This is a genomic window from Mumia quercus, assembly GCF_025506335.1.
GTDB lineage: Bacteria > Actinomycetota > Actinomycetes > Propionibacteriales > Nocardioidaceae > Mumia > Mumia quercus.
In genome coordinates this window covers 1-56399 of the sequence record NZ_JANZYO010000002.1, presented here as the reverse complement: position 1 = coordinate 56399, position 56399 = coordinate 1, and the positions used below count along the sequence as shown (strand labels likewise).

The window sequence follows — 56399 nt, the reverse complement described above, 5'->3', positions numbered from 1 at the left end:
CGGTGTCGGCGAGGTGCAGCGAGACCCAGCCGTCGTTGCCCGGCAGCGCGCCGACCCCCGACCAGACGACCTCGCCGGCGGTGGTGAGCTCGTCGAGCATCGCGGGGGAGTAGTCGAGGACGCGCGAGCGCAGCACCAGGGGCTCGAGCGCCGAGGCCGGCACCGATGAGCCGGCGAGCTGCTCGATCGCCGTCAGCAGGCCGTCGACGCCGCGCAGCCGCCCGCCCACGTGCTGCCACGCGGGCAGGAAGCGGCCCAGGGTCTCGGGTGAGACGGGCTCGACCTCCTTGCGCAGCGCGGCCAGCGAGCGGCGGCGCAGGCGCCGCACGACCTCGGCATCGCACCACTCCGACCCGCCGGCGCCGGGCGTGAACTCGCCGTCGGTGACGCGACCGTGGGCGGCGAGCCGGCGCAGCGTCTCGGACACCACCGCGACCCCGAGGCCGAAGCGCGCGGCGACGTCGCCGGCGACAAACGGCCCGTGGGTCCGGGCGTAGCGCGCCACGAGGTCGCCCAGCGGGTCGTCGACCGGCTCGACGAACGCGTCCGGCACGCCGATCGGGACAGGGGTGCCGAGCGCGTCGCGCAGGCGGCCGGCGTCCTCCACGGCGACCCACCACTGGGCCGCCTCGCCCGCGCTCGACGGCGCGGGGACACGGATCACGCGCCGGGCCTCCGCCAGCTCGACGAGCCACGCCGACGCCTCCGCGGGCTCGGTGCAGCGTTCGGCGACCTCCTCCGACGTCATCGGGCCGAGCATCCGGAGAAGGTCGGCGACCCCCTCGGCGCCTCGGGCACGGCGCTCGGGGACGAGCCGTTGGAGCTCGGCCTCGGTCTGCGCGATCACCTCGGCGTCGAGGAGGTCGCGCAGCTCCGCCCGGCCGAGCAGCTCCGACAGCAGCGACGAGTCGAGCGCGAGCGCCGCGGCACGGCGCTCGGCGAGCGGGCTGTCACCCTCGTACAGGAACGCGGCGACGTAACCGAAGAGCAGCGACTTCGCGAACGGCGACGGCTCCTGGGTCGCTACGTCGACGATCCGTAGGCGCCGGCTCTCCAGGTCACGCATCATCTGCACCAGCGACGGCAGGTCGTAGACGTCCTGGAGCACCTCGCGCACGGTCTCGAGCACGATCGGGAACGTCGGGTAGCGCCGGGCGACCTCCAGCAGCTGCGCGGCCCGCTGGCGCTGCTGCCACAGCGGGCTGCGGCGACCGGGGTCACGGCGAGGCAGCAGCAGGGCCCGGGCGGCGCACTCGCGGAAGCGCGCCGCGAACAGCGCCGAGCCGCCGACCTCCTCGGTGACGAGGTCCTCGATCTCCTCCGCGGTGAAGGCGAACAGCTCACCGCCCGGCGGCTCGGCGTCGGTCTCGGGGAGGCGGACGACGATGCCGTCGTCGCTGGCCATGCTCGCGGAGTCGAGGCCGTAGCGCTCACGCACCCGTGCACCCACCGCCAGCGCCCACGGCGCGTGGACGGCGAGGCCGAGCGGGGAGTGCAGCACGAGACGCCAGTCGCCGAGCTCGTCGCGGAAGCGCTCGACGACCAGCAGGGTGTCGTCGGGCACCCGCCCGGTCGCGGCCTTCTGCTCGTCGACGAGGGCGAAGAGGTTGTCGATCGCGTACGGGTCGAGCCCTGCGGTCTCGCATCGGGCCCGCGCCTCGTCGCGGTCGCCGGTCGCCATCGCCCGCGTGAAGGCACCGAGAGCCCGGCCGAGCTCGATCGGCCGGCCAGGGTTGTCGCCGCGCCAGAACGGCAGGCGCCCGGGCTGCCCGTACGCGGGGGAGACGAGCACGCGGTCGTGGGTGATGTCCTCGATGCGCCAGCTCGTCGCCCCGAGGGCGAACACGTCACCGACGCGCGACTCGTAGACCATCTCCTCGTCCAGCTCGCCCACGCGCGCGCTGCCGCGCGCGGTGGACTCCGCGCCGACGAGGTAGACACCGAAGAGCCCCCGGTCGGGGATCGTGCCGCCTGACGTGACGGCGAGGCGCTGCGCTCCGGGTCGGCCGGTGAGCGTGCCGGCGACGCGGTCCCAGACCAGGCGCGGCCGCAGCTCGGCGAACTCGTCGGACGGGTAGCGGCCCGCAAGGAGGTCGAGCGTCGCCTCGTACGCGGAGCGGGGGAGCGTCGCGTACGGCGCGGCCCGCCGGACCGTCTCGTACAGCTCGTCGACGTCGAGGGTGTCGAGCGCGCACGCGGCGACGACCTGCTGCGCGAGGACGTCGAGCGGGTTGGTCGGGACGGTCAGCTCCTCGATGGCGCCGGAGACCATGCGCTCGATCGTGACGGTGGCCTGGAGGAGGTCGGTGCGGTGCTTCGGGAAGACGACTCCCCGCGACACCTCGCCCACCTGGTGCCCCGCGCGGCCGACCCGCTGGAGCCCGCTGGCCACCGACGGCGGTGACTCGACCTGGACGACGAGGTCGACCGCGCCCATGTCGATGCCGAGCTCCAGGCTCGAGGTCGCGACGACGCAGGGCAGTCGGCCGGACTTGAGGTCGTCCTCGATGAGGGCGCGCTGCTCCTTGCTGACCGACCCGTGATGGGCACGTGCCAGGATCGGCGAGGCGCCCGCGGCGGTGCCGGACTGGCCGGGCGTGGCCGCGGCGGGGGAGCCGGTGTCGGGAAGCGTGGCGCCGAGTCGCTCGGCATGGATCTCGTTGAGGCGCGCGGTCAGCCGCTCGGCGAGGCGGCGCGAGTTGGCGAACACGATGGACGACCGTGCCTGCTCGACGAGGTCGACGACGCGCTCCTCGACGTGAGGCCAGATCGAGGCCTGGTCTCGTGGATCGGGGTCGTCGTCGCCCTCGCTCGTCCGCGTGGGCAGGGAGGTCATGTCCTCGACCGGCACGACCACCGAGAGGTCCCAGCGCTTCTCGGACTCCGGCGCCACCACGCGTACGGGGGCAGCGCCGCCCAGGAACCGCGCGACCTCCGTGTGCGGGCGGACGGTCGCGGACAGGCCGATGCGCTGCGCCGGGGTCTCGAGGAGGGCGTCGAGCCGCTCGAGGGTCAGCGCGAGGTGGGCGCCGCGCTTGGTGCCGGCGACGGCGTGGACCTCGTCGACGATGACGGCCTCGACGCCGCGCAGCGTCTCTCGCGCCGCCGACGTCAGCACGAGGAACAGCGACTCGGGCGTGGTGATGAGGATGTCGGGCGGCCGGGTCGCGAGCGTACGACGCTCGGCGGGCGTCGTGTCGCCGGAGCGCACGCCGACGGTGACGTCGCGGGGGAGCGCGGACTCGCCGTCGGCCGCCAGGCGCTTCGCGGTCTGGGTGATGCCGACCAGCGGAGAGCGGAGGTTGCGCTCGACGTCCACGGCCAGCGCCTTGAGCGGCGACACGTAGAGCACGCGGGTGCGCCGCTTGGCGTCGTCGGGCTCCGGCCCGGTGACGAGCCGGTCGAGCGCCCACAGGAACGCCGAGAGCGTCTTGCCCGAGCCGGTGGGGGCGACGACGAGCGCGTTGCTGCCCTGGGCGATGGCGTCCCATGCTCCGGCCTGCGCGGCGGTCGGTGCCGGGAACGCGCCGCGGAACCACGCCGCGGTCGCGGGCGAGAAGCGGTCGAGCACGTCGGGCACGTCGGGCACCCGTCCATCCTGCCTCGCGTCGCTGACACGTTCATGTCGACCGCGCACGCTCACCCCTGCCCGCGGGGTTTTCCACGCCAGCGTGGCAAACCCCGGTTGGCGCGGCAAGCATGCCGCGCCAACCACGGGATCCCGCGCCAGCGTGGCAAACCAGCAAGCGGTGCTCGACGACGTGCGGGGAGGCACGGTCGGCTAACTGATATCGACAAGACAATCCCCGCCCGACGTCCTTAGGGTCGGAGGCGTGAGCGAGGCGATGATCGAGGCGCACGGGCTGCGCAAGGCGTACGGGGAGTTCGAGGCGGTCAAGGGGATCGACGTCGTCGTCGAGAAGGGCGAGGCGTTCGGCTTCCTCGGACCCAACGGCGCCGGCAAGTCGTCGACCATGCGGATGATCGCCGCGGTGTCGCCGACGAGCGGCGGCTCGCTGCGGATCCTGGGGCGCGACCCGGCGACCGACGGCTCGGAGATCCGTGCGCGGATCGGCGTGTGCCCGCAGGAGGATTCGCTCGACACCGACCTGACCGTCTACGAGAACCTCGTCGTCTACACGCGCTACTTCGGCTTCTCGCGCGCGCACGCCCGTGCCAAGGCCGACGAGCTGCTGGCGTTCGTCAAGCTCACCGAGAAGCGCAACCAGATGGTGGACGACCTGTCCGGCGGCATGAAGCGGCGCCTGACGATCGCGCGCTCGCTGGTGAACAACCCCGAGATGCTGCTGCTCGACGAGCCGACCACCGGGCTCGACCCGCAGGCGCGCCACGTCGTCTGGGACCAGCTCTACCGGCTCAAGCAGACCGGCGTGACGCTCGTGCTGACCACGCACTACATGGACGAGGCCGAGCAGCTGTGCGACCGGCTCGTGGTCATGGACGACGGTCGGATCGTCGCCGAGGGGGCGCCGCACGAGCTGATCCGCCGCTACTCCACCCGCGAGGTGGTCGAGCTGCGGATGGGAGTGGGCGAGAACGAGGCCGCAGCGGAGCTGGTCGCCGACCTGGGGGAGCGGATCGAGGTGCTGCCCGACCGGGTCCTCGTCTACACCGCCGACGGCGAGAAGGCTGTGGAGGCGGCGGGCGACCGAGGGTTGCGACCCCAGTCGACGCTCGTCCGGAGGTCCACGCTGGAGGACGTGTTCCTCCGCCTCACCGGCCGGGCGCTCGACGCATGAGCGCGCCGACGATCTCGGGGACGCTGCACGAGCGTCCGCCCGGCGACCCGGGACGGTGGGCCGCCGTACGCCGCCAGGTGCCGTACTACGTCACGGTGCTGCGCCGCACCTGGCGCGGCTCGATCTTCTCGTACGCGATCCTGCCGGTGATCATGCTGGCCTCTTTCGGCCTCGGGCTCGGCAGCTTCGTGAACGACGACTCGGCGCTCGGCGGCGTCGACTACCTCGTCTTCATCGCTCCGGGGATCCTCGCGACGTCCGCGCTGACGGCGGCCGCGGGCGAGGGGCTCTATCCGGTGTACGCGATGTTCCAGTGGACCAAGATGGCGTACGCGATGTCCTCGACACCGCTCGCCGCGGTCGACGTCGTCAACGGCGTCGTGTCGTACGTGACGTTCCGCTTGGCGAGCGCGACGGTCGCGCTGACGATCGTGCTCGCCTTCTTCGGCACGCTGTCCTCGATCGGCGGTGCCCTCCTGCTGGTGCTGGCCGGGACGCTCGTCGGGGCGGCGCACGGCGCGGTCTTCGTCGGGTACGCCGCCTGGACCGGCTCCGACAGCTCCCTCACGCTGATGTTCCGGCTCGGCGTGATCCCGATGACGATGTTCTCGGGCGCGTTCTTCCCGATCAGCCAGCTCCCCGAGTGGGTCCAGGTGATCGCCTACGCGCTGCCGGCGTGGCACGGGGTGGAGCTCGCGCGGATGTGCAGCACGGACACCCTCGACGCGTGGGCGCTGCTGCACGTGGCGTACCTGCTGGTGGTCGGCGTGGTCGGCTGGTGGTGGGCCAGGCGGGCGTTCGGTCGACGGTTGGGGGTGCAGTGATGAGCACGACGACGGCGCCCACAGAAGGGCAGCGGCGCGACGCCCAGCGGCGTACGGGCGCGGGTCGGCTGGTCGACCGCAACGTGCTGGTCTACCGGCGCCACCCGCTGGTGTTCGCCTCGGGATTCCTCGAGCCGCTGATCTACCTGCTGTCGATCGGCGTGGGCGTCGCGGCGCTCGTCGGGGACGTCACCCTCGACAACGGCCAGGAGGTCCCGTACACGGTCTTCGTCGCCCCCGCGATGCTCGCGACGCAGGCGATGAACGGCGCGCTGTTCGACGCCACCTTCGGGGTGTTCTTCCGGCTGAAGTACGAGCACCTGTACGACGCGGTGCTCGCGACGCCGATGCGTCCGGTCGACGTCGCGGTGGGGGAGGTGACCTGGGCGACGCTGCGCGGGGCCGGCTACTCCGCGGCCTTCGTCCTGATCATGGTCGTGATGGGCCTGACCGAGTCGTGGTGGGCGGTGCTGGCGCTCCCCGCCGCGCTGCTGGTCGCGTTCGCGTTCGCCGCGTGCGGCATGGCGCTGTCGACGTACATGCGCTCGTGGCAGGACTTCGAACTGATCCAAGTGGCGGTGATGCCGATGTTCCTGCTGTCGGCGACGTTCTACCCGCTCTCGGCGTACCCGGGCTGGCTCCAGCAGGTGGTGCAGGTGACCCCGCTCTACCAGGCGGTCGACCTGATCCGGTCGCTCACGACGGGCCACGTGACACCCGACCTGTGGCTGCCGGTGGTCTACTTCCTGGTCCTCGGCGCGCTCGGGCTGCGCGTCGCCTCCCAGCGGGTCGGGTCGCTCATCCTGCGCTGAGGCGTCCCTGGGCCGTTCCGACCGCACCGTTGGTGCCTGGGTGGTCACGTGCACGCCGGAGGTGACCACCCAGGCACCAACGGGCGGGCGATCACGGCGTCGTCTCGGCCTCGAGCACCTCGGTGACGACCTTCTGAAGGTCGGCGCGGCGGTCGCTCAGCCCGAGGATCTCTCCGCAGTCGCTCATCGTGTCGCGGAACAGTGCGCCGCTGTCGACGATCTCGGCGTCGATGTGCCCGAACACCTCCAGCGCGGTCGTCCCGTACAGCCGGGACCAGGCGCGGACGAACGCCCACGACGCCTCCGTGGGGACGTCGGCGCCGATCTTGGACGACAGCGAGGTCGACAGCTCGTCGTCGGCCGGGGCCGGCACGGGGCCGGGCTCGGGATAGCCGCGCTGCGTCCAGATGGCGACGACGAGGCGACCGAAGAAGTTGCCGAACCGGTGCGCGGCGGCCGTGCACTCCGCACCGATCGGCAGGGAGCCCGGGGGAGGGGCGACGTCCCCGCCGACGAGATCGGCGCCCAGGTCGACGGCCTTGGCGGCGCTGGTGATCGGGTTGGCGAAGGTCAGGCCGAACTCCCGCGGGTGCTGCAGCGACCAGGTCCGGAACGCGGTCGAGCCGGCGACGACCTGTGCGGCGGGGTCGCCGGCGTACGGGGCGGCAGCCTCCTCCAGGATCGCGAGCAGGTCGTCGTACACCTGCGCGGCCACGCGCAGCGTGAGGTCCTCGAGGCTGCTGACGTACCGGTAGAGCGCCGGAGCGGTCATCCCCATCGTCTGCGCCACCGCCCGCAGCGAGATCTCGTGGGTCTCCACGAGCAGCATGCGTGCCGTACGGACGATCTCCGCGAGGGTGGCCCGCCTCTGCTGGTCCCGCCGTGAGGGTCTCGCGTCGGCCTTGTCGCCCTGCATCGTCATCTCCCCACCTTGGCAGTCCGGACACGTGTTGTCGCGGACCCCTTGACATTGGTTATCCCTGCTCATCATAGTGAACGGTGTTAGCGATAAACGGCGTTAACCAAAGTGAATCCTATTCACCACGCGAAGAGCACGGGGAGATCCGATGGAACGGTGGGGACGCTTCGTCGCACGGCGGGCGAAGGGGGTGCTCGTGCTCGGCCTGCTCGTGGTCGTGGCCGCGGGCGTGTACGGGACGGGGGCGTTCAGCGCCCTCAGCGACGGCGGGTTCGAGGACCCGGGCAGCGAGTCGTACCGCGCGACCCGGCTGATCGAGGACTCCGTCGGACGGCACGGGGCGGACGTCGTCGCGGTGTACGAGAGCATGGACATGACCGTCGACGCGGCTCCGTTCCGCGCCGCGGTCGCCGACGTCGTGGCCGGGCTTCCGGCCGACGCCGTCTCGCACGTGACGGCGTACGGGCCACCGGGCACCGACGGGCTCGTCTCCGAGGACCGCCACGCCACGACCGTGCTCGTCACGCTGGCGGGCGAGACCCAGGACGCGCGGATGAAGGCGTACGACGAGGTGCGCCCCGCGCTCGACCCACCAGCGGTCGATGACGCGACCCTGGACGTCTCGGTGGCCGGTCAGGGCGCGGTGTTCGAGGACGTGAACACGATCGTGTCCGAGGACATCGCCCGCGCCGAGATGCTGTCCATGCCGCTCGTCCTCCTGCTCAGCCTGGTCGTGTTCGGGTCGGTGGTGGCCGCGCTGATGCCGGTGGGGATCGGGGTGGTCGCGATCTTCGGCGCGCTCGCCGTGGTGCGGCTGCTGACGACGGTCACGGACGTGTCGGTCTTCGCCGTCAACATCATCACGCTGCTCGGCCTGGGGCTCGCGATCGACTACGCGCTGTTCGTGGTGAGCCGGTTCCGCGACGAGCTGGCGGTGCGCGACGCGGGAGACCGAGAGCAGGTCGCCGCAGCGGTCGGTGCCACGATGCGTACCGCCGGCCGTACGGTGCTGTTCTCCGGCCTCACCGTCGCGGTGGCACTGTCGGCGATGCTCGTGTTCCCGCAGGGCTTCCTGCGGTCCATGGCGTACGGAGGGGTGGCGGCGGTACTCGTCGCGATGGTCGCCGCACTCACGCTCCTCCCGGCGACGCTCGCGCTGCTGGGCCGGCGGGTCGAGGCGGGCGCGATGCCGTGGCGACGCCGTGCGCGCGGGTCGGCATCGCGAGGCTGGGCGCGGTTCGCCCACGCGGTGATGGCCCGCCCCGTCGTGAGCCTCGCGCTGGTCACGGGCTTCCTGCTGCTGCTCGCGAGCCCGTTCCTGTCGGCCTCGTGGGGGAGTGTCGACCACCGGGCGCTCCCGGCGGACGCGCCGTCGCGGGTGGCCACCGAGAAGCTGGAGGAAGGGTTCGGAGGGCCGACCGCGGGCGCGGAGGTCTTCGTCGCCACGACGGACGAGACCGAGGTCGCCGCGTACGCCGCGCAGCTGCGCGCGGTCGACGGCGTCGCCACCGTACGCCCGGTGGCCGCGGGTGCGGACGGCACCCTGATCGACGTCACCTGGCGCGGCGAGGAGCAGAGCGGTGCTTCGCAGGACCTCGTCCGCGACCTTCGCGGCGTCGACGCGCCGGCCGAGAGCGTCGTCGGCGGTCCGAGCGCCCAGACCGTGGACATGCTCGACGGGATCGGCGACCGGCTGCCGCTGATGGTCGGGCTGATCGTGGTGGCGATGCTGGCGCTGCTCTTCGTCGCGTTCGGCTCGGTGGTGCTGCCGGTGAAGGCGGTGCTGGTCAACATCGTGTCGATCACGGCTGCGTTCGGGGTGGTCACGTGGATCTTCGCCGACGGGCACCTCGAGGGTCTGCTGGGTTACACCTCGTCGGGCTACCTGGACGGCACCCAACCGATCCTGATGTTCGCGATCCTCTTCGGGCTCTCGATGGACTACGAGGTGTTCCTGCTGTCGCGGATCCGCGAGCAGTGGGACGCGACCGGCGACAACGAGACCGCCGTCGCGACCGGCGTGCAGAAGACCGGGCGGATCATCACCAGCGCGGCGCTGCTGCTCGCGGTCGTCATCGGCGCGTTCGCCACCTCGGGGATCGTCTTCATGAAGATGATCGGTGTCGGCATGCTCGTCGCCCTGCTCCTGGACGCGACGCTCGTACGGCTCGTCATGGTGCCGGCGACGATGAGGCTTCTCGGGCGCTGGAACTGGTGGGCTCCGGGGCCGCTGCAACGCTGGTGGGAGCGGCACGGCCTGCGGGAGGGCGGTGCCGAGCCGGCGACGGCTCCCTCCGCGGGAGCCGGTCAGGACACGCCCCGCATACTGACCAGGTGAGGCACAGCGAGCTCTGGGAGCGCATGGAGAAGCACCTCGGCGGCGGGTACGCCCGCGTCTGGGCCGACCAGCAGGTGCTGGCCGAGCTCGGAGGGCGGACCGTCACCGAGGCGCTCGACGCCGGGGTGGCGCCCAAGACCGTGTGGCGTGCGGTCTGGGCCGCCCTGGAGCTGCCGCCGTCGGAGCGCTGACGGCAACCGATCGGGGCTCGGCTGTCTGTAAGCGGCCTTAACGGGTACCGCTCCCTCGTACGCCCGGCAAATTCGAGCAACGAGGAGTACCAGTGGATCTCAAGCAGCTGGCAAAGGAGACGTTCGAGCGGGTCGCGCACGGGCTCGCGGGAGACACCGATCCTGCCGTCCCGGGAGCGCCGAGTCCAGAGCCTCCGAGCTTGGCGGAGCCGACCGAGCCGCGGAAGCCGTTGCCGCCGAAGGACGACCAGAGCGCACCGGCCACCCGTACGGCCACGGGCGTGCCGACCGGCGCGCCGGTCACCGCCCGGGCGCAGCAGGAGACCTATCTGACCACCTCGGTCGGGGCCCGCCTGCGCGACACCGACCACTCCCTCAAGGCAGGGGAGCGAGGACCGACGCTCCTGCAGGACCACCACCTGCGCGAGAAGATCACCCACTTCGACCACGAGCGGATCCCCGAGAGGGTCGTGCACGCCCGCGGAGCGGGAGCACACGGTGTCTTCGTCGGCTACGGCACCGCCGACGCGATCTGCAAGGCGGGCTTCCTCCGCGAAGGCGTGGAGACCCCGACGTTCGTCCGGTTCTCGACAGTCCTCGGGTCGCGGGGCTCGGCGGACACGGTCCGTGACACGCGCGGTTTCGCGACGAAGTTCTACACCGAAGACGGCAACTTCGACCTCGTCGGCAACAACATCCCGGTGTTCTTCATCCAGGACGGCATCAAGTTCCCCGACGTGATCCACGCCGGCAAGCCGCACCCGGACCGCGAGATCCCGCAGGCGCAGAGCGCGCACGACACGTTCTGGGACTTCGTCTCGCTCCACACCGAGGCACAGCACCACACGATGTGGAACATGTCCGACCGCGGCATCCCGCGGTCGTACCGGATGATGGAGGGCTTCGGCGTCCACACGTTCCGCGTCGAGAACGCGGCGGGAGAGACCTCGCTGGTCAAGTTCCACTGGAAGCCGCGCCTCGGCACGCACTCGCTCACGTGGGAGGAGGCGCAGATCGCCGGCGGCGTGGACCCGGACTTCCACCGGCGTGACCTGTACGACGCGATCGAGGCGGGCGCCTACCCGGCCTGGGAGCTGGGGCTGCAGGTCTTCCCCGACAACCCGGAGCAGGTCTTCGAGGGCATCGACCTCCTCGACCCGACGAAGATCGTTCCCGAGGAGCTGGCGCCGGTGCAGCCCGTCGGCCTGATGGTGCTCACCGCGAACCCGACCAACTTCTTCGCCGAGACTGAGCAGGTGGCGTTCCACGTGGGGCACCTGGTGCCCGGCATCGACGCCACCGACGACCCGCTGGTGCAGGCGCGGCTGTTCTCGTACGTCGACACGCAGCTGACCCGCCTCGGTGGGCCGAACTTCAACCAGCTGCCGGTCAACCGGCCTCACACCGAGGTCAACGACATGTTCCGCGACGGCTTCCACCAGCACGCGGTCCACGCCGGTGTGGCGCCGTACAAGCCGAACTCGCTCGACGGCGGCTGCCCCTTCCACGCCGGCGCGGACGTCGACGGCTCCTTCGAGCACCTCGCGGTGCGCGTCGCCGAGGGCACGAAGGTGCGCGCGCAACCCGCCTCGTACGACGACCACTTCAGCCAGGTGCGGCTGTTCTGGAAGAGCATGACGCCGGTGGAGCAGGAGCACATCATCCGCGCGTACACCTTCGAGCTCGGCAAGTGCTATGAGCAGGCGATCAAGGAGCGCCAGCTCCAGTGCCTGGCCAACATCGACCCCGTGCTCTGCCAGGAGGTCGCCACCGGGCTCGGTCTGCCTGCCCCCGCGCCGACGATCGAGCTGACCGAGCCGGTGCCCAGCCCGGCGCTGTCGCAGGTCGGTCTGCCGTGGCCTGCCGACGGACGGATGGTCGGCATCGTCGTCGACCCTGACGGCGACCTCTCCGGCGTCGAGGCGGTCCGGACGACGATCTTCGAAGCCGGCATGGTGCCTCTGGTGATCGCCCCGCACGGCGGCATGGTCCAGGACATCCCGGTGCAGCGGACGTTCGCGACCGCGCGGTCGGTGGAGTTCGACGCGATCCTGCTCGCCGGGGCGCCTGTCCCGGCGCCCGACGCGCTGCCGCTGCGGGACGCGAAGGCGGGCGCGGCGGCGCCGCCCACCGTCGACCCGCGCGTGGCGCTGCTGGTCGACGAGGCCTTCCGCCACGCTAAGGTGATCGGCGCGTGGGGTGCCGGTGCCGCGGTCCTCGAGGCCCTCGGCGCGGCCGACGCCCTCGGCGTCGTCGTGGGGGAGAGCGGGCCCGAGGTGCTCGCTCAGGTCCAGGAGGACATGGCGTTCCACCGGGTGTGGGACCGCTTCGGAGCCTTCGTCTCCGTGTAGCACCTCGTCAGCAGACGGACAACGCGACTACCGGCACGCGACACGCGCGTGCCGGTAGTCGCGTCGAACAGATGTTCGGACTAGAGTCTCCCACAGGTCGACGAGGAGACTCGGCATCCACAGGCGCCCGTACGAGCCGTACGAGTGTCAGTGCCGCTCTCTAACGTCGTAGATGACCGGCGGACACGACATGTTGAAGGGACCACGCTGATGGCTGCTGACCCCGGCAAGGGCGCACCGAAGGACCGCGACAAGGCACTCGACGCGGCGATGGCGCAGATCGAGCGCTCGCACGGCAAGGGATCGGTGATGCGGCTCGGTGAGCGCGGCAAGATCCCGATCGAGGTCATCCCCACCGGGGCGACCTCTCTGGACATCGCGCTCGGCATCGGCGGGCTTCCGCGCGGTCGCATCGTCGAGATCTACGGGCCGGAGTCCTCCGGCAAGACGACCGTCGCGCTCCACGCCGTGGCCAACGCGCAGCGCGCCGGCGGCATCGCGGCGTTCATCGACGCCGAGCACGCGCTCGACCCCGACTACGCCAAGGCGCTGGGCGTCGACACCGACGCGCTGCTGATCTCCCAGCCTGACTCCGGCGAGCAGGCGCTCGAGATCGCCGACATGCTGATCCGCTCCGGTGCCCTCGACATCATCGTCATCGACTCCGTCGCTGCTCTCGTGCCGCGCGCCGAGATCGAGGGCGAGATGGGTGACAGCCACGTCGGTCTGCAGGCCCGCCTCATGAGCCAGGCCCTGCGCAAACTGACGGGTGCCCTCCACGGCGCCGGGACCACGGCGATCTTCATCAACCAGCTCCGCGAGAAGATCGGCGTCATGTTCGGCTCGCCCGAGACCACGACGGGCGGCAAGGCGCTCAAGTTCTACGCCTCGGTCCGCCTCGACGTGCGGCGCATCGAGACGCTCAAGGACGGCACCGACATGGTCGGCAACCGTACGCGCTGCAAGGTCGTCAAGAACAAGATGGCCCCGCCGTTCAAGCAGGCAGAGTTCGACATCATGTACGGCCAGGGCATCAGCCGTGAGGGCAGCCTGCTCGACGTCGGTGTCGAGGCGGGCTTCGTCCGCAAGGCCGGCGCTTGGTACACGTACGAGGGCGACCAGCTCGGCCAGGGCAAGGAGAACGCGCGCAACTTCCTGCGCGACAACCCCGACCTCGCCAACGAGCTCGAGAAGAAGATCATGGAGCACCTCGGCATCGGTGCCGCGGTGGACGAGCCTGCCGACGTCGTCCCTGACGCCAAGCCCGGCAAGAAGTCGGGCAAGGTCGAGGTCGACTTCTGAGCACCGCTCGAAGGCAGGGCGAGCCCGAGGTCGAGCGCGACCTCGGGCCTGAGCCCGACCACGAGTCGGTCGCACGCAAGATCTTGCTCGACCGGCTGGCGGAGCGGCCGCGGTCTCGCGCCGAGCTCGCCGCCCAGCTCAAGCGTCGCCACGTGCCCGACGCGATCGCCGAGCGGATGCTCGACCGGTTCGAGGAGGTCGGGCTCGTCGACGACGAGGAGTTCGCCCAGCTCTGGGTGCGCTCGCGTCAGCAGACGCGCGGACTCGCGGGGAGGGCGCTCGCGCTCGAGCTGCGGCGCAAGGGCGTCGACGACGAGATCGTGCGTGACACGATCGACGCGATCGACCCGGAGTCCGAGGAAGAGGCCGCTCGTGCGCTCGTCCGCAAAAAGCTCCGCTCGCTGCGCAACGTCGACGAGCAGGTGAAGGTTCGGCGTCTGGTCGGAGCGCTGGGTCGCAAAGGTTACGGCCCGGGGCTGGCGTTCCGGATCGTCCGCGAGGAGGTCGGCGCTGATGCCGATGCCGATGCCTTCACCGCCGGTGACTGGGACGACTGAGCAGTGGCGCGGTGGGAGCATGGGCGAGTGCGCGCACTCCTCGCCACCGCGGTCCCGCTTCTCCTGCTGCTGAGCGGGTGCGGCGGGGATGCCGACGCACCGAAGGCCGACCGGATGCCCACGTCGCCGACCCCCGGCCAGCCGAGTGCCGGCGACCCGGACGGCGTCGCGCCGCGAGACACCCCGAGGCCGGGGGAGCCGGGGACGACCGGGCCGTCACCGGGCCAGCCGCCCAAGCCAGAGCTGCCTGCTGCCGACGTCGACGCGATGCGCGCCGCGGTCCGCCACCTCGCCGTACGCGTCGGCCCGCGCCACGCGACCTCACCGGCGTTCCGGGAGGCCGCCTCGTGGTTCGGCGCCGAGATGCGCCGACTCGGCTACACCGTCACCGAGGAGACCTTCCGCGTCCCGGCTGGTGACTCCTGGGGCGTGCCCGTGACCGCGGGGCGCTCCCTCAACGTCATCGCCGACCCGCCCGGGTTCGACCCGTCGCAGCCTCACCTGGTGGTCGGGGCCCACCTCGACACGGTGGCGGTCTCGCCCGGCGCCGAGGACAACGCGTCGGGGGTCGCGGTCGTCCGCGAGCTCGCACGTCTCGCCGCGGACCACGGCACCCGGCTCCCCGTACGCTTCGTGGCCTTCGGCGCCGAGGAGCCCCGTGGGCCCGGTGACGACCTCCACCACTTCGGCTCCCAGCACCGGGTGGGACGGATGGCGCCAGCAGAGCGGGCGGCCGTGCGTGGCATGATCTCGCTGGACCGCGTCGGCGTGCGGGCCCCGTACGTCCCGGTGTGCGACGGCGGCACAGGCGACGGCCGGGTCGTACGCGCGCTGGTCGACGCCGCGGGCGGCATCCCCACCAATACGTGCGAGGACCGCGCCAGCGACCACTGGTCGTACGAGAAGGCCGACGTCCCGGCCGCCCGGCTCGGCAGCATCCCGTACGCCGGCTACCACGCCGAGGGCGACCGTCCGGAGGTCGTCGACGACCTCCAGCTCCGCCGCGTCGCCACGGTCGCCTGGCGCTGGATCCGCTGAGCCGTCAGGGGAGGGCGTACGGGCCGCGGCTCGTCTCCCACGCGGTGGCGAGCACGGCCTGAGTGCGTGCCCCTCGGACCGGGCGCGGCGTGAAATCTTCCCCGATCACGTACGGGACGAGCTCGACGCCTTTCACCTCACCGTCCCACAGGACGACCTCGAGGACCGCGCCCTCCCGTGTCCGCCGCTGGAAGTCCATGTCGAAGACGAAGTTGCCGAGCGAGTGGACCACGAGCGTGTCGCCGATCTGCTCGAGCCCTTGGAGCCAGTGGGGATGCCCGCCGACGACGATGTCGGCGCCCGCGCGAGCGAGGACGCGGGCGACGCGTCGCTGCGACGGCTCGGGCACGTTCGTGTACTGCGTGCCCCAGTGCGCCAGGACCACCACCGTGTCGACCTGGCGTGCGAGCGCGCGCACCTGCTGGCCGAGGCGCGCGAGGCGACGCTCGTCCATCGGGCCGGTACGAGGTGGCATGTCGAGCCGGTTGGTCCCCGGGCTTGACGCCGTCGCCGCAGGAGTCTCGCCGATCGAGTCCACCGCGACGAAACCCACCGATGTTCCGTCCCGCTCGACGACGAGCGGGCGCTCGGCCTCCGCACGGTGGTGGCCGGCGCCGACGTACGCAAGTCCGCCCTCGCGCAGCAGCCGGAAGGTGTCTCGCATCGCGGCGGGGCCGAAGTCGCCGAGATGGTTGTTGGCGAGCCCGATTACATCGAACCCGGCGGCACGCAGCGCCTCGCGCACGCCCGGGTCCGCGCCGAACGAGTCGCCGCCCTGCGTCGGCGCGCCGCGCTGCGACAGCGTCGACTCCAGGTTGCCTACGGTGATGTCGGCGGCGGCCAGCCGCCCGAGGAACGGGCGGAACACTGAGGTCGGCCCGCCTATCTGGCGCAGGCGGGCGCCGACTCGGCGACCGAGCATGACGTCGCCGGTGATCGCGAGCGTGACCACATCCTGATCGGACGGCCGCCCCTCGCCTGGCAGCGGAGAGGCAGTGGGATCGCGCAACGGGTCGACGCTGCCCACCCGCACCGCCCGTACGGTCTCGTCGACCGCGGAGGCCGGGACGTAGCCGATGAGGGTGGGGTCTCGTCGGACCCGGGCGATGACGGCTGCGGGCTCCTGATCACGGAGCAGGCGAAGCCCGGCCACGGCGCCGCTGTCGAGGAGGCGGGCCGCGCCGTCCGTCGAGAGCACCCGTAAGGGGGAGTGGTGGTGGGTGACGAGGATGCGGAAGGGCTCGGCCGCCGGGGTGCGGGACGGCGGTGGCGGGGCGGCCGAAGGGCTCTCCTCCGCTTGCGGAGGCTCAGCGGTGCACCCGGCGAGCACCAGGCTGGCGACGAGCAGCGCGCTGCGTCCCATTCCCCGAGCCTAGACGCGCCGCTACTCTCCAGCCATGCCCTCGATCGAGTTCCGTTCGATGGACGAAGAGGACCTCCACGCGCTCGTCGCGTGGTACCACGAGCCCCACGTACGGGCGTGGTTCCGCGACCCACCTGCGGATGTTACGGCGGCGCAGGTGCGGTACGGCGGGCGCCTGCGCGGTGAGGAGCCGGCCCGCATGTGGGTGGCTTCGCTGGAGGGTGCCCCGTTCGCCACCGTGCAGGACTATCCGGTGGACTCCGACGACGACCTCGCCGTACGCGTGCAGTTGCCGAGCGCCGTCGCCTTCGACTACCTGATCGGCGATCCGGCGCAGGTCGGCAGAGGACTCGGCGCACGGATGCTCACCGTCTTCCTGCGCGACGTGGCGCTGCCCGGCCACCCGGACGCCACGTGGTTCGTGGCCTGCCCCGATGCGCGCAACGTGGCCTCCCTGCGGGTGCTCGACAAGCTCGGCTTCGTTCAGCGGCAGTGGATCCAGATGCCGGGGGAGGAGTACGCCCAGATCGTCTGCCGTGCCTCGCGGGACGACCTCGCAAGGACAGTTACCGACGGGTAACTTTCCTGCTAGTCTCCACCCATGAACCAGACGCTCGCCCTGTACGACCGCATCTCGTCCCTGCCGATGGGCGACCGCCTGTTCGGTCTCGCGTTCTCGCTCAAGGCGCCGTACTTCCGCACGGTGCGTCCGCGGGTGCGTGAGATGCGCCCGCACCGCGCCGAGCTCGTCGTCCCCAAGCGCTGGTCCGTCAAGAACCACATCGGCACCGTCCACGCGATCGCCGTCTGCAACGGCCTCGAGGCGGCGATGGGCCTGCTCGCGGAGGCGACCGTGCCCGACGGCTACCGCTGGCTCCCCAAGGGGATGGACGTCTCGTACCTTGCCAAGTCGACCAGCGACCTCGTGTGCGTCGCCGAGACCACCGAGGCCGACTGGGCGAACGCGCCCGAGGTCGACGTCACCGTCCACGCGACGCGCGCCGACGGCACCCGCGTGGTCGAGGGCACCATCCGCCTGTGGGTCACGCCGACACCGTCACGCTAGGTGCGACACTGTGCACGTGACGCACGACACCAACGCCTTCAGCACTCTGTCCGTCCGACGCGTGGACGGGAGCCGTGAGCTCCACCCGTACGCGAGGATCCTCGGTCTGCGCGACGGCTACCTGTTCCTCGAGGACGGCGACCTCACCGACCGCTCCGGCAACGGCATCCGTACCGCGCAGGTGCACGCGATCCCGCTCGCCGAGGTCGCCGCCGTCGACGTGGAGACCCACGCCGACGACGACGAGAACAGCGAGACCACGATCGGGCTCGAGGCCGCGGGCATGCTCAACTTCGACGGCAGCGTGTACGTCCGCTGACTCGCGCGTCGTTTCCTACTGGAAGCCGCCGGCTCCCGTACCTGCTCCGCCCTTCGTGGCTGCCTTGCGCGCGGCCTCGACTTGGGCCACGGCATCCTGCTCGCCAAGAGCACCCGGAGCGCCGACGTCGAGCCTGCGGCCACCGGTGTAGCGGCGCTCGACCCAGCGTCCGATCAGGTCGAGGATCAGGTTGATGACCAGGTAGATCACCAGCAGCACGAGCGCTGTCGCGAGGTAGTTGCCGAACTCGCGCCAGATCTCGCGACCGACCTTGGTGAGACCGGGGGCGAGGATGACGTACCCGAGGGACGTGTCCTTGAGCGCGACGATGCACTGGCTGATGATCGACGGCAGCATGATCTTCACGGCCTGCGGCATCAAGATCGCGGTCATCACCTGGTACTTGCGCATGCCCAGCGCGTAGGCGGCTTCCGCCTGGCCCTTCGGCACCGCGTTGATGCCTGCCCGGAACACCTCGGCCAGCACCGAGCCGTTGTAGAGCACCAGCCCGATCACGAGCGCGTGGAACGACCGGTCGAGCTGGAGCGAGTACAGCGACCAGATGAAGATGATGAGGATCAGCAGCGGCACGGCGCGGAAGAACTCGACGACGAGCCAGCACGGCCAGCGGATGAGGCGATGCTCGGACAGCTTGCCGATCCCGAAGAGCACGCCGAAGGCGAGCGCGCCCAGGATGGCGAGCGCCGCTGCCTTCAACGTGTCGAGGAGGCCGCCCCAGAGCAGCTCGAGGTAGGCCGGGGTGACGAAAGGCTCCCAGACACCCTCGTACTCGAGCTGGCCGTTCTCGTAGAGGATGTTGATGACCACGAAGCCGAGGACGAGCAGCGCGAGGACGGCGACGACGCCGATGATGCGGTACGTGCGGCGGGCGCGAGGTCCCGGGGTGTCGTACAGGACGGTGCTCTGGCTCATCGTTCTGCCCTCCAACGGCGCTCCAGCAAGGCCGCTCCGAGCGAGATCGCCTCGACGATGATGATGTAGCCGAGCGCGATCCCGATGAAGATCGTCCAGCGTTCGGTGGCGTAGTCGTTGACGAGGCCCTTCATCCGGAAGGCTGCCTCAGCGACGCCGAACGACATCGCGAGAGAAGTGTTCTTGGTGAGGGCGATGAAGACGCTGGCGAGCGGCGGGACCACATTACGGAACGCCTGCGGCAGCACGACCTGGGTCATCGACTGACCGAAGGTGAAGCCCAGCGAGCGCGACGCCTCGGCCTGGCCGAGCGGGATGCCGTTGATGCCCGAGCGCAGCGACTCGGCGACGAACGCGCCGGTGTACAGGCCCATCGCGAGAATGATCTTCCAGTAGAAGCTCGGGTTGATCCCGAGCTGAGGAAGGCCGTAGTACGTGATGAGGAGGAGCACCAGGAGCGGGCTGTTGCGGAAGATCGTGACGTACACCGCGCCGGTGCCGCGAAGGACGGGAACCGGGCTGACACGGAACAGCGCGATGAGCGTGCCGACGACGAGCGCGAGTGCGCCCGCGCCGAGCAGCAGCTGGAGCGTGTTGAGGAACCCGTCGAGAATGAGGTCCCAGTTCTCGGTCAAAGCGTCCACGTGCACCTCCTCACGAGGTCGAGAGTCGAGCGGGGGAGACAGACACAGACGAGGTGACGGGGCCGGACCGAGCCGACCCCGTCACCTCACCGCATCACGGGCAGGGATCGAGCGTCGGCGTCTCGGGCAGGTCGATGCCGCCCTTGCCGAGCGAGTCGTCGAACGCGGCCTCCCACTCGCCGTCCTCGAACGCACCCTCGAGCGTGGTGTTGATGAACTCGCACATGCCGGCGGCATCCTTGTTGTAGCCGATGCCGTAGCGCTCCTCGGAGAACGGCTCACCGACGACCTTGAGGGCGTCGGGGTCCTCCGCGGCGTAGCCGGCGAGGATGGCGCCGTCCGTGGTCACAGCGTCGACCGAGCCGGTCTTGAGCTGCTCGACGCACTCCGAGTAGGTGTCGAAGCCGGCCGGGGTGGCGCCGTACTGCTCCTCAACGGTCTTGATCGAGGTCGAGCCGGTGACCGAGCAAACCTTCTTGCCCTTCAGGTCGTCCGGGCCGTTGATCGAATCGTCGTCGGCGGCGACCAGCAGCTGCTGGCCGGTCACGTAGTACGGGCCGGCCTGGCCGACGACCTGACGACGCTCGTCGGTGATCGAGTACGAGGCGATCACGAAGTCGACGGTGTTGTTCTGGAGGAACGGCTCACGGTTGTCGGAGATCGTCTCGACCCACTCGATCTTGTCGGCGGGGATGCCGAGCTTCGCGGCGAGGATCTTGCCCATGTTGGGGTCGAAGCCGGTCGGCGTGTCCGAGGTGGCCGACTTAAAGCCGATGCCCGGCTGATCGAACTTCACGCCGATCTTGACCTTGCCGTCCTTGGCGATCTCGGCCATGCGCGTGCCGTCGTCGAACGACGCGTCCTCGACGACCTCGGGGCTGAAGCCGTCGCTGCCCCCGTCACCGTTGTCGCCGTCGTCGTTGCCGGCGTCGCCACACCCGGCCAGGGTGAGCGCTGCTGCCGCGGCGATGACCGCGATCTTGGTCCTACGGATCTTCATCAGTTCTCCCTTGCTCACCGGCGCCCGTGCGGCACCCGTTTGACGGTTTCTGACGTGCGTCGCCGACTCAGTGCTTCAGGATCTTCGCGAGGAAGTCCTTGGCACGGTCGGTCTTGGGGTTGTCGAAGAACTCCTGAGGAGTCTCCTCCTCGAGGATCTGCCCGTCGGCCATGAAGACCACCCGGTCGGCGGCCGTACGGGCGAAGCCCATCTCGTGCGTGACGACGATCATCGTCATGCCGCCCTTGGCGAGCGTGACCATGGTGTCGAGGACTTCCTTGATCATCTCCGGGTCGAGGGCCGAGGTCGGCTCGTCGAAGAGCATGACCTTCGGGTCCATGGCCAGCGCCCGGGCGATCGCGACGCGCTGCTGCTGGCCTCCCGACAGCTGGGCGGGGAACTTGTTGGCCTGCGACTCCACGCCGACACGCGTCAGGAGCTCCATCGCGCGCTTCTCGGCGTCGGCCTTGGACTTCTTGCGGACCTTGATCGGCCCGAGCATGACGTTCTCGAGGACCGTCTTGTGCGCGAAGAGGTTGAACGACTGGAACACCATCCCGACGTCAGCCCGCAGCTGAGCGAGCTTGCGACCCTCGGCCGGCAGCTCGGACCCGTCGATGGCGATGGTGCCCTCGTCGATGGGCTCGAGCCGGTTGATCGCACGGCAGAGCGTGGACTTGCCCGAACCGGACGGTCCGATCACGACGACGACCTCACCGGGCCGGACGTTCAGGTCGATGTCCTTGAGGACGTGGAGGTCGCCGAACCACTTCTGGACGCCCTCGACGGCGACCATGTATGTGGCCGTTGCAGTGCTGGAGCCGCTGGATGATGGCATGCCAGCAGGCGAGTCGTACGAGTCATCCGACATGTGAGAAAGGTACGGTGAGGCCCGCGGCCGGACCAACTCGGTACCGTGACGCCCCCGCGGTTGTTGTGAGAACGTGACCGCCGACCCTCATGCCGTTCCCTCGTCGACGATGCGCCACGGATGGGTCTCCGCCTCGCGTGCGAGGGTGTATCCCCACGTGGTTCTGCCTTCCTCGATCCACCCGTCGTCGCGGAACGGCCGCCACTGCAGATTGAAGGTCACGCCGACGCCGACCAGCTCTTCCCTGGGCTCCGCCTCGGTGTACCCGCGGGACTCCGGGAAGTGGACGCCGACCTCGATCTCCTCGAGGGAGGCCACCGACTCGCACCAGGACAGGGCGGATTCACTCGAGTCCCGCGTGCGCAGGGCCGACGCGGTGTCGCAGTCATGGGCGTCGAGCGCGTCGACGTAGGCAGCGACCACCTGCTCGGGCGTGGCGTCATCGGGAGGAATGGCCACTTCGCGGGTCTGGCGGCCCGTGTACGCGTCGGCCGCGGCGAACGCCAGGGCGAGTGCGAGGACGGCGGCGACCACGGTCGAGAGGACGCGCGCCGTACGACGGAGGCGGGGCATGGCGCATTGTTGCAGCGGCAGGTGTCCACTGGGGAGGCACAGGGGGGCACGGCCAGCCGCCGCGTACCCTGGGAGGGCTATGCCGAAGACGTATGAGGTGCGCACCTACGGGTGCCAGATGAACGTGCACGACTCCGAGCGCCTGTCGGGTCTGCTCGAGGACGCGGGCTACGTGGCGGCGCCGCCGGCCGCGGCCGACGAGAAGCCCGCCGACGTCGTCGTGTTCAACACCTGTGCGGTGCGTGAGAACGCCGACAACCGGCTGTACGGCACGCTCGGCCACATCGCGAGCATCAAGCGGGAGAACCCGGGCATGCAGATCGCCGTCGGCGGCTGCCTCGCCCAGAAGGACCGCGACACGATCACGAAGCGCGCGCCGTACGTCGACGTCGTCTTCGGCACCCACAACATCGGCTCCCTGCCGGCGCTGCTCGACCGCGCGCGGGTCCAGGAGGAGAGCCAGGTCGAGATCCTCGAGTCGCTCGAGGTCTTCCCGTCGACGCTGCCGACCAAGCGCGAGTCGGCGTTCGCGGCCTGGGTGTCGATCAGCGTCGGCTGCAACAACACCTGCACGTTCTGCATCGTGCCGAGCCTGCGCGGCAAGGAGAAGGACCGCCGCCCCGGCGAGATCCTCGCCGAGATCGAGGCGCTGGTCGCCGAGGGGGTCGTCGAGGTCACGCTGCTCGGCCAGAACGTCAACTCGTACGGCGTGGAGTTCGGAGACCGGCTCGCGTTCGGCAAGCTGCTGCGCGCGTGCGGCGAGATCGAAGGGCTGCAGCGGGTCCGCTTCACCTCCCCGCACCCGGCCGCGTTCACCGACGACGTCATCGAGGCGATGGCGCAGACGCCGAACGTCATGCCGCAGCTGCACATGCCGCTGCAGTCGGGGTCGGACCGCGTCCTGAAGGCGATGCGCCGCTCGTACCGCAAGGAGCGCTTCCTCGGCATCATCGAGCGGGTCCGCGCCGCGATGCCGGACGCCGCGATCACGACGGACATCATCGTCGGGTTCCCCGGCGAGACCGAGGAGGACTTCCTCGAGACGATGGACGTCGTACGACAGGCGCGGTTCAGCTCGGCGTACACCTTCCAGTACTCACCGCGTCCCGGCACCCCTGCCGCGACGATGGAGGAGCAGCTCCCGAAGGCCGTCGTCCAGGAGCGGTACGACCGGCTGGTGGCGCTCGTCAACGAGATCGCCTGGGAAGAGAACAAGGCCCTCGTCGGGACGACGGTCGAGCTGCTGGTGGCTGACACGAGCGCCGGCAAGGGCGGCAAGAAGGACGGGGCGACTCAGCGCCTCACCGGCCGTGCGCGGGACAACCGGCTCGTGCACTTCGCGCGGCCCGACGGCGTCGAGGTGCGCCCTGGCGACGTGGTCGAGGTGGAGATCACGCAAGCGGCGCCCCACCACCTGATGGCAGATGGGACGCCGCTCGCGGTGCGCCGTACGCGCGCCGGTGACGCCTGGGAGGCCCGCAACGCTGCTCCTGCCCCGGTCGGGGTCGGACTCGGCATGCCGACCATCGGCGCTCCGGCTCCTGCGCCCGTCAGCGACGGTCCGGCCTGCGCCTGCTGATCAGCTCGTCGGCTCGCCGTCGAGCTTGTCGATGCCGTCCTTGAGGACGTCGGCAGCCTTGTCGAGGTTGACCTTGCCGCCGGTCTTGTCTTCGACGAAGTCGGACGCCTTGTCGATCCCCGAGTCGATCTTGTCGCCGTGCTCCTGGAGGAAGGCCTGTGCCTTGTCCTTCAGGTCCTCGGCGCCGTCCTGCAACTTGTCGAACGCTCCCATGGGTTCCCCCGTCTGGTCGAAATGATGTTTCCGGGGGAAACGTAATACGGCTGTCCGTTTTTCGCGCGCCGACTCAGCCCGCGTGGGAGGTGAGCGTGAGGATGGGCGGCACCAGGCCGCGGAGATAGGCCTCGATCACGATCATCTCGTGCTCGACACCGGGCTGGGGAAGGTCGCGCAGACGGAACCACCGCTGGTCGGCGGACTTCTCCGGCTCGGCGATGCGCGGCTCGCCGCTCCACGAGCGCGCGATCCAGAAGAAGTCGACGCGCTGCTCCACCGCGGGCCCGCCCTGGACCCACCGGTGGAGGGTCGTCAACGGCTCGAGCGCGTCGGGCGCGATCGAGACGCCCGCCTCCTCGTACGCCTCGCGCTGGGCGGCTGTCCGTGCCGACTCGTCCGGGTCGACGTGCCCCGCGATCGTCGCCCACCGCCCGTCGCGGAAGCCGGTGTTCTGGCGGAGGTGGAGGAGGATCTCCTCGTCGCCGCGAGGTCCTCGCAGGAGCAGGACGTACGACGCGGGCACCAGGGCATGACTCATGTCCAGCACTCTAGGCGTCCCGACCGGGGCGGGGGCTAGCCTCGGAGCGTGCTCCTCTCCGTCGCCGTGGTCCCGCAGACGCCGCTGCTCGTCCCGGAGATCGCCGCGGGGGCGGCCGACGAGCTGGAGCCGCTGCGGGCGTGCGTGCTCGAGGCGGTCGGCGCCGCGACGTCGTCGGCCGACCGTGTCGTGGTGGTCGCACCGGGCCCGGCTGCCGTGTCGTTCACCGACGTACGCGCGGACTTCTCGCCGTACGGGTACGGCGAGGCGGCGCCGGCGACCAGAGGCGTACGTGCCGGGTCGGCGCTCCCGCTCGGCGCGTGGCTCCTCGACCGGGTGGCTGCCGACGTGCCGCGGGAGTACCACGAGACCAGCGGCTCGGCTCTCGCGCTGCGTCCCGGCGCGCGTACGGCGCTGGTCGTGCTCGCCGACGGCACCGCGAAGCGGGACGAGAGCGCGCCCGGCCACGTGGACGTACGGGCCCTCGCGTTCGACGCGGCGGTCAGCACCGCGCTCGCGGGCCCCGACACCGAAGCCCTCGCCGACCTCGATCTCGACCGGGCAGCCGAGCTCTGGGCGAGCGGGGCGCCGGCGCTGAGGGCGCTCGGCGCGACCGTCCGCGCGGACAGCAACCCCACCGCGGCGTCGTGGCGCGCGCGGCTGCGCTACGACGCGGCCCCGTACGGCGTCGGCTACTGGGTCGCGGAGTGGAGACGCGAGGAGTAGTCGACACGAACAGGACCCCCGGTGCCGCAGCACCGAGGGCCCTGTTCCTCTCTGTTTGTGGCCACTACCTCCTGATGACGCGGACCGTGCGCTCCTTGACGGCGCGCTTGGCGGTCTTCGAGCCCTGGTAGACGATCCGCAGCTTCTGCCTGCCGGCGCCGAGACGCTTGATCCGCTCGTTCGCCCGGCCTCGGGCGTTGAGCGTGCCGCGCCCGACGACCTCGCCGCGGGCCCTGATCACGTACTTGCCACGAGCAGCCTTGCCGCCCGACCGGACGCGGAACGAGACCCTCGCCCGCGTGTTGGTCGTCAGACGGTTCGGCTTGATCTTGACGTTGGTGATCCTGGAGTTGGTCTTGGGTGCCGGCGTCACCGTCACGAAGACCTGTGCGGACGCCTCGCCGCCGTGACCGTCGTTGACGGTGTAGCGGAACGACGTGCGTCCGGTGAACCCTGCCTTCGGGGTGAAGCGGACTGCCGAGCCGTTGCCGATCGGCGTCACCTTGTTCCCGTTCAGGTCCGAGTAGGTGTACGACAGCGCGTCCCCGTCGGGGTCGCTGGCCTTCAGCTCGATGACGACCGAACGTCCCTCGCGCACCCGGACGCCGGTGACGTTCTGGGCGGTCGGGGCGTTGTTGCTGAAGTTGAGACCGACGGTCTTCTCCAGCGGGGTGTCGGCCGACGAGCCGCCGACGTGCACCTTGTAGTCGCCGTCGGGTGTCACCCAGTCTCCGTCCGCCCACTTCCGGAGATCGTCAGGATCGTCCGGTGAGAAGTACGAGAACGGGTGGTTGGAGGCGTTGGAGTCGATCAGCACCGACACCCTCTTGCTCTCGCCGGCGGCGAGGTCGACCTTGTCGAACCCCACCAGCCGCTTGGCCGGCTCGCGTGCCTCTCCAGGCAGCGTCAGGTACACCTGCGGGACCTCCATACCCTCGCGGTCACCGGTGTTCTTGACCGTGAAGTCGGCGCGCAGGGCGGTGTGCCCGTTGCCCCCTCCCACCTCGGTGACGGACAGGTCGCTGTAGTCGAAGGTCGTGTACGAGAGGCCGAAGCCGAACGGGAAGTACGGCTCGGTCTTGGTCGACTCGTACCACCGGTAGCCCATCTTCAGGCCCTCCGTGTAGCGGACGACCCGCTGAGGAGCCGGTCCTGAGACCGTGCACGGCGGCTGCTCCTGCGGATTGATGCACTGCGGGTCGCGGCCGTAACCGCCCGGAGTGCCGGTGTTCTCCTCGAAGCCGTTGTACTGCTCCGAGGTCTCGTACGCCGCCTCGCGGTCGGTCTTGCCGATCGTGAGAGGCAGCTTGCCGGAGAAGTTGGTGACGCCGAACAGTGCCTCGGCGACGACCTCGCCGTCCCACTCGCCCGGGTACCACGCCTGCACCATCGTGTGGACGTCGTCGATCCACGGCATGTTGACCTGTCCCTGCGTCTTCATGACGACGATCGTGTTCGGGTTGGCCGCCAGGACCCGCGGGATGAGCTCCTGCTGGTTGGTGCCGGTGATCGTCGGGAGGTCGAGGTTGGGCGTCTCGTTCGGCGCGCCCGAAGCGCTGCTGTTCGGGTTCTCCTCGGGCCAGTACGCGTTCTTGTCCCAGGTCTCCCGGGCGACGTCCCCGACCATCAGGACGGTCACGTCGGCGTTGCGGGCGGCCCGCTCCGCACTGGCGATGTTGGTGCCGGTGTTGAGCGTCACCGTCGCGTCGGGATTCACGTCCTTGAGCACGTTCTGGAGACCCTGCACAGGCGTCACCTGGAACGGCTCGTTGACCGTGATGTTCGCGGCACGGTTGCCGCTGCGCGGTGGCAGCGAGGCTTCGGCGGCGAACCACTGCGGACCGATGACGGCCACCGACTCCACAGCCTCCCGGTTGAGCGGCAGGATGTTCTTGTCGTTGCGCAGGAGGACGAGGCCCTCGGCGCCGGCCTGCTTGGCCACCTTGGCGTGCGAGCCGGTCGGAGCCATCAGCGGGTCGACCTCGTTCCAGAGGAACTTGTTGTACGGCCGCTCGAAGTTCCCGAACTCGAACATCTTGATGTAGCGAGGGCGAAGGAGGTCGTCGATCTGCGCCTCCGTGATCACGCCGGAGTTGATGTACGCCTTGATCGTCTCCGGCTTGTACCACTCAGGCGACTCGTCGAGCTCGACGTCGACGCCGGCGGCGATCGCGTCAAGAGTGCTCTGCTGGGCGCGCCGGTCGGAGAAGACGTAGCCGTCGAACCCCCACCGCTGGCGCAGCGTCTGCTGGAGCAGCGGCGAGCTGGAGCAGTTGTAGGTGAAGTTGAGGTCCGGGTAGGCGCACATGATCGAGGACACGTCGGCGTCCTTGACGGCCATCTCGAACGGCAGCAGGTAGATCTCGTGCATGGCGCGAGACGGCACCCGGTTGGCCGACGTCCAGCGCTCGAACTGGTACTCCGAGTCGTTGGCGACGAAGTGCTTCGCGGTGGCCTGGCTGACACCTCGGGCCTGGATGCCCTTGATGATCTCGCTGCCCATCACGCCGGTGAGGTAGGGATCCTCGCTGAAGTACTCGTTGTTGCGACCGCCGTACGGGGTCCGGATCATGTTCATGCCGGGGCCCCACAGGACCTGGGTGGCCCACGCCTCGAGCTCGACGTCGAGGACCTTCCCCCAGTCGGTCATCAGGTCGCGGTTGAACGTCGCTGCCGACGAGACCTGGGCGGGAAGCGCCGTGGCCGTCGGCTCAGGCAGGCAGTCGCCGCCGCGGATGCCCGTGCCGCCGTTGGCCTGCCGGAACGTGGGGATGCCCAGCTCCGGGATGCCTTCGATGTGGCGCCCGACGATGGTGAAGTTGCAGTCGTTGCGGTCGGCCGGGCTGTCGTCGGGGTTGCCGTCCGGGTCGAGCTCCTCGTTGTAGAACGGCTGGTTGTAGATCTGCTGGAGCTTCTGGTCCAGCGTCATCGCCGCGATCAGCAGGTCTGCCCGCTTCTCCGGCGCGAGACTCGTGTCCAGCCACGGACGTTCGTCGTCCGCCTGCGTGACTGAGGGTATGGCTGCGATGGTCGCGGCGACGAGTCCCGCCGCGGCCGCGTAGGTGACGACGCGTCGAAACATGTCGTTCCCCCGTTCTCGATGGGCTGTGCCCTCGTGCTCCCACGCGGGTCAACACCCGAGACCGGCGGGAACAAACTAGGACATTTCTCCCATCAGAGCACCGAGGCGCGGACTTCGCACCCGCGCACGGCGTGTCGAGGCGAGGGGCTAGCGGAGCCCTAGCCGGCAGGCGTAGAGTTCGGCGGCTCCTGGCCCTTGTCGAGCTTGTGGATCTGCTCCTTCGCGACGGCGTGGGCCTTGTCGATCTTGCGGTCGTACTTGCCCTTGCTCATCTCCTTGGCCTTGTCCCGCACCTTCTCGAGGGCGTCGTCGATCTTGTCACCGTTCTCGGTGACGAGGACGCTCGCGCGCTCCTTCATCTCGCGGGCCAGGTCCTCGCTGGAGCCCTTGAACTTCTCGAAGGCCTCGTCGAACTTGCTCATGGCGCTTTCTCCCTGGCGTGATGCGGTGTGCTGGATGCCTTCGAATCTACGTCAGTCAGAATGGTCGCCGTGAAGCCTCCCGTCGTCGCCGTCGTGGGACCCACCGCCGCCGGCAAGTCCGACCTCGCGGTGGCGCTCGCGCAACGGGTCGGAGGCGAGGTCGTCAACGTCGACGCGTACCAGATCTACCGCGGCATGGACATCGGCACGGCGAAGCTCCCCGAGGCCGAGCGCGGGGGAGTGCCGCACCACCTCCTCGACGTCCTCGACGTCACCGAGGCGGCCACGGTCGCGGAGTTCCAGGGGTGGGCGCGTGCGGCGCTGGAGGACGTACGGGCGCGCGGTGCCGTCCCGGTCCTCGTCGGCGGGTCCGCGCTGTACGTCCGTGCGGTCGTCGACGCGTTCGAGTTCCCCGGGACTGACCCCGCGGTCCGCGAGCGGCTCGAGGCGGAGCTGCGCGCACAGGGGCCCGAGGAGATGCACCGGCGGCTCGCGGCCGTCGATCCCGAGGCGGCGTCGAGCATCCTGGTGTCGAACGGCCGCCGGATCGTCCGCGCGCTCGAGGTCGTCGAGATCACCGGGCGGCCGTTCACCGCGACGCTGCCGGCGCACACCGCGTACTACGACGACGTACGACTCCTCGGTGTCGACGTCCCGCGCGACGTCCTCGACGAGCGGATCGCCCTGCGGGTCGACCGCATGTGGGAGGCAGGGCTGGTCGACGAGGTCCGGGGACTCGTCGAGCACGGTCTCGCCCAGGGCCGCACCGCGAGCCGGGCCCTCGGCTACTCGCAGGTGCTCGCCTACCTCGACGGCATGATGAGCGAGAACGAGGCGCGCGAGGCGACCATCCGCGGGACCCGGAAGTTCGCGCGGCGCCAGGACGGCTGGTTTCGCAAGGACCCCCGGATCGTCTGGCTCCCGTACGACGCCCCCGACCTCGTCGAGAAGGCGCTCGCCGTGGTCGAGCGCTAGCCGCCGCGCTCCGCACGGTCGCGCAGGCGGCGCAACGCGTACGCGTACGACAGGCGCAGCGCGGGGGAGGCGATCCGCCAGAGCACGGGAGCGAGGCGCCCGCCGGGGACGCGCACCTGCTCGCTCCACCCGAACTCCGTGCCGGTGCCGGCCGCGTCGGGCGTGCAGGTGAACGTGCCCGTGCCGTTGACGACGCGGCCGAGGTGCGCGACGTCGCAGCGTCGTGGCGGGTCCCACGAGGTCACCCGCATCGGGTCGTCGAACGCGAGCGGACCGATCCCGGTGCGGGCCACGACCAGGTCGCCCTCCATCCGGACCCGCGTCGCCGGGATCCACTCGCCCTGCCGCTCCCACGCGGTGACGTATGCCCAGACAGCCTCGACGGGCGCGCGCACGTGGACCTCCGCGCTGAGCCGCCCGGTGCCCTCCGACCGCACGGTGACGCTCACCCTGGCTCCGACCGCCACCCGGCGTACCCGAGCACGATCAGCCGCATCTGCCGCCGTGCCTCGGTCTCGATCTGCGCCAGCACCTCGGGATCGTCGGGCGACTCGATGACCTGCTCGGCTGTCGAGACCATGATGTTGACGAAGAGGCGCGAGGCGGTCTGGACGTCCTCGCGGTTCCACGTGTCGAGGTACGGGAAGGTCCGCAGCGCCATCGCCAGCTCGGTGACGTACAGGCGCAGCTCGTCGCGGATGCGTCGGCGTACGGCGGGGACCCCGCCGAACCGCTCGCGCGCGACGAACGCGAAGTGCGACCGGTGGGTGCGGACCTGCTCGACGATGATCGCGGCCGAGGCCGTGATGACGTCGGCGTACGTCTCGGGGTCCTGGCGGGCGATCTGCATCATGCCGCGCAGCGTGCCGAAGGACTGGTCGACGAGCGCGAGACCGAGCTCTTCCATGCTCGCGAAGTGGCGGTAGAACGCGGTCGGGACCACACCCGCGCGTCGCGCGACCTGGCGGAGGCTGACCCCGGCGAACCCGTGCTCGTCGGTGAGCTCGAGCGCCGCGTCCAAGAGTGCCTGTCGCGTACGCTCCTTCTGCTCGTGACGCGACAAGGCGTCGTCGGAGACCTGCACCGGGGCACCTTATCGCGGAGCCCGGACGGGGCCCGTGGCCATCGGGTACCGTGACCGCCATGGTGTTGCGGCGACGCGAGATCAACAAGGACGTGGTCCAGCAGTCGGCAGAGGCGATCACCTCCACCGCCCAACGGCTGGCCGTGATCGTGCTGGGAGCGACACGCCAGGTCATCACCGAGGTCGGTGACCTCGCCACCGAGCTGTTCGAGATCGGCGACGCCGCCGGACGCGCGCGGCGTGACGCCTCCGCGGCGCGTGGCTCGCAGCAGACGCCCGACGCCTAGACTTGGCGGGGTGACGACCTTCGCGTGGCTCAAGGGCCACGGCACTGAGAACGACTTCGTGATCCTGCCCGACCCGGACGGGACGGTCCACGGTGCGCTCGACGCCTCGTTCGTGGCGGCGCTGTGCGACCGCCGCCGCGGCATCGGGGCCGACGGCGTGCTGCGCGCGGTCCGGGCCGGCGACGACGCCGGCGCCGAGTGGTTCATGGACTACCGCAACGCCGACGGCTCGATCGCCGAGATGTGCGGCAACGGCGTACGCGTGTTCGCCCGCTACCTCGCCGACGAAGGCCTCGTGGACCCCACGCAGCCGGTGCCGATCGCGACCCGCGACGGCGTCAAGGTCGTCACGTACGACGGCGACACCATCGCCGTCGACATGGGCACTCCCCGGCTGCTGGGCGAGTCGAAGGTCACGACCGAGGGGGTCGTCCGCCCGGCGCGTCACGTCGACGTCGGCAACCCCCACGCCGTCGCGTTCGTCGACGACCTGGACGACGCCGGCACCCTCCTGAAGGAGCCCGAGTACGACGCGTCGGTCTACCCGAAGGGCGTCAACATCGAGTTCGTCGCGCGCCAGGGCCCGCGCCACGTCGCGATGAGGGTCCACGAGCGCGGCGCGGGGGAGACCCGGTCCTGCGGGACGGGCGCGGTCGCCGTGGCCCTCGCGAGCGCCGCCGCCGACGGCGCCGATCCCGCCGACGGAGGCGACGTCACATACCGCGTCGACGTCCCCGGCGGCACGCTGCACGTGACCTGGAAGGCCGACGGTCACGCCGTCCTCGCCGGTCCGGCGGTCATAATCGCTCGCGGGGACCTGACGTGGCTGGGATGATCGAGCGCACCGCCGACGTTGCAAGGGACAGATGACTTCACACGAACCCACCACGTACGAGACCGACGAGGCTGTCGCTCTGAACGAGCAGCCCCGGTCTGACGAGACCCACGACGGCGAGCAGCTCGACCTCGCCGACCGCAACTCCCTGCGCCGCGTCGCCGGACTCTCGACCGAGCTCGAGGACATCAGCGAGGTCGAGTACCGCCAGCTGCGGCTCGAGCGTGTCGTCCTCGTCGGCGTGTGGACCGAGGGGTCCGCGACCGACGCCGAGAACTCTCTCACCGAGCTGAAGCTCCTCGCCGAGACCGCCGGTTCGGAGGTGCTCGACGGCCTGATCCAACGGCGTCAGCGTCCCGACCCGGCGACGTACGTCGGTCGAGGCAAGGTCGAGGAGCTCGCCGAGATCGTGCAGGCCACGGGCGCCGACACGGTGATCTGCGACGGCGAGCTCGCGCCGAGCCAGCTGCGCAACCTGGAGGACCGCACCAAGGTCAAGGTCGTCGACCGGACGGCCCTGATCCTCGACATCTTCGCCCAGCACGCGAAGTCCCGCGAGGGCCGCGCGCAGGTCGAGCTCGCCCAGCTGCAGTACATGAAGCAGCGCCTGCGTGGCTGGGGTGGCAACCTCTCCCGCCAGGCTGGTGGACGCGTCGGCGGCGACGGCGGCGGCATCGGCTCGCGTGGTCCTGGTGAGACCAAGATCGAGACCGACCGCCGGCGGATCAACGACCGCATCGCCAAGCTCCGTCGCGAGCTGGGGGAGATGCGCAAGACGCGCGACACCAAGCGCGCCAACCGCCAGCGCAACCAGGTGCCGGCCGTCGTGATCGCCGGCTACACCAACGCCGGCAAGTCGAGCCTGCTGAACCGCCTCACCCGGGCGGGGGTGCTGGTCGAGGACGCGCTCTTCGCCACCCTCGACCCGACGACCCGGCGGACGGAGACCTCCGACGGCCGCGAGTACACGCTGTCGGACACCGTCGGGTTCGTCCGGCACCTGCCGCACCAGCTGGTCGAGGCGTTCCGGTCGACCCTCGAGGAGGTGTCCGACGCCGACCTCGTCCTGCACGTCGTCGACGGCTCGCACCCCGACCCGGAGGGCCAGATCAACGCCGTCCGCGAGGTGTTCGCCGAGATCGACGCCCTCTCCGTGCCCGAGATCATCGTGGTCAACAAGGCCGACGCCGCGGACCCGCTGGTGCTCTCACGGCTGCTCTCGCGCGAGCCGCACGCGGTCGTGGTGTCGGCACGCACCGGCGAGGGCATCGACGAGCTTCTCAGCGCGATCGAGGCCGACCTGCCGACGCCCACGGCGAAGGTCGACGTCGTCCTCCCGTACGAGCGCGGGGACCTGCTCAACCAGATCCACCTGCACGGCGAGATCGACACGCTCGAGCACACCGCCGAGGGCACGCACGTGGTCGCGCGCGTCCACGACGACCTCGCCGGCGCGCTCGCCGCGTACGCCTGACAGACGCACGAGAACGGGCGCCGACCCACCCGCACGTGGTTCGGCGCCCGTCCTGTCAGAGCCTACTCATCGCCGGGGATGCCCGACTCCGGCGGGGTGCCGACGTCGCCGGTGAACTCCTCGATCTCCGCGTCACCGACGTCGGTCTGCAGGACCGGCGTCTTGTCGGTGGTCGTCCCGTCGGCCTGGATCTGGACCAGCTTGAGCCCGCCGATGCCCGCGTGGCGGTCCTCGGAGTAGCGGAACGGCACGTAGTTCGGGCCGCCGAGGTCGCCGCCCTCCTGCTCGAACGTCTCCACGAGCGACTCACGGCTGAGGTCGTCGCCGGTGCGCTTCATCGCGTCCACCACGGTGAACGCCTGCGACATGCCGTAGACCTTGTAGTTGGTCAGCGGCGAGCCGTCACCGTACTCGTCCCAGACCTTCTGCCAGAGCTTCGTCCACTCGTTGTCGGGCTCGGACGCCTGCGGCATGTACGTGGTCGTGTAGACACCGGCCAGCGGGCTGGAACCCTTGATGGCGCCCTGCGAGAACTCCTCGAGGAGAGAGCCCACGAGCCCGGAGTCCGAGCCGACGTTGGTGTAGAACCACGTCGGCTTGTAGTTGAGCTTCATGGAGACCAGCTGCGACAGCGCGGTGTAGGACGGCACGTTGAAGCCCACCACGACGTCCGCGCCGGACTTCTGCAGCTCGGCGATCTGCGGGCCGACGTCGGTGTTGCCCGGGACGTACTTCACCTGCGCGACGATCTGGTCGTCGATGTACTGCTCGAGGCCGCGCGTGCCGTCCTCGCCCAGCTCGTCGTCCTGACCGAAGATGCCGACCTTGGCGTCGGGCATGTTCTCGGCGATGTACTGGCCGATGACCTTGCCCTCGGACTCGTAGTCGGGCTGCCACCCGAACGTCATCGGCAGCTCTTCCGGGTTGTCCCAGAGGAGCGAGCCGGACGACACGGTCAGGTCGGGGACGCCCTCGGCGTTGAGGAAGTTCGTGACCGCCTGGTGGGTCGGCGTGCCGAGGCCGGCGACGATGGCGAACACCTCGTCCTTCAGGACCAGCTCGTTGACGACCTCCGAGGTCTTGGCCGGGTTGTAGCCGTCGTCGCGCGCGATGAACTCGATGTCGCGACCGCCGACCCCGCCGTTGGCGTTGACGAACTCGTAGTACGCCTTGTGACCGAGCGGGATCTCGCTGTAGCCGGGTGCCGCGACACCCGTGAGCGGGAAGTGGCCGCCGATCTTGATCGACTCCTCGGTGAGACCGGGATCGTTCGAGCCGCCGTCGTCGTCACCACCGCCGCACGCGGCGACGACCAGTGCGGAGGCAGCGAGCGCCGCTCCGAGTACGAGCCGGCGACTCCTGCGCGTCGGCCTGGGCTGATGAGCCATGGATCTCATCCCTTCTGGGTGGGTGTTGCGGGGTGGAGACGGCGCAGGCGTGCACGCCGCCATGCCGTCGAGAGGGTCCCCATCACTCCTCCGGGTGCGAGGAGCATCACGAGGACGAGGACGATGCCGTAGATGAACGGCGACATCTGTGCGGCCTGGGTGTCCGACAGACCCGAGCCGGTCGAGAGCGAGGTGACCCACGGCGGCAGGAAGACCAGCACCGCGGCGCCGATGAAGGCGCCGGTGATGCTGCCGAGACCTCCGATCACCGCGGCGGTCAGCAGCGAGAGCGAGAGGACGATGGTGAACGCGCTCGGTGCCGCGAGGCGTACGACGACCGCCATGACCGCGCCCGCCAGCCCCGCGTACGCGGCGCTGATGACGAACGCCTGCACGCGCGTACGGCCGAGGTTGATGCCGGCGATCTCGGCCGCGACCTCTTGGTCACGCACCGCGCGCCAGTGGCGTCCGACCTTGGACCGGCGGAGGTTCAGCGCGAAGAAGAGGGCGACGACGAGGCAGAAGAGCCCGAGGTACGCGACGTACTTGGACGACGTGGCGAACTCGCCCGACACCGCGTCGATGAACGACACGAACCACTCCGGCGGCCGCGGCGAGGCGACCGTCAGGCCGACCTCGCCGTTGAACGTGCCCTTGAAGTAGAGCGCGACGCTCGGGAGCGCGACGGCCAGCGCGAGGGTGGCGCCGGCGAGGTAGGGGCCGTGGAGCCGTGCTGCGCCGATGCCCACCACGAACCCGACCACCGACGTCACGACGACGGCGGCCAGCGCCACCACGGGGAAGGGGAGCGGCGACTCCGTGTCGAGCAGAAGCGCGGTCGTGTAGGCACCCACGGCCATCAGGGCGCCGTGCCCGAGGGAGATCTGCCCGTTGAGACCGGTCAGCGCGGTCAGGCCGATCGCCGCGATCGCGTAGTAGGTCAGCGACGAGAGCTGCGTGTTGGTGTAGCGGTCGGTGGACTCCAGCAGGAGCACCCCGACGAGCAGGACGCCGAGGCTGATGAGCAGGCTCCGGGTCAGGTTGAGGTCGAGCAGGCGCTTCGCAGTGGTGTCGGTCGACATCAGACCCTCCTTGCGGTGGTGCTGGAGAAGAGGCCGCCGGGCTTGAGCAGGAGCACGACGATCAGGAGGGCGAACGCGGCGAGGGTGACCAGGCCGGAGGCCACGTACCCGGACACCAGCGAGTTGACGAGGCCGAGCAGGACGCCGCCGACGACTGCGCCGACCGGGCTGTCGAGCCCGCCGATGACCGCGGCGATGAAGCCGAACGCGATCAGCGTCTCCATGTAGCTCGGGTAGATGAAGGTGCCGGTCGCGACGAGGATGCCGGCGACGGAGCCGACGAGGCCCGCCAGCGCCCACCCGAAGGTGAGCAGGTGGGAGACCTTGATGCCGAGGATGCGCGAGACCTCGCCGTCGAACGCCGCGGCGCGCATCGTGAGCCCGAGCTGCGTCTTCTGGAAGAGCAGCGTGAGCCCGACACCGACGACGCCGACCGTGCAGAGCACGAAGATGCTCGTCGGCGTCAGGGCGAGGTTCAGGTCGCCGACCTGGAAGCCGGTCATCCCGAACGGGGAGGGGAACGACTGGTAGTCGGACCCGAACAGGATCGCGGCGAGCGCCTGGATCGCCACGTAGAGGCCGAGCGTCGCGATCACGATGTTGAGCTCCATCCCGCCCTCGAGGGGCCGGATGACCACCCGCTCGAGGACGGCGCCGATCACGAAGCCGGCCGCGAGGGCGACGGCGAAGGCCGCCCAGTACGGGAAGTCGCGGTTGAGCAGGGTCAGCGCGAGGTAGGTGGTGAACATCGCCTGCGAGCCCTGCGCGAAGTTGATGATCCGCGTCGACCGGAAGATCAGCACGAGCGCGAGCGCGAACGCGGCGATCACGATGCCCTGGGTGAGTCCGTTGAGCAGGACGTTGACGAGCTTCTGGATGTCGTCGGTCATGGTCCCTCCTCAGAACCCGAGGTACGAGTGGCGCAGCGCGGTGTCGTTGCGCAGGACCTCGGCGGACTCGGTCACGACGACCTTGCCGAGGTTGAGCACGACACCGGTGTGCGCGATGGACAGGGCGCTGCGGGCGTTCTGCTCGACCAGCAGCACCGTCAGGCCGGAGTCGGCCACCAGCGTGCGGATCAGGTCGAAGATCTGCGCCACGATCCGGGGCGCGAGACCGAGCGACGGTTCGTCGAGCAGCAGCAGCGTGGGCCTGGCCAGCAGGGCCCGGGCGATGACGAGCATCTGGCGCTCGCCGCCGGACAGCGTGTGCGCCTGCGCGCTGCGCCGGTCTCCGAGCACGGGGAAGAGCTGGTAGGCGTCGTCCAGCGTGCGTACGGGCGCCGGGGCGTCGCTGGGGCGCTTGGCGGCACCCCGCGCTCCGAGGCGGAGGTTCTCCTCGACCGTGAGCTCGGCGATGACGCCGCGTCCCTCGGGGACGTGGGCCATGCCGCGGTGCACCATCGACTCGACCGGCGCGCCGGTGATGTCGGTGCCGTCGAGGGTGATCGTCCCCGAGGACGGGCGGACGAGTCCCGACACGGTCCGCAGGAGCGAGGTCTTGCCCGCCCCGTTGGCGCCGAGGACCGCCGTGATGCGTCCCGCCTCGACCGTCATGTCGACCGAGTCGAGGGCACGGACCGGCCCGTACGAGGTGGTGAGGTCGGTGATCGTGAGCATGCTCAGACCTCCTTCGTCGCCGTGACGGCCGAGCCGCCGTCGAGCGAGGTCGTGTCGATCTCGCTGCCGCCGGTCACCTCGGCGCCGAGGTAGGCGGCGACGACCTTCGGGTCGTCGCGGACCTCCGCAGGCGCGCCGTGGGCGATGACCTGGCCGAAGTCGAGGACCGTGATCGTGTCGCACACCCGCATCACGAGGTCCATGTGGTGCTCGACGAGGAGCACGGACATGCGCTCCGTCAGGCGCCGGACGAGGTCGCCGAGCTCGTCCATCTCGCCCTCCGACAGGCCGGCCGCAGGCTCGTCGAGCAGGAGGAGCCGCGGCTCCGCCACGAGGGCGCGGGCGAGCGCGACCTTCTTCTGGTCGGGGTACGGCAGCATGCCGGGGTAGCGCGGCGCGAGGTGCGCGGCACCCAGGTCCGCGAGCGCCTGCATCGCGCGCTCGCGCAGCGCCTGCTCGTCGCGGCGCCCGCGCGGGAGCCCGAAGGCCGCCGACGCGAAGCCGCTGCGCGACCGCACCGCGGCACCGGTCATCACGTTCTCGAGCGCGCTCATGCCGGCGAACAGGCCGACGCCCTGGAGCGTACGGGCGATGCCGAGGCCGGCGAGGTCGTGGGCGCGGAGCCCTTCGACCTGGGTGCCCTCCCACGTCAGGGTGCCGGAGTCGGGGCGGACGAACCCGCAGCAGACGTTGAAGAACGTGGTCTTGCCGGCGCCGTTGGGGCCGATGACGCCGTGGACCTCGCCGGGCTCGACCCGGAGGCCCACGTCGTCGAGGGCGACGAGGCCGCCGAACCGGACGGTCACTCCTTCGGCCACGAACGCGCCCCGCGGCGGCGGGTCGGGGGTGGGCTCGACAGGAGGGGTCATACGCGTCCTTCCGAGAGAGGGGGCGGTTGTCATCTGGGCAGGCGTGTGACCCGGACCACATGACCTCGTTGCCGCCGAACGCTACCCATCTCTGAGCGCTAAGCAAGCGCTTAGTCGGAGCAGAGGGGCCAATCGTTACCGGATGGTGACTCGCGCGGCCAGGCCGTTGCGCGCCGCGACCACACCGCCTGTGAGTCGCCGCCGCGTGGGCGGGCCGCGGGTCGGTAGGCTGCGTCGGTGACCTCGTCGATCTCGGACCGCCCAGCACCGCCCGCCGCCGAGTCCGAGCGACACGCACGGGTCGGTGCGGTCCTGCACGCCGCGGTCGACGCTGTCGGCGGCACGGAGCGCGCCGGGCAGGTACGGATGGCCGAGGCGGTCTCCGACGCGTTCGCGCAGGGGCGCCACCTCCTGGTGCAGGCGGGGACGGGCACCGGCAAGTCGTTGGGCTACCTGGTCCCGAGCCTCCTGCACGACCGCCGTGTGGTGGTAGCGACAGCGACGCTCAACCTGCAGCACCAGCTCGTGGAGCGCGACATCCCGGCGCTCCTCGACGGCGCCCGTACCGTCCTCTCACGGACGCCGAGGCACGCGGTCGTCAAGGGACGCGGCAACTACGCCTGTCTCCACCGGGTCCGCGAGGGCGCGCCCGACGAGCAGGGGGTCCTCATCGAGGCCCCGACCGGGTCGCTCGGCGAGGAGGTCGTGACGCTGCGCGCCTGGGCCGAGGAGGAGTCCGACCGCGGCGGCGTCGGCGACCGTGACTCCGCCCCCGCCCACACCGAGCGCGCCTGGCGGCAGGTCAGCGTGCACGCGCGGGAGTGCCTCGGCGCGGCACGCTGCCCGTACGCGCAGGAGTGCTTCGCCGAGCAGGCGCGCGACACCGCCGCAGACGCCGACCTCGTCGTCACCAACCACGCGCTCCTCGCGATCGACGCGATCGACGGCGTGCCCATGCTGCCCGAGTACGACACCGTCGTCGTCGACGAGGCCCACGAGCTCGTCGCCCGGGTCACGCAGGCGTCGACGGCCGAGCTGTCGCCGCCGATGGTCGAGCGGGCGGCGCGCCGCGCCCGCGCCTTCGTACGCGGCCGTGAGGCCGACGACCTCGAGGACGCGAGCGACGCGCTGCGCGACGCGCTCGAGGTGACTCCGCCCGGCCGGATCGCCTCACCGACCGACCAGCTCGCCGACGCGCTCGCGCTGGTGCGGGACAACGCGCGCGCCTGTCACTCCGCCATGCCCAAGGAGGCGCAGGAGGGCGACACCGACGCGGCGCGCCAGCAGGTCAAGGGCCTCGTCGACGAGGTGCGCAAGATCGCCGAGCGGATGGCGGTCGCCTCTGACACGGACGTCCTGTGGCTCGCCGAGCGCGACGGCTCTCGCGGCGGCAACGAGCTGCGGATCGCGCCGGTCGACGTCGCGCTGACGCTGCGCGACAAGCTCTTCGGCGAGAACACGGTCGTGCTCACCAGTGCCACCCTCAAGCTCGGCGGGGGATTCGACTCCGTCGCGCGCTCGGTCGGGCTGTGGGCGAACGAGCAGGCCGGCGCCGCGGCGGCCACGACAGGTGAGTCGGAGGATCGTGACGAGTCCGTGCTCGCCTGGGACGCGATCGACGTCGGCTCGCCGTTCGACTACGCGAAGCAGGCGATGCTCTACGTCGCCCGCCACCTGCCGCCGCCGGGCCGCGACGGGATGGCGGAGGCGACGCTGGACGAGATCGTCGACCTCGTCTCGGCCGCCGGCGGGCGGACCCTCGGCCTCTTCTCGTCGCGACGGGCGGCCGAGGCCGCGACCGAGGTCGTACGCGAGCGGCTGCCCGAGGTCGAGGTCCTGTGCCAGGGCGACGCCCAGTTGCCCGAGCTGGCGCGGCGGTTCACCGAGGATCCGCAGGCGTGCCTCTTCGGCACGCTGAGCCTCTGGCAGGGCGTGGACCTGCCCGGCTCGACGTGCCAGCTGGTGATCATCGACCGCATCCCGTTCCCGAGGCCGGACGACCCGTTGATGAGCGCGCGCCAGCGCCTCGTCGAGCGCCGTGGGGGCAACGGCTTCATGGCGGTCGCCGCGACCCACGCCGCGCTCCTGCTCGCCCAGGGCGCCGGCCGGCTGATCCGACGGGCCGACGACCGTGGCGTCGTCGCGGTGCTCGACTCCCGCCTGGCGAAGGCGCGGTACGGAGGGTTCCTCGCGTCGTCGATGCCCCCCATGTGGCGCACCGTCGACCGCAACCTCGTCCTGTCGGCGCTCAAGCGGCTCGACGCTGCCGCGTCCGAGTGACGCGCGTCCCCTGGGGTACCCCAGCGGAGATGCACGGACCCGACTGTGTCCGGTGGGGTCGGTGCACCTTCGCTCGGGTACCCCTGTCACGGCACCGCACGGGCGGTAAGTGGCCAGACACACCTGTGGGCGCGAGACCGAGGGGATCTCGCGCCCACCACACGACGCGTGGGGTCAGACGCGCCGCATGACCGTGGTGACCTTGCCGAGGATCGCGGCGTCGGTCCCGTCGATCGGGTCGTACGCCGGGTTGTGGGGAAGGAGCCAGACCTTGCCGTCCTTGCGCTGGAGGGTCTTGACCGTGGCCTCGCCGTCGAGCAGCGCGGCGACGATCTCGCCGTTCTCGGCGGTGGGCTGCTGGCGGACGACGACGTAGTCGCCGTCGCAGATCGCGGCCTCGACCATCGAGTCACCACGGACCTCGAGCATGAACAGGGTGCCCTCGCCGACGAGCGTACGGGGGAGCGGCATGATCTCCTCGACGCGCTCCTCGGCGAGGATCGGGCCGCCGGCCGCGATCCGTCCGACCATCGGGACGTACGCGGGGGCGGGTCGTGAGTCGCCCGAGCCGGTGTCGTCGAAGCCGAAGTCGGCCGCGTCGCCGATCGAGCGCCGCGCCGCGAGGACGTCGGGCAGGCGGACCTCGATCGCGCGCGGGCGGTTGGGGTCGCGCCTGACGAAGCCGTTGCGCTCGAGGACCTTGAGCTGGTGCGCGACCGAGGAGACGCTGGCGAGACCGACCGCCGCGCCGATCTCGCGCATGCTGGGCGGGTAGCCCTTCTGCTCGATCGACTCGCGGATGATCTCGAGCACGCGTCGCTGGCGGGGAGTCAGTCCGCTAGCGTCCGGTGGGCCGTCGGGGAGCTCGGAAACCTCGGCTTTGGTCATGTACCGACCCTAGTGCTGCGCGACGACACGATCAAACATATGTTCGACCGCCGCGTGTCGTCCGCCACTCGAAAGTTTGTTCGAGTGGCTGCTTCACATCTGTCAGTCCGTGTGGTTATGTTCGTACGCATGTTCGATCGAACGCGTGTTCGGCTCCGGCTCCGGATCCACCAGCTGGTCAGCCGCCTCGCCGCCGTCGGACAGGCCGTACCAGTCCGAGACCAGGAGGACACGATGACCACCGTCCCGAGCACCTGCGACCGCACTGTCGTCACTCTCGACACGCCGCTGACCCGAGCGGTGGCGCGGCACCCCGCAGGCAAGGGGCGCGTGTCGGCCGCACCGACCCCGCCGCGCCCGGCGCCGCGCACGCCCACCCCGCGCAAGCCGTCGTACCGCCTGACGCGACGCGGTCGCTTCGTGGTCTTCCTTGCGGCCATGCTCGCCTTCGGCGGCCTCACCGTCGGCCTCGGCACGCAGGTGATCGCCACGTCCGAGGCGGGCGAGCCCGTGCCGAGCCGTGCCGTCACTCTTCAGCAGGGCGAGACCTTGTGGGACGTCGCCGCCGCGGCGAACCCCGGCGGTGACATCCGTGAGACCGTCCACGAGATCACGCAGCTCAACGCGCTGTCCGACCCCGGCACGATCCAGGCGGGGACGACGCTCTACGTCCCGCTCTACTGAGCGGTGACGAGCCCGCGGAGCCAGCGACCCACCTCGCGCATATCGTCGAGGACGCCGTCGCGCGGGTCGTACGCCGGCTCCCACGACGCCAGCACCGCGTACGCGAGGGTGCGGCGCGGTCCGGACACCACACCGACGTCGCCGCGAACCGTCTCGGTGGTGCCGGTCTTGTTCCAGAGGACGAGGCCCCGGTCCGGATCGGCGTGGGCGAGCGGGTCGAGGCCGAAGGATCCGCCAACCATCGACAGGTCGGTGTTGAGCGACAGCCATCCGCTGACCGTCTCGCTCACGGCCGGCGACAGGATCTCGCGGCGGTGGAGACGTGCGCAGAACCGCGCGAGGTCCTCGGCACACCCGACCGACAGCGCCGGCGCGTGCTCAGGCCCGCGGTCGTCGCGGACCCGGTCGAGGAGCCTGCTGCGCGCCATGTCGATCCGCGTGGCGGTCGCGGTCACGGCGTCGAGCCCGAGCCGCCGCAGCAGCACGTTGGTCGCGAGGTTGTCGCTCACGGCGCCGATGAGCGCGCAGGCGTCGACGACGGGGAGCCTGTCTGTCTGCAGGACGTGCCAGAGGCCGGAGTCGGCGACCGCGTCCTCGTCCGTCCGCACGAGCAGCTCGGCCGGGTCGAGCGTCCCGGCCGCGAGGCGGTGGGCGGCCTCGACCAGGAGCACCAGCTTGCCGATGCTCGCGGTGGGGAGCACGACGTCGGCTCCGTACGAGGCGAGGACGAGGTCGTCGTCGGCGTCGCGCACCTGGACCGACCACTGCACGTCCGGGGCCAGGGCCGGGAACGCCGACTCGCTCACGCGTCCGACTCCGCGCGATCCGCGTGCCCGAGCGTACGGTCGGGGTCGACGCGGTCACGGACGCGGCGCTTGAGCGCGGCGGCGTCCGGGAAACCGCCGTCCTCTTTCCGGTCCCAGGCGAGGACGTCGTCGACGCGCACCCGGAAGACGCCCCCGGTGCCGGGGACGAGCGCGACCTCGCCGAGCTCGGTGCCGAAGGTGCTCAGCAGCTCCTGCGCCATCCAGCCGGCGCGGAGCAGCCACTGGCATTGGGTGCAGTAGGTGATCTCGACCCGCGGCCGCCGGTCGTCGGTCATCCGAAGGCCTTGCGGAGCGAGGCGAGGAACGCGTCGACATCCTCGTCGGTCGTGTCCCACGAGCACATCCAGCGGGACTCGACGAGGTCGGGGTGCGCCGTCGGACGCCAGTCGTAGAACGGGTGCTCCGCGCGTACGGCATCGGCGACGGCGCGGGGGAGCGTAGGGAAGACCACGTTGGCCTGCGTCGGGTAGGCGATGTGCAACAGCGGCGCGCCGGAGTCGTGCGTCCTGCCGTCGCGGGCAAGCTCCGCGGCGAGCGCGTCGACGCCCTCGCGCAGGCGGGTTGCGCGGGCGTTGGAGGCCGAGGCGTTCGCGAGCCACAGGTCGCGCTCGGGGTCGAGGAGGGCGACGAGCTGAGCGGAGACGTAACGCATCTTCGATGCCAGCTGCATCGACATCTTGCGAACGTACTCGATCCCGGCGACCGCCTCCGGGTTGAGGACGACCACCGCCTCGCCGAGCACGAGGCCGTTCTTGGTGCCGCCGAACGACAGCACGTCGATCCCGAGGTCGGTGGTGAGCGCGCGGAGGGGGAGGCGGAGGTGCGCGGCGGCGTTGGCCAGCCGGGAGCCGTCCATGTGGACGCGCATCCCATACGCGTGCGCGGTGTCGACGAGTCCGCGGACCTCGTCGACGGAGTAGACGGTGCCGAGCTCCGTCGACTGGGTCAACGAGACGGCCAACGGCTGCGGACGGTGCGGGTCGCCGAGGTTGAGCACGTACGGTCCGAACGACTCCGGGTGCATCTTGCCGTCCGGGGCGTCGACCGTGAGGAGCTTGATGCCGGCGACGCGCTCGGGGGCGCCGTTCTCGTCGGTGTGCAGGTGGGCGACGTCGGTGACGATCGCCGAACCCCAGCGGGGGAGTGCGGCCGCCAGCGAGACGACGTTGGCGCCGGTGCCGTTGAAGACCGGGTACGCGACGGCGTGGTCGCCGAAGTGGTGCCGTACGACCTCCGCGAGGTGCTCGGTCCAGCGGTCCTCTCCGTACGAGACCGCGTGCCCCTCGTTGGCGGCGACCAGCGCCTCGAGGACCGCGGGATGGGCGGGGGCGTAGTTGTCAGATGCGAACGCTGCCACGTCCGTCAGCCTATGCGCCCCGCCCGTCCCCGATCGGACCGCGTCAGGAGTCGGCGAGGATCTTGTCCAGGCGGACGTACCCCTCCTCCATGCCGCCCTCCATGCCGGACTCGACCATGCCGTCGCGGTCCTCGACCGACATGAACGCGGAGACGATGTCGATGCGGGTCGACCCGCCGCCGAGGTCGGTGAACCGCAGGGTCTCCAGCGACACGTGGCCCGGGACGCCGTCGAACTCGAACGTCCGGGTGATGCCGTTCTCGACGGACGGCTCGCCGTGGTAGACGCCGCGGAAGCCGTACTCGGTCCCGTCGGTGTCCTTCTGGACCCACCGCCACCGGCCGCCGTCGCGCACCTCGTTGATCTCGATCTCGGTCGTGAGGCGGTCGGGGCCGAGCCACTGCCTCTGCAGCTCGTCGTCGATCATGGCGTGGTAAAGCCGCTCGGGTGTGGTCGCAAACGACCGGCTGATTTCGATCGTGCTCGTGCCCGGTGTTGCGGTGACTTCGAGGTCGGACATGGTTCCCCCTTGGGGTGTCGGTGACCGGTCAGGTGCCGGCGGGCGGGTCGTCGGCCTCGGCGAGGATCGCGTCGAGCCGGGCGAAGCTGTCCTCCCAGTACGCCCGATAGTCCGCGAGCCAGTCCGTGGCCTCCCTCAGCGGTCCCGCCTCAAGGTGGCTGAGCCGCATGGTCCCCTGCTGTGCGCGCGAGACGAGCCCGGCGCGCTCCAGGACCTTGAGGTGACGCGACACCGCGGGCTGCGACATCGCGAACATGGCCGTGAGCTCGTTGACGCTGGCGTCGCCCCGCGCCAGGCGGGCCAGGATGGCGCGTCGCGTGGGATCCGCGAGTGCCCCGAACACCGCGTCGAGCTCGTCGTCCGTCATTATCCATAACCGATCTGTTGTATAACTGGATGGTTTTAGAATGCGCTCGCTGGCGCGGCCTGTCAACCCCTCCGCGAAATCATGACCTCCGAGGTCATCGACTCCGTGCCGACGCTCGCGGGAGGCTTGCGGGACAGGACAAGCCGCCCCACACGAAGGAGCACGCAGATGACCGCCTACGCCATCGCCGACATGCGCGAGGTCTCGATGGGACCCGAGATCGTGACCTACCTCGAGCGGATCGACGAGACGCTCGCCCCGTACGGAGGGAAGTTCATCGTCCACGGCGGCAAGGTGACCGAGGTCGAGGGCTCCTGGTCGTCGACGATCATCATCATCAAGTTCCCGGACCGGGAGCAGGTGAAGGCGTGGTACGAGTCGCCCGCCTACCAGGCGATCCTTCCGCTGCGTACCGAGAACTCCGTGTCGAACGTGATCGTCGTCGACGGTGTCGACGAGGACCACCGCGCGACAGACGTCCTCAATGTGACAACCCCGTGAGGGCAAAGCGACACCCCTGGTGACCCCTTCTCCTTCACCGTGAGGGGGCGAAGGGAGAACTGCCATGAACCGAACCGTCCGCACGTCCGCCGTACTGTCCGCCGTCGCGCTCGTCGCCGCGGCGATGGTCGTCGCCGGCCCGAGCGCAGCCGCCGACACCGTCAACGTCCTGCCCGAGCGCGAGATCACCGGCGCGACCACCACCCCGTTCGGCGTGACGAAGTCCGCGGGGCGCACGTATGTCTCGAACTACGTCCAGAACAACGTGGTCGTGTACGCCGCAGGGGCCAACGGCGCCGCTGCACCGCTGCGCACCATGACCTCCGGTCTCGACGGCCCGCGTGGCGTTGCCGTCGACGACCTGGGCTTCACCTATGTCGCGAACAACAACGGGCTGGTCTCGGTATTCGCCCCAGACGCCGACACCGGCGACGCTCCGGTCAAGACCTTCGGGACCGGCACCGGTGCGGCGCTCGGCCTCGACATCGGCCCGACCGGCAGCATCTTCGTGCGCAAGTCGACGACGGTCAACGTCTACTCGCCGGCGGCGGTGGGCAACCCCGCGACGACGACACGCCAGATCACGGGTCTTGGAGGTGGTAGTGGGGTCCATGTCACTCCCGACGGGACGACCTGGGTGGACTCGGCGGCTGCCCTGCACGCTTTCGCGCCGAGTGCGGCCGGAGCGGCGACGCCGCTGCGGACGATCACCGGGGCGGCGACCGAGCTGACCAGCGGGATCGTCGGCATCGGGACGGACAGCGCGGGGCGGGTCTACGCGTCGAACTTCCACGCGTTCAGCACGGTCCTCGCGTTCGCTCCCGGCGCGCGAGGGAACGTCGCTCCGCTCAAGGTCCTCGGTGGGCCGGCGACCCGGCTCAACTACCCGGCTCACCTCGACGTCGCCGGGAACGGGCGCCTGGTGGTCGCGAACTACTCCGGGAAGTCGGTCCTGGAGTTCGGGCCGCTCTTCCCGGCGGCGCCGCCGAAGGTCGTGACAGTGCCCGGCAAGCCGCGGGCCCTGAAGGTCGCGGGCAAGCGGGGTGCCAAGACACGCAAGGTGTCGTGGCGGGCGCCGTCGAGCAATGGCGGAGCGAGGATCACCGGATACCGGCTGGTGGTGAAGAAGGGCAACAAGGTCCTCTTGCGGAAGAACGTCGGCGCAAGCAAGCGGTCGTTCACGCTCAAGCGCGCGAAGCTGCGCGACGGCAGGGTCACCGTCTTCGTCAAGGCCAAGAACGCCAAGGGGTACGGCAAGAACGCCACGAAGCCGTTCCACGTCCGCAAGTAGCGCAAAGAGGATGGGGTGTGGCCTCCTTCGTGTCCACTGTGGTCACGAAGGAGGCACACCATGAACCACACCATCCGCGTGCCCGTCGCTCTTGCCGGCACCGCGCTCATCGCAGGATCTCTCGTGGCCGTGGGGCCCAGCGCGACCGCCGACGACGTCAACATCCACGTCGCTCCGATCCGTACGATCAAGGGGCCCACCAACACGGGACTCGCCGGGCCGGTGGATTTGGATGTCCGTGACGGCAAGATCTTCGTCAGCAACGCCGATGACCGCTCGCTCAGTGTGTTCGCCGCCGGCGCCAACGGCGACGTACGGCCGCTGAGGAGGATCTCGGGCGCGGCGTCGCTCATCACCAACCCCCATGACGTCTCGGTGGACAGCGCGGGCTTCACCTGGGTCGCAGACCTCGACCGTGTGTTCGCCTTCGCCCCGACGGCCGACGGCAACGTCGCTCCGGATGCGGTATTTGATCCCGGCATCAATCCGTACGGCATTGCCGTCGACAGGAGCAACAAGGTCAATGTCTCGGACCTCGTCAAGACGATCAGGGTGTTCCCGATCTCGGCGACCGGCACGCCTGCCGCCGAGCGTACGATCACAAGCTCCCACCTGACCAACGCACGCGGCCTGGCGGTCGATGGGGCGAATCGGCTGTGGGTGGCCAACGGCCTCGGTGCCTCCGTCGTCGCGTTCGCGCCCGGGGCCATCGGCGACGCGGAACCCGTGCGCGTGATCAAGGGACCTCGGACGCAGATCCAGTTCGCGACCGACGTCGCCCTCGACGCGGCTGGGCGTGTGTACGTCGTGGACCACCATGCGAAAAACGTCAAGGTCTTCGCCGCCACCGCGAACGGCGACGTTGCGCCGATCAAGGTGCTCGGCGGGCCGGCGGCAGCGCTGACCATGGCGGCGGGAGCGGCGGTTGCGCGGGAAGGGACGCTGGTCGTGGCTGATTACGGAGGGGACGACATCTCGTCGTTCGCGCCGCTCTTCGCGCCGGTGACGACGAAGCCCGTGCCGAAGCCCGCGGTGAAGGTCCCGGGCAAGCCGCGGGCCCTGAAGGTCGCGGGCAAGCGGGGTGCCAAGACACGCAAGGTGTCGTGGCGGGCGCCGTCCAGCAACGGGGGAGCCAGGATCACCGGATACCGGCTGGTGGTGAAGAGGGGCAACAAGACGCTGGTCAAGCGGACCTTCGGCGCGTCGAGGCGGTCGTTCACGCTCAAGCGCGCGAAGCTGCGCAGCGGCAGGGTCACCGTCTTCGTCAAGGCCAAGAACGCCAAGGGTTACGGCAAGAACGCCACGAAGTCGTTCCGCGTCCGTAAATAGGACAAAGTAGACATAGCGTGACCCTCTTCGTGCCCACTGTGGACGGCGAAGGGGGAAAACCATGAACCACACCATCCGCGTGACCGGCGCCCTTGCCGGCACCGCACTCATCGCAGGAACGCTGGCAGCTCTCGGTCCCAGCGCCTCCGCCGACGACGTCAGCGTCGCACCCGTCCGTACGATCAAGGGCCCGACCAACACCGGGCTCAACCAGCCGCTCGGCATGTACGTCCGCGACGGCAAGATCCATGTCAGCAACTTCGGTGGCGGGTCGGTGAGCGTGTTCGCCGCCAACGCCAACGGCGACGTACCGCCGCAGCGGAGCATCTCCGGCGCGGCCTCGCTGATCGTCTCTCCACGTCATGTGGCGGCTGACAGCGCGGGCTTCACCTGGGTCGCCAACTCGACGGGGACGGCAGCCAACCGCGTGCTCGCCTTCGGCCCGACGGCCGATGGCCCGGTCGCTCCGGACGCGAAGTTCGACCCCGGCTTCGTGCCGTTCGGCATCACGATCGACAAGAGCAACAAGGTCAACGTCTCGAACGGCACCACCACGATCAAGGTGTTCCCGCTGTCGGCGACGGGCACGCCTGCCGCTGAGCGTACGATCACGAGCTCGCGCCTCACCAACGCGCGCGGCCTCGCGGTCGATGCGGGGAACCGCCTCTGGGTCGCCAACGGCTCCGGCGACTCGGTCGTCGCGTTCTCGCCGGGAGCCACCGGCGACCCGACGCCCGCGCGCCTGATCAAGGGGGCACAGACGCAGATCCAGTTCGCGAGCGATGTCGACGTCGACGCGTCCGGGCGTGTGTACGTCGTCGACGAGGTGGCGAAGGACGTGAAGGTCTTCGCGGCCAACGCGAACGGTGACGTCGCGCCGATCAAGGTGCTCGGTGGCCCTGCGGCAGCCCTGACGCTGCCCGCCGGTATCTCGGTCACGCCGAACGGGACGCTCGTCGTCGCCGACTACGGCGGCAACGACATCTCCTCGTTCGCGCCGCTGTTCGCTCCGCCGAAGCCTGCCGTGAAGGTCCCGGGCAAGCCGCGGGCCGTCAAGGTGTCCGGCAAGGCACGTGCCAAGACGCGGCGGGTCTCGTGGAGGCCGCCGGCCAACAACGGAGGCGCCAGGATCACCGGTTACCGGCTGGTGGTCAAGAAGGGCAACCGGGTCCTGCTCAGGAAGAACCTCGGCGCGAGCAAGCGGTCGTACAAGATCAAGCGCGCCAAGCTGCGCAACGGCAAGAACACGGTCTACCTCAAGGCGAAGAACAAGAAGGGCTTCGGCAAGAACGCGAAGAAGTCGTTCCGCGTCCGCAAGTAGGTCGTGAACAACGCCGGTGCAATGCCGGCGCCCTGTGGGCCCTCCTCGGTGGATCGTGACTCGTGCACGCTCACCCGAGGAGGGCCTCATGCGTCTCGCCCCGTCCCGCCCCACACGCACCCGCGCGCTCGGCACCGTCACCGCGCTCGGACTGGCCGCCGCCGTGCTGGCCGCGCCACCGTCGGCAACCGCGGCGCCCGCCGTTCATGACGTCACCCCGCTGCGCACGGTCACCGGCGTCGCGTCACCGCAAGGCGTGGCTGTCTCGGCAGCAGGGGAGACTTACGTGACCACGGCGGGGTTCGCGTACGCGGTGTTCGCGAAGGGGGCACAGGGTGAGGCGACACCGATCCGGCGCGTGACCGGCTTCCCGTCCGGCCCGTTCGGGATCGCGCTCGACGGCAGCACGCGCGCGTACGTGAGCACGTTCGCGAGCGGGGCGCGGGTCTTCGCGGCCGGCGCCGACGGTGGCGCCGTGCCCGTACGGACCCTTGCGCTGAAGGGTGAGGGCGTCGGGATCGCGGTCTCGCCGGACGGCACCGCGTACGTGGGGGACCGCGAGCACACGATCGAGCGGTTCGCGCCCGGCGACGAGATCGTCGACGGGACGCTCACCATGGCCGGCGGGTCGGGCCTGCGAGGCCTCGAGGTCGACAGGACCGGTCGCCTCTGGGCGGCCGCCGCGGCGGCGCGCGAGGTCCGGATGGTGCAGGACCCCGCAGGCGCCGGGACCGTGACCCGCCGGATCGCGGGCGCGCGTACGGGGCTGCAGCAGCCGACCGACGTGGCGCTCGATGCCGCCGGCCGGGTCTACGTGAGCGACTACACGGGCCACGACGTCAAGGTCTTCGCCCCCGGCGCGTACGGGGACGTCGCGCCGATCGCCGTGCTGCGCGGGCCGCGGACGGGCATCGAGTTCCCGGTGAGCGTCGCGGTCGGGGCGGGCGGCGAGGTCGTGGTGGCGAGCTACGTGCGCGGCACTGTCAGCACGTTCGGCCCCCTGAGCTTGCCCGCGCCGCCGAAGCCGAAGCCGACGGTGAAGGTCCCGGGCAAGCCGCGCGCCCTGAAGGTCTCCGGGAAGCGGGCCGCGAAGTCGCGGAAGGTCTCGTGGAAGGCGCCGTCGAGCAACGGAGGCGCACGGATCACCGGCTACCGGCTCGTCGTCAAGAAGGGCGGCAAGACGCTGCTGCGCCGCGATCTCGGGGCGACCAGGCGGTCGTACACGCTCAAGCGCGCCAAGCTTCGCAATGGCAAGCTCACCGTCTTCGTGAGGGCCAAGAACGCCAAGGGCTACGGCCCGTCCGCGAAGAAGGCGTTCCGCGTGCGGAAGTAGCGGGCCTTTTGAGGCCTGTCGAAAGGTGTTGATCGGCTCGGAGCATGCGGCTGAGACTCCCTGGATTCGACATCCGAACTCAGGGGGAACCGTGATGAAGCGTCAGACCAGCGGCCTGGTCGCCGTAGCCGCACTCACAGGTGGGCTGCTCGTCAGCAGCCCCGCCGAGGCCGCACCGACCGACCCAGTCGACGTGCGACCGGAACGCACGATCAAGGGCGCGAAGGCTGGCGCCAAGGACTTCCGCGCGGTCCACCTGTCGACCTCCGGGCGGACGTACGTCACGGACTTCGCCCGCAACCGCATCGTCGTTTACGGTGCGAAGGCCCGCGGAAACGCGCGGCCGCTCTACCGGATCGCAGGCAAGCGCACGCGCCTGTTCCAGCCACGCAGCATTGCACGTGACAGTGATGGCCGTCTGTACGTCGCCAACGGCAACAAACGGGTTCTCGTCTTCGGCAAGCGGGCGCGGGGCAACGTCCGGCCGATCCGTGTCCTGCGCACCGGGGCGTACATCGGCTCGGTGTCGATGACGCCCCACAAGCGCATGCTGGTCGTGGGATGGGGTTTCCTCAGGATCTACCGGCGCTCGGCAGCGGGCGACGCCCAGCCGTTGCGGGAGATCGCCGGTCCGAAGACGGAGCTGGTCGGCAGGATCGATGCCAAGATGAACGTCGACCGCCGGATTTGGGCGACCTTCGGCGAAGGCGAGTTCATCACGGTGTTCGCACCGGGCGCTAAGGGTGATGTCGCGCCGGAGCGGAAGATCACCGGCGAGTGGCCGAGTCTGTGGGAGCCGGAGGTGCTGGACTTCGACCGCGCCGGCCGCGCGTACGTCAGCCTCCACTGGGGCCACGTCTACGTCCTGCCCCGTACCGCGTCAGGCGAGACAACGCCACTGCGCGTCGTCAGCAACGCGCGACACGGATCGATCAACGGGCTCTCGGTCAGCCGCACGGGCAAGGTCGCCGTCTCGGCGTACAAGAACCGGATCGTCATTTATCCCCGGCTGATCCGATAGGCCACGGCAATGCTTCTGCGGCGCAGCATGTTGACCCCTAGGCTCACGTGTCGTGGACGACCAGAGGGCACCACGTCGGGACCGGTACGGGATCCTGCTGATCCTGCTGGCCGTCGTGGTGCTCTTGGTCCCGGTGGACAACCCGTGGCTGCGGCCGCTCGTCGCGGCGCTCCTGGGCGCGGCGCTGCTCTTCGCCCAGCGCACGTCGGGCGCCCGGCGCCCGGTGGTCCTTGCCTCGAGCGTCCTGGTGGTGCTGGGGATCGTCGCGAGTGCGGTCGCCCAGGTGGCGCAGGATCGCGCGGCGACCATGGCGTACTCGGCGATCGTGGTCGTGCTGTGCCTGGCGACGATCGCGACGATCGGTGCGCACCTCGTCCGCGACCCGTCGCTCGACGTGCACATCGTGCTCGGTGTCATCGTCGTCTACCTGCTCTTGGGGTACGCGTTCTCGGGGCTGTATGCCTTCATGGGCGCCTGGGACGGCGTCTTCTTCGCACAGACGCCCGACGTCCACGACGGCGTCGACTACTTCTACTTCAGCTTCGTCACCATCACGACGACCGGCTTCGGGGATCTGACCCCCGCGACCGACACGGGCAAGATGCTCGCCGCGTTCGAGGCGCTGATCGGCCAGGTCTACCTGGTGACCGTCGTCGCTCTTGCGGTCTCGGGCGTGACCAAGCGCCGTCGCGACGCCTGACCAGGGCTCCTCTGGGCCGATGAGCACGCACCACTCAACGGCCCCTCCGCATCGCAGCGGATCCACACAGACTGGAACACACTCATGAGCAGACGACGAATGCTGGCCGCGACGACCGCGGTCGCCACCGCCGGCGACCGGGCGAAGGTCGGCAGCCCTGCGGGGCTCGCGGTCGGGCCGGACGGCACGACGTACGTGCTGCGGGCGACGGACCCGCCGACCATCCGTGTCTTCGGGCCCGGTGCACGCGGGAACGCCCGGCCGGTGCGGGTGCAGAAGCCCACCGTGTACGTCGATGTCCTCGATGCGCTTGCGACTGATGCAGCGGGTCGCCTCTACGCCCTGTCAGCGGGGGAGCGGGACGTCGACACCCTCATCAAGGTCTACCCGCACGGCGCGACGTCGCCCAAACCGCTGCGGGCACTGGAGCTCCGAGACGACAAGACCTCGATCGCCTTCTCCCCGTCCGGAGAGATCGCGACCACCCTCGGTGGTGATTACAGGGTCCAGGTCTACTCGCGGACTGCCCGCGGCCGTGCGACGCCCGCCCGGGTGATCGACGTGCCGGCGGAGGCGTCCGAGGGTTCGCTCGAGCTGGCCCTCAGCGGCGACGGCCGCCTCTGGGTGGCAGGAGCGTCGCCCCACACGCTGCTGTCGTACGCGCCCGGGGCGCGAGGGAGCGCGACTCCCGACCGTCGCGTCACCGGTCCTCGGACCGGGCTCGGTGAGCGTGTCGAGCTCGACGTCGATGCGGCCGGGCGGGTCTACGTCAGCCAGTACTCGGGTGGTGGCTCGCGGATGAGCGTGTTCGCGCCGTCGGCGAACGGCAACGTGGCGCCGCTGCGTACGCTCACCATCCCCCCGAGGACGCGGCCGGAGTATCAGCGCGGCGAGGACGTGGGTCCCCGTGGCGACATCGTCGTCCCTGTGGGCGCCAACGCGGTCCGGATCTACCGGACGATGTTCCCGACACGTGCCTCGAAGGTGCGGGCGGTGCGCGTCACCGGCAAGGCCGCTGCGGCGCGCCGCACCGTCCGGTGGAAGAAGCCGTCGTACGACGGCGGTCGCGACGTGCGCCGGTACGGGATCGTGATTCGCAAGGGCTCGAAGGTACTGAAGGTGAAGAAGCTGGGGCCTCGTCAGCGGTCCTACACCGTGAAGCGCTCGGCGTTGCGGCGCGGGAAGCTCACGGTCACGGTGCGCGCGAAGACAGCGATGGGCTGGAGCCCGAAGGTCGTGCGCTCGTTCAGGGTGCGATAGGGGGAATGAGGAGGACGAAACGATCGATCGCCGCAGCGGGGAGCATCGTGCTCGTCGCCGGCGGTGTGACGATGGCAGGTGCCGGGGTCGCGAGCGCGACCGTCCGCGCGAAGAACATCACGGCTGGAGCCCGAAGGTGGTCAAGAAGTTCCGCGTCCGGTGACCCCCGGACGTCGATAGCGTCCCGGCATGGCACAGATGACGCGGATCGTCGCGCCACTCGCGGGTGCGGCACTGGTCGTGGGCGGTCTCGCCACGGTCGGTGCCGCGCCGGCGGCGGCGGACACGGTGACCTACCCGCACGAGCGGACGCTGCCGGACTATCACGGCGACGGCAACGCGGCCGAAGCGCTCGAGATCGCTGACGACGGGACGGCGTACGTCCTGAACAGGTTCGGTGAGCAGCTGCGGGTGTTCGGGCCACGGGCCGACGGAAGGAAGACCAAGCCTGTCCGCGAGGTGAGAGGGGTCTTTGCGGGAGCCACCGACGTGTCGGTGGACGGCAAGGGACTCGTCTACGTCCTCGAGCCGAAGGGCCCGACTCCAGGCACCTCGAGGGTCACCGTGCTCCCGCCGCGAGGGAAGGGGAATCCCCTCAGGAGGCTGGTAGTCCCTGGGACGTGGACAGCGCTCGGCGTGGGACCTGCCGGGCACATCGCTCTGGCGGGCACCTCGGCCCTGCGTGTCTATCCGCCGGGAGCCTCGGGCACCGCGGAGCCATCGCAGGTGATCACCGGGGCGGCCACGCGTCTGCCCACCAAGATCCGTGACGTCGGGTTCGGCGGCGACGGTCGGGTCTGGGCGGGGATCGACAAGCGTCTCGTCGCGTTCGCGCGTGGCGCAGACGGCAACACACCACCGGTCGGCACGATCGCCGGAGTACGGACTCGGCTCAACGATGACATCGTGCGCCCGCAGATCGACCTCGACGGTCGGGGCCGGGTCTACGTCATCGACGCGTATGGGGACATCGCCGCGTTCGCGCCGAACGTCTACGGGGACGTGGCGCCGGTCCGCAAGCTCGCGTATCCGGACTGGGGTTTTTCGGAGCCGGTCGCCGTCAACGCCCGCGGCGACCTGATCGTCGGGGCGCCTGATGAGGGTCCGCCGCGACTGCAGATCTATCGGACGTTGTTCCCGAGGCGGCCGTCGGTGGTGCGGTCGGTGCGGGTGTCGGGCAAGGCTGGGGCGAAGAAGCGGACGGTGCGGTGGAAGAAGCCTGCTGATGATGGTGGGCGTGCGGTGCGGTCGTACCGGGTGGTGATCCGTAAGGGTTCGAAGGTGCTCAAGAAGGTGACGTTGAAGCCGGGTCGGCGGTCGTACACGGTGAAGCGGTCGTCGTTGCGGCGGGGGAAGCTCACGGTGACGGTGCGGGCGAAGACGGCGAAGGGCTGGAGCCCGAAGGCCACCAAGAAGTTCCGGGTGCGATGACCATGAGCCACCTCGAAAGGAGCGCAGGAATGCGCATCAGAAGCACCGTAGCGTTGACCGCAGCGGCCGTGATGGCTGCCGGAGGGCTCGTCCTGGCCGGCTCAGGAGCCGCGTCCGCGGACACCGTGGGCTACACACCCGATCGCACGCTTGCTGACGACGAGTTCGCTCCGTCGCTGGCCCTGGAGATCGCGGACGACGGGACGGTGTACGCGCTGCGGCACGGCGGGTGGCGGATCGATGTCTTCGGGCCCCGCGCCGACGGCAAGAAGGCGAAGCCGGTCCGTAAGCTCCGCTATCCGACGACCGAGGCGGCGACCGACATCGCGCTGGACGGTGGAGGGCGCCTGTACATCCTCGATCCGCACGGGCCAACGACGGGTACCTCGAAGGTCACCGTCCTTCGGCCTGGCGGGAAGGGAGCGGCGCTGCGGACGCTCGTCGTCCCTGGCGAGTGGACCCGCCTCGGAGTGAGCGTGGCCGGCCACGTCGCCGTCGCGGGGGAGTCCGCGGTGCGTGTGTACGCGCCTGGCGCGGCGGGCAGCGCGACGCCGTCCCAGGTCCTCGCAGGGGCGGGTGCGCATCTCCCCGTGGAGGCCCGTGACGTGGCCTTCACGAGCGACGGGCGCCTCTGGGTAGCCGACGAGGCGAGGCTGCTCGTGTACGCGCGGGGAGCCACGGGTGCGACGGCACCTGCGGCGATGGTCGCGGGATCGCGTACGGGACTGAGCTGGATCGACAACCTCGACGTCGACTCCAAGAATCGCGTGTACGTCGGAGACGAGCACGTCGACGCGATCAAGGCCTTCTCGTCGACCTCGTACGGCAACGTCGCGCCGATCCGCACACTGAGCTATGACAGCGCGTACCCCGTCTCGTGGGCACTCCTCGCGGTGAACGCCCGCGGCGACATGGTCACGAAGCGGACCGAGACGACCGTCGGGATCTATCGGACGTTGTTCCCGAGGCGGCCGTCGGTGGTGCGGTCGGTGCGGGTGTCGGGGAAGGCTGGGGCGAAGAAGCGGACGGTGCGGTGGAAGAAGCCTGCTGATGATGGTGGGCGTGCGGTGCGGTCGTACCGGGTGGTGATCCGTAAGGGTTCGAAGGTGCTCAAGAAGGTGACGTTGAAGCCGGGTCGGCGGTCGTACACGGTGAAGCGGTCGTCGTTGCGGCGGGGGAAGCTCACGGTGACGGTGCGGGCGAAGACGGCGAAGGGCTGGAGCCCGAAGGCCACCAAGAAGTTCCGGGTGCG

55 protein-coding genes (1 of these 55 running past the window's edge) are annotated in these 56399 nt (G+C 70.4%); 30 read left to right on the top strand and 25 right to left on the bottom strand.

The genetic code is table 11. The features are described from left to right. Positions 1-3589 carry the 5' portion of an ATP-dependent helicase gene (locus NYZ95_RS03635; RefSeq protein WP_262848798.1) on the bottom strand. 1013 nt of this gene lie to the left of the window's left edge, so 3589 of the gene's 4602 nt are visible here — the first part of the coding sequence; its start codon is at positions 3587-3589; its stop codon lies off the left edge, out of view. A gap of 244 nt (positions 3590-3833) precedes the next feature. Here NYZ95_RS03635 and NYZ95_RS03630 point away from each other — a divergent pair, with 244 nt between their 5' ends. Genes NYZ95_RS03630 through NYZ95_RS03620 form a run of 3 tightly spaced genes read left to right on the top strand, consistent with a single transcriptional unit; the run spans position 3834 to position 6396 of the window. Beyond that, positions 3834-4760 (top strand): ABC transporter ATP-binding protein, encoded by a 927-nt coding sequence (locus tag NYZ95_RS03630; RefSeq protein ID WP_262848797.1) that lies wholly within the window; start codon positions 3834-3836, stop codon positions 4758-4760. Next, positions 4757-5584, top strand: a complete 828-nt coding sequence (locus NYZ95_RS03625) for an ABC transporter permease (protein WP_262848796.1) — start codon at positions 4757-4759, stop codon at positions 5582-5584. The genes NYZ95_RS03630 and NYZ95_RS03625 overlap by 4 nt, the downstream gene beginning before the upstream one ends. Beyond that, positions 5584-6396: an ABC transporter permease gene (locus NYZ95_RS03620; protein ID WP_262848794.1), complete on the top strand. Its 813-nt coding sequence runs from the start codon at positions 5584-5586 to the stop codon at positions 6394-6396. Before NYZ95_RS03625 ends, NYZ95_RS03620 begins: the two co-directional genes overlap by 1 nt. 91 nt (positions 6397-6487) lie before the next feature. On the opposite strand, the gene NYZ95_RS03615 is transcribed toward NYZ95_RS03620, so the two are convergent. Then, on the bottom strand, positions 6488-7318 hold the full coding sequence (locus NYZ95_RS03615) for a TetR/AcrR family transcriptional regulator (RefSeq protein WP_262848793.1): 831 nt from the start codon (positions 7316-7318) through the stop codon (positions 6488-6490). Positions 7319-7463: 145 nt separating this feature from the next. Here NYZ95_RS03615 and NYZ95_RS03610 point away from each other — a divergent pair, with 145 nt between their 5' ends. The 6 genes from NYZ95_RS03610 (at position 7464) to NYZ95_RS03585 (ending at position 15092) form a co-directional block, all read left to right on the top strand. Further along, a complete protein-coding gene (locus NYZ95_RS03610) occupies positions 7464-9653 on the top strand; it encodes an MMPL family transporter (RefSeq protein WP_262848792.1) in 2190 nt (729 codons plus the stop codon). Continuing rightward, positions 9650-9844: a DUF3046 domain-containing protein gene (locus NYZ95_RS03605; protein ID WP_262848791.1), complete on the top strand. Its 195-nt coding sequence runs from the start codon at positions 9650-9652 to the stop codon at positions 9842-9844. Before NYZ95_RS03610 ends, NYZ95_RS03605 begins: the two co-directional genes overlap by 4 nt. A 92-nt stretch (positions 9845-9936) precedes the next feature. Next, on the top strand, positions 9937-12195 hold the full coding sequence (locus NYZ95_RS03600; protein WP_262848789.1) for a catalase: 2259 nt from the start codon (positions 9937-9939) through the stop codon (positions 12193-12195). A gap of 210 nt (positions 12196-12405) precedes the next feature. After that, positions 12406-13497, top strand: a complete 1092-nt coding sequence (gene recA / locus NYZ95_RS03595) for a recombinase RecA (RefSeq protein ID WP_262848788.1) — start codon at positions 12406-12408, stop codon at positions 13495-13497. A gap of 83 nt (positions 13498-13580) precedes the next feature. Then, on the top strand, positions 13581-14054 hold the full coding sequence (locus NYZ95_RS03590) for a regulatory protein RecX (protein WP_262848786.1): 474 nt from the start codon (positions 13581-13583) through the stop codon (positions 14052-14054). A gap of 27 nt (positions 14055-14081) precedes the next feature. Further along, on the top strand, positions 14082-15092 hold the full coding sequence (locus NYZ95_RS03585; RefSeq protein WP_262848784.1) for a M28 family metallopeptidase: 1011 nt from the start codon (positions 14082-14084) through the stop codon (positions 15090-15092). A gap of 4 nt (positions 15093-15096) precedes the next feature. Here NYZ95_RS03585 and NYZ95_RS03580 read toward each other — a convergent pair whose 3' ends face one another. Beyond that, on the bottom strand, positions 15097-16455 hold the full coding sequence (locus NYZ95_RS03580) for a CapA family protein (RefSeq protein WP_262848783.1): 1359 nt from the start codon (positions 16453-16455) through the stop codon (positions 15097-15099). Between the two features lie 34 nt (positions 16456-16489). On the opposite strand from NYZ95_RS03580, the gene NYZ95_RS03575 reads away from it, so the two are divergent. The 3 genes from NYZ95_RS03575 to NYZ95_RS03565 are packed head-to-tail and all read left to right on the top strand — an operon-like array spanning position 16490 to position 17840. Further along, positions 16490-17035 (top strand): GNAT family N-acetyltransferase, encoded by a 546-nt coding sequence (locus tag NYZ95_RS03575; protein WP_262848781.1) that lies wholly within the window; start codon positions 16490-16492, stop codon positions 17033-17035. Positions 17036-17056: 21 nt separating this feature from the next. Further along, entirely contained in the window at positions 17057-17521 is a 465-nt protein-coding gene (locus tag NYZ95_RS03570; RefSeq protein ID WP_262848779.1) for a hotdog fold domain-containing protein, read from the top strand. 16 nt (positions 17522-17537) lie between these two features. Beyond that, entirely contained in the window at positions 17538-17840 is a 303-nt protein-coding gene (locus tag NYZ95_RS03565) for a hypothetical protein (protein ID WP_262848777.1), read from the top strand. Between the two features lie 15 nt (positions 17841-17855). On the opposite strand, the gene NYZ95_RS03560 is transcribed toward NYZ95_RS03565, so the two are convergent. The 5 genes from NYZ95_RS03560 to NYZ95_RS03540 all read right to left on the bottom strand — a co-directional run bounded on the left by NYZ95_RS03560 (position 17856) and on the right by NYZ95_RS03540 (position 21861). Next, on the bottom strand, positions 17856-18773 hold the full coding sequence (locus NYZ95_RS03560) for an amino acid ABC transporter permease (RefSeq protein ID WP_262848775.1): 918 nt from the start codon (positions 18771-18773) through the stop codon (positions 17856-17858). Further along, entirely contained in the window at positions 18770-19417 is a 648-nt protein-coding gene (locus NYZ95_RS03555; RefSeq protein WP_262848773.1) for an amino acid ABC transporter permease, read from the bottom strand. Before NYZ95_RS03555 ends, NYZ95_RS03560 begins: the two co-directional genes overlap by 4 nt. Before the next feature lie 94 nt (positions 19418-19511). Beyond that, the gene (locus NYZ95_RS03550; protein WP_262848771.1) at positions 19512-20417 is read right to left on the bottom strand and encodes a glutamate ABC transporter substrate-binding protein; all 906 of its coding nucleotides are present in this window, start codon (positions 20415-20417) and stop codon (positions 19512-19514) included. A 67-nt stretch (positions 20418-20484) separates the two neighbouring features. Continuing rightward, positions 20485-21213, bottom strand: coding sequence for an amino acid ABC transporter ATP-binding protein (locus NYZ95_RS03545; RefSeq protein WP_262849941.1), 729 nt, complete (start codon positions 21211-21213; stop codon positions 20485-20487). A gap of 162 nt (positions 21214-21375) precedes the next feature. Beyond that, positions 21376-21861, bottom strand: coding sequence for a DUF4829 domain-containing protein (locus NYZ95_RS03540; RefSeq protein ID WP_262848769.1), 486 nt, complete (start codon positions 21859-21861; stop codon positions 21376-21378). A 79-nt stretch (positions 21862-21940) separates the two neighbouring features. Between NYZ95_RS03540 and miaB the strand changes: the two genes are divergently transcribed. Further along, entirely contained in the window at positions 21941-23440 is a 1500-nt protein-coding gene (gene miaB / locus NYZ95_RS03535; RefSeq protein WP_262848767.1) for a tRNA (N6-isopentenyl adenosine(37)-C2)-methylthiotransferase MiaB, read from the top strand. On the opposite strand, the gene NYZ95_RS03530 is transcribed toward miaB, so the two are convergent. Continuing rightward, positions 23441-23653, bottom strand: a complete 213-nt coding sequence (locus tag NYZ95_RS03530) for an antitoxin (protein ID WP_262848765.1) — start codon at positions 23651-23653, stop codon at positions 23441-23443. A 73-nt stretch (positions 23654-23726) separates the two neighbouring features. Further along, positions 23727-24194 (bottom strand): NUDIX domain-containing protein, encoded by a 468-nt coding sequence (locus tag NYZ95_RS03525; RefSeq protein ID WP_262848763.1) that lies wholly within the window; start codon positions 24192-24194, stop codon positions 23727-23729. 48 nt (positions 24195-24242) lie between these two features. Between NYZ95_RS03525 and NYZ95_RS03520 the strand changes: the two genes are divergently transcribed. Further along, positions 24243-24920 carry a class III extradiol ring-cleavage dioxygenase family protein gene (locus NYZ95_RS03520; protein ID WP_262848761.1) on the top strand — a complete coding sequence of 226 codons (678 nt, stop codon included), beginning with the start codon at positions 24243-24245 and terminating at the stop codon, positions 24918-24920. 64 nt (positions 24921-24984) lie between these two features. On the opposite strand, the gene NYZ95_RS03515 is transcribed toward NYZ95_RS03520, so the two are convergent. Both NYZ95_RS03515 and NYZ95_RS03510 read right to left on the bottom strand, forming a co-directional pair. After that, positions 24985-28002 (bottom strand): glycoside hydrolase family 3 C-terminal domain-containing protein, encoded by a 3018-nt coding sequence (locus NYZ95_RS03515; RefSeq protein WP_262848759.1) that lies wholly within the window; start codon positions 28000-28002, stop codon positions 24985-24987. Between the two features lie 158 nt (positions 28003-28160). Further along, entirely contained in the window at positions 28161-28424 is a 264-nt protein-coding gene (locus tag NYZ95_RS03510; protein ID WP_262848757.1) for an antitoxin, read from the bottom strand. Positions 28425-28484: 60 nt separating this feature from the next. Between NYZ95_RS03510 and miaA the strand changes: the two genes are divergently transcribed. After that, on the top strand, positions 28485-29399 hold the full coding sequence (miaA, locus tag NYZ95_RS03505; protein WP_262848755.1) for a tRNA (adenosine(37)-N6)-dimethylallyltransferase MiaA: 915 nt from the start codon (positions 28485-28487) through the stop codon (positions 29397-29399). On the opposite strand, the gene NYZ95_RS03500 is transcribed toward miaA, so the two are convergent. Both NYZ95_RS03500 and NYZ95_RS03495 read right to left on the bottom strand, forming a co-directional pair. Then, on the bottom strand, positions 29396-29848 hold the full coding sequence (locus NYZ95_RS03500; protein ID WP_262848753.1) for an SRPBCC family protein: 453 nt from the start codon (positions 29846-29848) through the stop codon (positions 29396-29398). The two genes, miaA and NYZ95_RS03500, sit on opposite strands and share 4 nt — an antisense overlap. Beyond that, on the bottom strand, positions 29845-30483 hold the full coding sequence (locus NYZ95_RS03495; RefSeq protein WP_262848751.1) for a TetR family transcriptional regulator: 639 nt from the start codon (positions 30481-30483) through the stop codon (positions 29845-29847). The genes NYZ95_RS03500 and NYZ95_RS03495 overlap by 4 nt, the downstream gene beginning before the upstream one ends. Before the next feature lie 59 nt (positions 30484-30542). On the opposite strand from NYZ95_RS03495, the gene NYZ95_RS03490 reads away from it, so the two are divergent. Genes NYZ95_RS03490 through hflX form a run of 3 tightly spaced genes read left to right on the top strand, consistent with a single transcriptional unit; the run spans position 30543 to position 33079 of the window. Beyond that, positions 30543-30770 carry a hypothetical protein gene (locus NYZ95_RS03490; protein ID WP_262848749.1) on the top strand — a complete coding sequence of 76 codons (228 nt, stop codon included), beginning with the start codon at positions 30543-30545 and terminating at the stop codon, positions 30768-30770. 10 nt (positions 30771-30780) lie between these two features. Then, the gene (gene dapF / locus NYZ95_RS03485) at positions 30781-31605 is read left to right on the top strand and encodes a diaminopimelate epimerase (RefSeq protein WP_262848747.1); all 825 of its coding nucleotides are present in this window, start codon (positions 30781-30783) and stop codon (positions 31603-31605) included. Between the two features lie 31 nt (positions 31606-31636). Beyond that, positions 31637-33079: a GTPase HflX gene (hflX, locus tag NYZ95_RS03480; RefSeq protein ID WP_262848745.1), complete on the top strand. Its 1443-nt coding sequence runs from the start codon at positions 31637-31639 to the stop codon at positions 33077-33079. A gap of 62 nt (positions 33080-33141) precedes the next feature. On the opposite strand, the gene NYZ95_RS03475 is transcribed toward hflX, so the two are convergent. The 5 genes from NYZ95_RS03475 to NYZ95_RS03455 are packed head-to-tail and all read right to left on the bottom strand — an operon-like array spanning position 33142 to position 38037. After that, positions 33142-34467: an ABC transporter substrate-binding protein gene (locus NYZ95_RS03475; protein WP_262848743.1), complete on the bottom strand. Its 1326-nt coding sequence runs from the start codon at positions 34465-34467 to the stop codon at positions 33142-33144. A gap of 5 nt (positions 34468-34472) precedes the next feature. Next, the gene (locus NYZ95_RS03470; RefSeq protein WP_262848741.1) at positions 34473-35549 is read right to left on the bottom strand and encodes a branched-chain amino acid ABC transporter permease; all 1077 of its coding nucleotides are present in this window, start codon (positions 35547-35549) and stop codon (positions 34473-34475) included. Continuing rightward, positions 35549-36439, bottom strand: a complete 891-nt coding sequence (locus tag NYZ95_RS03465) for a branched-chain amino acid ABC transporter permease (protein WP_262848739.1) — start codon at positions 36437-36439, stop codon at positions 35549-35551. Before NYZ95_RS03465 ends, NYZ95_RS03470 begins: the two co-directional genes overlap by 1 nt. A gap of 9 nt (positions 36440-36448) precedes the next feature. Beyond that, positions 36449-37168 carry an ABC transporter ATP-binding protein gene (locus tag NYZ95_RS03460; protein WP_262848737.1) on the bottom strand — a complete coding sequence of 240 codons (720 nt, stop codon included), beginning with the start codon at positions 37166-37168 and terminating at the stop codon, positions 36449-36451. Positions 37169-37170: 2 nt separating this feature from the next. Further along, complete coding sequence (locus tag NYZ95_RS03455; RefSeq protein WP_262848735.1) at positions 37171-38037, bottom strand: ABC transporter ATP-binding protein; 867 nt, start codon at positions 38035-38037, stop codon at positions 37171-37173. 366 nt (positions 38038-38403) lie between these two features. Between NYZ95_RS03455 and NYZ95_RS03450 the strand changes: the two genes are divergently transcribed. Next, the gene (locus tag NYZ95_RS03450) at positions 38404-40317 is read left to right on the top strand and encodes an ATP-dependent DNA helicase (protein ID WP_262849939.1); all 1914 of its coding nucleotides are present in this window, start codon (positions 38404-38406) and stop codon (positions 40315-40317) included. A gap of 174 nt (positions 40318-40491) precedes the next feature. Here NYZ95_RS03450 and lexA read toward each other — a convergent pair whose 3' ends face one another. Further along, entirely contained in the window at positions 40492-41205 is a 714-nt protein-coding gene (gene lexA, locus NYZ95_RS03445) for a transcriptional repressor LexA (RefSeq protein ID WP_262848733.1), read from the bottom strand. A 129-nt stretch (positions 41206-41334) separates the two neighbouring features. Here lexA and NYZ95_RS03440 point away from each other — a divergent pair, with 129 nt between their 5' ends. Then, the gene (locus tag NYZ95_RS03440) at positions 41335-41889 is read left to right on the top strand and encodes a LysM peptidoglycan-binding domain-containing protein (protein ID WP_262848731.1); all 555 of its coding nucleotides are present in this window, start codon (positions 41335-41337) and stop codon (positions 41887-41889) included. Here NYZ95_RS03440 and NYZ95_RS03435 read toward each other — a convergent pair. From NYZ95_RS03435 to NYZ95_RS03415, 5 genes are read right to left on the bottom strand one after another with little or no spacing between them, the layout of a single operon-like run. After that, positions 41883-42695, bottom strand: a complete 813-nt coding sequence (locus NYZ95_RS03435; protein WP_262848729.1) for a serine hydrolase — start codon at positions 42693-42695, stop codon at positions 41883-41885. The two genes, NYZ95_RS03440 and NYZ95_RS03435, sit on opposite strands and share 7 nt — an antisense overlap. Further along, positions 42692-42991, bottom strand: coding sequence for an Rdx family protein (locus tag NYZ95_RS03430; RefSeq protein WP_262848727.1), 300 nt, complete (start codon positions 42989-42991; stop codon positions 42692-42694). Before NYZ95_RS03430 ends, NYZ95_RS03435 begins: the two co-directional genes overlap by 4 nt. Next, positions 42988-44073, bottom strand: coding sequence for a threonine aldolase family protein (locus tag NYZ95_RS03425; RefSeq protein ID WP_262848725.1), 1086 nt, complete (start codon positions 44071-44073; stop codon positions 42988-42990). Before NYZ95_RS03425 ends, NYZ95_RS03430 begins: the two co-directional genes overlap by 4 nt. A 43-nt stretch (positions 44074-44116) precedes the next feature. Continuing rightward, entirely contained in the window at positions 44117-44593 is a 477-nt protein-coding gene (locus NYZ95_RS03420) for an SRPBCC domain-containing protein (protein WP_262848723.1), read from the bottom strand. Between the two features lie 28 nt (positions 44594-44621). After that, on the bottom strand, positions 44622-44960 hold the full coding sequence (locus NYZ95_RS03415; protein ID WP_262848721.1) for an ArsR/SmtB family transcription factor: 339 nt from the start codon (positions 44958-44960) through the stop codon (positions 44622-44624). A 168-nt stretch (positions 44961-45128) separates the two neighbouring features. On the opposite strand from NYZ95_RS03415, the gene NYZ95_RS03410 reads away from it, so the two are divergent. The 10 genes from NYZ95_RS03410 to NYZ95_RS03365 form a co-directional block, all read left to right on the top strand. Further along, the gene (locus tag NYZ95_RS03410; RefSeq protein WP_262848719.1) at positions 45129-45461 is read left to right on the top strand and encodes a DUF1330 domain-containing protein; all 333 of its coding nucleotides are present in this window, start codon (positions 45129-45131) and stop codon (positions 45459-45461) included. 64 nt (positions 45462-45525) lie between these two features. Beyond that, positions 45526-46752, top strand: coding sequence for a hypothetical protein (locus tag NYZ95_RS03405; RefSeq protein WP_262848717.1), 1227 nt, complete (start codon positions 45526-45528; stop codon positions 46750-46752). A 60-nt stretch (positions 46753-46812) separates the two neighbouring features. Then, positions 46813-48081, top strand: a complete 1269-nt coding sequence (locus tag NYZ95_RS03400) for a hypothetical protein (RefSeq protein WP_262848716.1) — start codon at positions 46813-46815, stop codon at positions 48079-48081. A gap of 61 nt (positions 48082-48142) precedes the next feature. Next, entirely contained in the window at positions 48143-49402 is a 1260-nt protein-coding gene (locus tag NYZ95_RS03395; RefSeq protein WP_262848714.1) for a hypothetical protein, read from the top strand. Between the two features lie 88 nt (positions 49403-49490). After that, positions 49491-50735: a fibronectin type III domain-containing protein gene (locus tag NYZ95_RS03390; protein ID WP_262848712.1), complete on the top strand. Its 1245-nt coding sequence runs from the start codon at positions 49491-49493 to the stop codon at positions 50733-50735. 94 nt (positions 50736-50829) lie between these two features. Continuing rightward, positions 50830-51756 (top strand): NHL repeat-containing protein, encoded by a 927-nt coding sequence (locus NYZ95_RS03385; RefSeq protein WP_262848710.1) that lies wholly within the window; start codon positions 50830-50832, stop codon positions 51754-51756. A 52-nt stretch (positions 51757-51808) separates the two neighbouring features. Beyond that, positions 51809-52456, top strand: coding sequence for a potassium channel family protein (locus NYZ95_RS20290; protein ID WP_262848708.1), 648 nt, complete (start codon positions 51809-51811; stop codon positions 52454-52456). A gap of 84 nt (positions 52457-52540) precedes the next feature. Beyond that, entirely contained in the window at positions 52541-53716 is a 1176-nt protein-coding gene (locus NYZ95_RS03375) for a hypothetical protein (RefSeq protein ID WP_262848706.1), read from the top strand. Between the two features lie 189 nt (positions 53717-53905). Continuing rightward, complete coding sequence (locus NYZ95_RS03370; RefSeq protein WP_262848704.1) at positions 53906-55147, top strand: hypothetical protein; 1242 nt, start codon at positions 53906-53908, stop codon at positions 55145-55147. 29 nt (positions 55148-55176) lie between these two features. Next, the coding region (locus NYZ95_RS03365; RefSeq protein WP_262848702.1) for a hypothetical protein at positions 55177-56399 on the top strand (1223 nt) is incomplete at its 3' end.

Excerpts from the sequence above, each read along its gene's own strand:
- NYZ95_RS03475 (WP_262848743.1), bottom strand. The coding sequence starts at position 34,467 with ATGGCTCATCAGCCCAGGCCGACGCGCAGGAGTCGCCGGCTCGTACTC.
- miaA (WP_262848755.1), top strand. The coding sequence starts at position 28,485 with ATGGTCGCCGTGAAGCCTCCCGTCGTCGCCGTCGTGGGACCCACCGCC.
- recA (WP_262848788.1), top strand. The coding sequence starts at position 12,406 with ATGGCTGCTGACCCCGGCAAGGGCGCACCGAAGGACCGCGACAAGGCA.
- NYZ95_RS03515 (WP_262848759.1), bottom strand. The coding sequence starts at position 28,002 with ATGTTTCGACGCGTCGTCACCTACGCGGCCGCGGCGGGACTCGTCGCC.
- NYZ95_RS03455 (WP_262848735.1), bottom strand. The coding sequence starts at position 38,037 with ATGACCCCTCCTGTCGAGCCCACCCCCGACCCGCCGCCGCGGGGCGCG.
- NYZ95_RS03370 (WP_262848704.1), top strand. The coding sequence starts at position 53,906 with ATGGCACAGATGACGCGGATCGTCGCGCCACTCGCGGGTGCGGCACTG.
- NYZ95_RS03550 (WP_262848771.1), bottom strand. The coding sequence starts at position 20,417 with ATGAAGATCCGTAGGACCAAGATCGCGGTCATCGCCGCGGCAGCAGCG.
- NYZ95_RS03530 (WP_262848765.1), bottom strand. The coding sequence starts at position 23,653 with ATGGGAGCGTTCGACAAGTTGCAGGACGGCGCCGAGGACCTGAAGGAC.
- NYZ95_RS03465 (WP_262848739.1), bottom strand. The coding sequence starts at position 36,439 with ATGACCGACGACATCCAGAAGCTCGTCAACGTCCTGCTCAACGGACTC.
- NYZ95_RS03375 (WP_262848706.1), top strand. The coding sequence starts at position 52,541 with ATGAGCAGACGACGAATGCTGGCCGCGACGACCGCGGTCGCCACCGCC.
- NYZ95_RS03525 (WP_262848763.1), bottom strand. The coding sequence starts at position 24,194 with ATGAGTCATGCCCTGGTGCCCGCGTCGTACGTCCTGCTCCTGCGAGGA.
- NYZ95_RS03400 (WP_262848716.1), top strand. The coding sequence starts at position 46,813 with ATGAACCACACCATCCGCGTGCCCGTCGCTCTTGCCGGCACCGCGCTC.
- NYZ95_RS03545 (WP_262849941.1), bottom strand. The coding sequence starts at position 21,213 with ATGGTCGCCGTCGAGGGCGTCCAGAAGTGGTTCGGCGACCTCCACGTC.
- NYZ95_RS03385 (WP_262848710.1), top strand. The coding sequence starts at position 50,830 with ATGAAGCGTCAGACCAGCGGCCTGGTCGCCGTAGCCGCACTCACAGGT.
- lexA (WP_262848733.1), bottom strand. The coding sequence starts at position 41,205 with ATGACCAAAGCCGAGGTTTCCGAGCTCCCCGACGGCCCACCGGACGCT.
- NYZ95_RS03625 (WP_262848796.1), top strand. The coding sequence starts at position 4,757 with ATGAGCGCGCCGACGATCTCGGGGACGCTGCACGAGCGTCCGCCCGGC.
- hflX (WP_262848745.1), top strand. The coding sequence starts at position 31,637 with ATGACTTCACACGAACCCACCACGTACGAGACCGACGAGGCTGTCGCT.
- NYZ95_RS03390 (WP_262848712.1), top strand. The coding sequence starts at position 49,491 with ATGCGTCTCGCCCCGTCCCGCCCCACACGCACCCGCGCGCTCGGCACC.
- NYZ95_RS03460 (WP_262848737.1), bottom strand. The coding sequence starts at position 37,168 with ATGCTCACGATCACCGACCTCACCACCTCGTACGGGCCGGTCCGTGCC.
- NYZ95_RS03440 (WP_262848731.1), top strand. The coding sequence starts at position 41,335 with ATGTTCGATCGAACGCGTGTTCGGCTCCGGCTCCGGATCCACCAGCTG.
- NYZ95_RS03540 (WP_262848769.1), bottom strand. The coding sequence starts at position 21,861 with ATGCCCCGCCTCCGTCGTACGGCGCGCGTCCTCTCGACCGTGGTCGCC.
- NYZ95_RS03575 (WP_262848781.1), top strand. The coding sequence starts at position 16,490 with ATGCCCTCGATCGAGTTCCGTTCGATGGACGAAGAGGACCTCCACGCG.
- NYZ95_RS03405 (WP_262848717.1), top strand. The coding sequence starts at position 45,526 with ATGAACCGAACCGTCCGCACGTCCGCCGTACTGTCCGCCGTCGCGCTC.
- NYZ95_RS03610 (WP_262848792.1), top strand. The coding sequence starts at position 7,464 with ATGGAACGGTGGGGACGCTTCGTCGCACGGCGGGCGAAGGGGGTGCTC.
- NYZ95_RS03450 (WP_262849939.1), top strand. The coding sequence starts at position 38,404 with ATGGCCGAGGCGGTCTCCGACGCGTTCGCGCAGGGGCGCCACCTCCTG.
- NYZ95_RS03620 (WP_262848794.1), top strand. The coding sequence starts at position 5,584 with ATGAGCACGACGACGGCGCCCACAGAAGGGCAGCGGCGCGACGCCCAG.
- NYZ95_RS03420 (WP_262848723.1), bottom strand. The coding sequence starts at position 44,593 with ATGTCCGACCTCGAAGTCACCGCAACACCGGGCACGAGCACGATCGAA.
- NYZ95_RS03580 (WP_262848783.1), bottom strand. The coding sequence starts at position 16,455 with ATGGGACGCAGCGCGCTGCTCGTCGCCAGCCTGGTGCTCGCCGGGTGC.
- NYZ95_RS03430 (WP_262848727.1), bottom strand. The coding sequence starts at position 42,991 with ATGACCGACGACCGGCGGCCGCGGGTCGAGATCACCTACTGCACCCAA.
- NYZ95_RS03570 (WP_262848779.1), top strand. The coding sequence starts at position 17,057 with ATGAACCAGACGCTCGCCCTGTACGACCGCATCTCGTCCCTGCCGATG.
- NYZ95_RS03490 (WP_262848749.1), top strand. The coding sequence starts at position 30,543 with ATGGTGTTGCGGCGACGCGAGATCAACAAGGACGTGGTCCAGCAGTCG.
- NYZ95_RS03470 (WP_262848741.1), bottom strand. The coding sequence starts at position 35,549 with ATGTCGACCGACACCACTGCGAAGCGCCTGCTCGACCTCAACCTGACC.
- NYZ95_RS03415 (WP_262848721.1), bottom strand. The coding sequence starts at position 44,960 with ATGACGGACGACGAGCTCGACGCGGTGTTCGGGGCACTCGCGGATCCC.
- NYZ95_RS03615 (WP_262848793.1), bottom strand. The coding sequence starts at position 7,318 with ATGACGATGCAGGGCGACAAGGCCGACGCGAGACCCTCACGGCGGGAC.
- NYZ95_RS03560 (WP_262848775.1), bottom strand. The coding sequence starts at position 18,773 with ATGAGCCAGAGCACCGTCCTGTACGACACCCCGGGACCTCGCGCCCGC.
- NYZ95_RS03395 (WP_262848714.1), top strand. The coding sequence starts at position 48,143 with ATGAACCACACCATCCGCGTGACCGGCGCCCTTGCCGGCACCGCACTC.
- NYZ95_RS03510 (WP_262848757.1), bottom strand. The coding sequence starts at position 28,424 with ATGAGCAAGTTCGACGAGGCCTTCGAGAAGTTCAAGGGCTCCAGCGAG.
- NYZ95_RS03410 (WP_262848719.1), top strand. The coding sequence starts at position 45,129 with ATGACCGCCTACGCCATCGCCGACATGCGCGAGGTCTCGATGGGACCC.
- miaB (WP_262848767.1), top strand. The coding sequence starts at position 21,941 with ATGCCGAAGACGTATGAGGTGCGCACCTACGGGTGCCAGATGAACGTG.